General features: G+C 58.4%; 57 protein-coding genes. 32 read left to right on the top strand and 25 right to left on the bottom strand.

Annotated elements, in window-relative coordinates:
• The first annotated feature begins 164 nt into the window (after positions 1–164).
• The 19 genes from nifA (at position 165) to DL88_RS07925 (ending at position 14415) form a co-directional block, all read left to right on the top strand.
• Positions 165–2177, top strand: a complete 2013-nt coding sequence (gene nifA / locus DL88_RS08010; protein WP_034994501.1) for a nif-specific transcriptional activator NifA — start codon at positions 165–167, stop codon at positions 2175–2177.
• Positions 2178–2457: 280 nt separating this feature from the next.
• Positions 2458–2652 carry a 4Fe-4S dicluster domain-containing protein gene (locus DL88_RS08005; protein WP_012383405.1) on the top strand — a complete coding sequence of 65 codons (195 nt, stop codon included), beginning with the start codon at positions 2458–2460 and terminating at the stop codon, positions 2650–2652.
• Between the two features lie 94 nt (positions 2653–2746).
• Complete coding sequence (locus DL88_RS08000; RefSeq protein WP_084705061.1) at positions 2747–3562, top strand: 4Fe4S-binding leucine-rich repeat protein; 816 nt, start codon at positions 2747–2749, stop codon at positions 3560–3562.
• A gap of 558 nt (positions 3563–4120) precedes the next feature.
• Positions 4121–5650: a nitrogenase cofactor biosynthesis protein NifB gene (gene nifB / locus DL88_RS07995; protein WP_245270709.1), complete on the top strand. Its 1530-nt coding sequence runs from the start codon at positions 4121–4123 to the stop codon at positions 5648–5650.
• A gap of 90 nt (positions 5651–5740) precedes the next feature.
• A complete protein-coding gene (locus tag DL88_RS19830) occupies positions 5741–5959 on the top strand; it encodes a YfhL family 4Fe-4S dicluster ferredoxin (protein WP_084705055.1) in 219 nt (72 codons plus the stop codon).
• Positions 5960–5962: 3 nt separating this feature from the next.
• Positions 5963–6316: a HesB/IscA family protein gene (locus DL88_RS07990; protein ID WP_034994497.1), complete on the top strand. Its 354-nt coding sequence runs from the start codon at positions 5963–5965 to the stop codon at positions 6314–6316.
• 11 nt (positions 6317–6327) lie between these two features.
• Positions 6328–6852 carry a tetratricopeptide repeat protein gene (locus DL88_RS07985; RefSeq protein ID WP_051955738.1) on the top strand — a complete coding sequence of 175 codons (525 nt, stop codon included), beginning with the start codon at positions 6328–6330 and terminating at the stop codon, positions 6850–6852.
• Entirely contained in the window at positions 6845–7642 is a 798-nt protein-coding gene (locus tag DL88_RS07980) for a 4Fe4S-binding leucine-rich repeat protein (protein ID WP_034994495.1), read from the top strand. The genes DL88_RS07985 and DL88_RS07980 overlap by 8 nt, the downstream gene beginning before the upstream one ends.
• A gap of 53 nt (positions 7643–7695) precedes the next feature.
• Entirely contained in the window at positions 7696–8031 is a 336-nt protein-coding gene (locus DL88_RS07975; RefSeq protein ID WP_034994492.1) for a nitrogen fixation protein NifZ, read from the top strand.
• Positions 8031–8279 carry a nitrogen fixation protein NifZ gene (locus tag DL88_RS07970; protein ID WP_034994489.1) on the top strand — a complete coding sequence of 83 codons (249 nt, stop codon included), beginning with the start codon at positions 8031–8033 and terminating at the stop codon, positions 8277–8279. Before DL88_RS07975 ends, DL88_RS07970 begins: the two co-directional genes overlap by 1 nt.
• A 246-nt stretch (positions 8280–8525) precedes the next feature.
• Positions 8526–9662 (top strand): cysteine desulfurase family protein, encoded by a 1137-nt coding sequence (locus DL88_RS07965; protein ID WP_034994487.1) that lies wholly within the window; start codon positions 8526–8528, stop codon positions 9660–9662.
• Positions 9663–9801: 139 nt separating this feature from the next.
• On the top strand, positions 9802–10014 hold the full coding sequence (nifT, locus tag DL88_RS07960; RefSeq protein WP_034994486.1) for a putative nitrogen fixation protein NifT: 213 nt from the start codon (positions 9802–9804) through the stop codon (positions 10012–10014).
• A gap of 8 nt (positions 10015–10022) precedes the next feature.
• Positions 10023–10298, top strand: a complete 276-nt coding sequence (locus DL88_RS07955; protein ID WP_034994485.1) for a DUF6129 family protein — start codon at positions 10023–10025, stop codon at positions 10296–10298.
• Positions 10295–11446: a DegT/DnrJ/EryC1/StrS family aminotransferase gene (locus tag DL88_RS07950; protein WP_034994482.1), complete on the top strand. Its 1152-nt coding sequence runs from the start codon at positions 10295–10297 to the stop codon at positions 11444–11446. The genes DL88_RS07955 and DL88_RS07950 overlap by 4 nt, the downstream gene beginning before the upstream one ends.
• Before the next feature lie 282 nt (positions 11447–11728).
• Positions 11729–12031 (top strand): 2Fe-2S iron-sulfur cluster-binding protein, encoded by a 303-nt coding sequence (locus DL88_RS07945; RefSeq protein ID WP_034994480.1) that lies wholly within the window; start codon positions 11729–11731, stop codon positions 12029–12031.
• Between the two features lie 40 nt (positions 12032–12071).
• Positions 12072–12296 (top strand): alpha-amylase family protein, encoded by a 225-nt coding sequence (locus tag DL88_RS07940; protein ID WP_034994478.1) that lies wholly within the window; start codon positions 12072–12074, stop codon positions 12294–12296.
• The gene (locus tag DL88_RS07935; RefSeq protein ID WP_034994476.1) at positions 12297–13151 is read left to right on the top strand and encodes an SIR2 family NAD-dependent protein deacylase; all 855 of its coding nucleotides are present in this window, start codon (positions 12297–12299) and stop codon (positions 13149–13151) included.
• 213 nt (positions 13152–13364) lie between these two features.
• Entirely contained in the window at positions 13365–13835 is a 471-nt protein-coding gene (locus tag DL88_RS07930) for a group II truncated hemoglobin (RefSeq protein ID WP_084705054.1), read from the top strand.
• The gene (locus DL88_RS07925; RefSeq protein WP_034994471.1) at positions 13819–14415 is read left to right on the top strand and encodes a hypothetical protein; all 597 of its coding nucleotides are present in this window, start codon (positions 13819–13821) and stop codon (positions 14413–14415) included. Before DL88_RS07930 ends, DL88_RS07925 begins: the two co-directional genes overlap by 17 nt.
• Positions 14416–14537: 122 nt before the next feature.
• On the opposite strand, the gene DL88_RS07920 is transcribed toward DL88_RS07925, so the two are convergent.
• The 7 genes from DL88_RS07920 to rplU form a co-directional block, all read right to left on the bottom strand.
• Positions 14538–15203, bottom strand: a complete 666-nt coding sequence (locus DL88_RS07920; RefSeq protein ID WP_051955737.1) for a nicotinate-nucleotide adenylyltransferase — start codon at positions 15201–15203, stop codon at positions 14538–14540.
• A gap of 37 nt (positions 15204–15240) precedes the next feature.
• A complete protein-coding gene (locus tag DL88_RS07915; RefSeq protein ID WP_034994470.1) occupies positions 15241–16536 on the bottom strand; it encodes a glutamate-5-semialdehyde dehydrogenase in 1296 nt (431 codons plus the stop codon).
• A 49-nt stretch (positions 16537–16585) separates the two neighbouring features.
• On the bottom strand, positions 16586–17767 hold the full coding sequence (gene proB, locus DL88_RS07910; RefSeq protein ID WP_084705053.1) for a glutamate 5-kinase: 1182 nt from the start codon (positions 17765–17767) through the stop codon (positions 16586–16588).
• On the bottom strand, positions 17758–18804 hold the full coding sequence (gene obgE / locus DL88_RS07905) for a GTPase ObgE (RefSeq protein ID WP_034994468.1): 1047 nt from the start codon (positions 18802–18804) through the stop codon (positions 17758–17760). The genes proB and obgE overlap by 10 nt, the downstream gene beginning before the upstream one ends.
• A 98-nt stretch (positions 18805–18902) precedes the next feature.
• A complete protein-coding gene (locus tag DL88_RS07900) occupies positions 18903–19559 on the bottom strand; it encodes a GNAT family N-acetyltransferase (protein ID WP_034994465.1) in 657 nt (218 codons plus the stop codon).
• A gap of 303 nt (positions 19560–19862) precedes the next feature.
• Positions 19863–20138, bottom strand: a complete 276-nt coding sequence (gene rpmA / locus DL88_RS07895; RefSeq protein WP_034994464.1) for a 50S ribosomal protein L27 — start codon at positions 20136–20138, stop codon at positions 19863–19865.
• A gap of 111 nt (positions 20139–20249) precedes the next feature.
• On the bottom strand, positions 20250–20561 hold the full coding sequence (rplU, locus tag DL88_RS07890) for a 50S ribosomal protein L21 (RefSeq protein ID WP_034994463.1): 312 nt from the start codon (positions 20559–20561) through the stop codon (positions 20250–20252).
• A 965-nt stretch (positions 20562–21526) separates the two neighbouring features.
• On the opposite strand from rplU, the gene DL88_RS07885 reads away from it, so the two are divergent.
• A complete protein-coding gene (locus DL88_RS07885; protein ID WP_051955736.1) occupies positions 21527–23602 on the top strand; it encodes a M23 family metallopeptidase in 2076 nt (691 codons plus the stop codon).
• Between the two features lie 351 nt (positions 23603–23953).
• On the opposite strand, the gene DL88_RS07880 is transcribed toward DL88_RS07885, so the two are convergent.
• Both DL88_RS07880 and DL88_RS07875 read right to left on the bottom strand, forming a co-directional pair.
• Positions 23954–24682 (bottom strand): DUF1345 domain-containing protein, encoded by a 729-nt coding sequence (locus tag DL88_RS07880; protein WP_084705052.1) that lies wholly within the window; start codon positions 24680–24682, stop codon positions 23954–23956.
• A gap of 58 nt (positions 24683–24740) precedes the next feature.
• A complete protein-coding gene (locus tag DL88_RS07875) occupies positions 24741–25673 on the bottom strand; it encodes a polyprenyl synthetase family protein (protein ID WP_034994461.1) in 933 nt (310 codons plus the stop codon).
• Positions 25674–25807: 134 nt separating this feature from the next.
• Here DL88_RS07875 and mtgA point away from each other — a divergent pair, with 134 nt between their 5' ends.
• Entirely contained in the window at positions 25808–26488 is a 681-nt protein-coding gene (gene mtgA / locus DL88_RS07870; protein ID WP_084705060.1) for a monofunctional biosynthetic peptidoglycan transglycosylase, read from the top strand.
• A 143-nt stretch (positions 26489–26631) separates the two neighbouring features.
• A complete protein-coding gene (gene rpmF, locus DL88_RS07865; protein ID WP_034994459.1) occupies positions 26632–26823 on the top strand; it encodes a 50S ribosomal protein L32 in 192 nt (63 codons plus the stop codon).
• Between the two features lie 189 nt (positions 26824–27012).
• Here rpmF and DL88_RS07860 read toward each other — a convergent pair whose 3' ends face one another.
• Both DL88_RS07860 and DL88_RS07855 read right to left on the bottom strand, forming a co-directional pair.
• Positions 27013–27738 carry a beta-ketoacyl-ACP reductase gene (locus DL88_RS07860; RefSeq protein WP_034994456.1) on the bottom strand — a complete coding sequence of 242 codons (726 nt, stop codon included), beginning with the start codon at positions 27736–27738 and terminating at the stop codon, positions 27013–27015.
• Positions 27739–28054: 316 nt separating this feature from the next.
• Complete coding sequence (locus tag DL88_RS07855) at positions 28055–29230, bottom strand: acetyl-CoA C-acetyltransferase (RefSeq protein ID WP_034994454.1); 1176 nt, start codon at positions 29228–29230, stop codon at positions 28055–28057.
• 714 nt (positions 29231–29944) lie between these two features.
• Between DL88_RS07855 and phaR the strand changes: the two genes are divergently transcribed.
• Complete coding sequence (phaR, locus tag DL88_RS07845; RefSeq protein WP_034994667.1) at positions 29945–30640, top strand: polyhydroxyalkanoate synthesis repressor PhaR; 696 nt, start codon at positions 29945–29947, stop codon at positions 30638–30640.
• Positions 30641–30697: 57 nt separating this feature from the next.
• Here phaR and DL88_RS07840 read toward each other — a convergent pair whose 3' ends face one another.
• Together DL88_RS07840 and gloB are read right to left on the bottom strand one after the other, a co-directional pair.
• Positions 30698–31156 (bottom strand): cupin domain-containing protein, encoded by a 459-nt coding sequence (locus tag DL88_RS07840; RefSeq protein ID WP_051955735.1) that lies wholly within the window; start codon positions 31154–31156, stop codon positions 30698–30700.
• Positions 31157–31220: 64 nt separating this feature from the next.
• Entirely contained in the window at positions 31221–31991 is a 771-nt protein-coding gene (gene gloB, locus DL88_RS07835; protein ID WP_034994449.1) for a hydroxyacylglutathione hydrolase, read from the bottom strand.
• Between the two features lie 660 nt (positions 31992–32651).
• On the opposite strand from gloB, the gene DL88_RS07830 reads away from it, so the two are divergent.
• Together DL88_RS07830 and DL88_RS07825 are read left to right on the top strand one after the other, a co-directional pair.
• Complete coding sequence (locus DL88_RS07830) at positions 32652–33410, top strand: class I SAM-dependent methyltransferase (protein ID WP_034994662.1); 759 nt, start codon at positions 32652–32654, stop codon at positions 33408–33410.
• A 308-nt stretch (positions 33411–33718) separates the two neighbouring features.
• Positions 33719–34813 carry an acyltransferase family protein gene (locus DL88_RS07825; protein ID WP_156970999.1) on the top strand — a complete coding sequence of 365 codons (1095 nt, stop codon included), beginning with the start codon at positions 33719–33721 and terminating at the stop codon, positions 34811–34813.
• Positions 34814–35019: 206 nt separating this feature from the next.
• On the opposite strand, the gene DL88_RS07820 is transcribed toward DL88_RS07825, so the two are convergent.
• Both DL88_RS07820 and DL88_RS19315 read right to left on the bottom strand, forming a co-directional pair.
• Positions 35020–35721, bottom strand: coding sequence for an alpha/beta hydrolase (locus tag DL88_RS07820; protein WP_034994448.1), 702 nt, complete (start codon positions 35719–35721; stop codon positions 35020–35022).
• Between the two features lie 414 nt (positions 35722–36135).
• Positions 36136–36873, bottom strand: coding sequence for a lipoate--protein ligase family protein (locus DL88_RS19315; RefSeq protein ID WP_051955733.1), 738 nt, complete (start codon positions 36871–36873; stop codon positions 36136–36138).
• A gap of 389 nt (positions 36874–37262) precedes the next feature.
• Between DL88_RS19315 and gluQRS the strand changes: the two genes are divergently transcribed.
• A complete protein-coding gene (gluQRS, locus tag DL88_RS07810; RefSeq protein ID WP_034994444.1) occupies positions 37263–38165 on the top strand; it encodes a tRNA glutamyl-Q(34) synthetase GluQRS in 903 nt (300 codons plus the stop codon).
• Between the two features lie 191 nt (positions 38166–38356).
• Here the strand turns inward: gluQRS and DL88_RS07805 are convergent, their stop codons facing one another.
• Positions 38357–38566 (bottom strand): hypothetical protein, encoded by a 210-nt coding sequence (locus tag DL88_RS07805; RefSeq protein WP_034994442.1) that lies wholly within the window; start codon positions 38564–38566, stop codon positions 38357–38359.
• Here DL88_RS07805 and DL88_RS07800 point away from each other — a divergent pair.
• Positions 38541–40343 (top strand): outer membrane protein assembly factor BamB family protein, encoded by a 1803-nt coding sequence (locus DL88_RS07800; RefSeq protein ID WP_051955732.1) that lies wholly within the window; start codon positions 38541–38543, stop codon positions 40341–40343. The two genes, DL88_RS07805 and DL88_RS07800, sit on opposite strands and share 26 nt — an antisense overlap.
• 99 nt (positions 40344–40442) lie before the next feature.
• Positions 40443–41606 carry a patatin-like phospholipase family protein gene (locus DL88_RS07795; protein WP_051955731.1) on the top strand — a complete coding sequence of 388 codons (1164 nt, stop codon included), beginning with the start codon at positions 40443–40445 and terminating at the stop codon, positions 41604–41606.
• A 39-nt stretch (positions 41607–41645) separates the two neighbouring features.
• Here the strand turns inward: DL88_RS07795 and ispG are convergent, their stop codons facing one another.
• Both ispG and DL88_RS07785 read right to left on the bottom strand, forming a co-directional pair.
• The gene (gene ispG, locus DL88_RS07790) at positions 41646–42944 is read right to left on the bottom strand and encodes a flavodoxin-dependent (E)-4-hydroxy-3-methylbut-2-enyl-diphosphate synthase (RefSeq protein ID WP_051955730.1); all 1299 of its coding nucleotides are present in this window, start codon (positions 42942–42944) and stop codon (positions 41646–41648) included.
• A 196-nt stretch (positions 42945–43140) separates the two neighbouring features.
• A complete protein-coding gene (locus DL88_RS07785) occupies positions 43141–43620 on the bottom strand; it encodes a Fur family transcriptional regulator (protein WP_034994440.1) in 480 nt (159 codons plus the stop codon).
• A 656-nt stretch (positions 43621–44276) separates the two neighbouring features.
• Between DL88_RS07785 and DL88_RS07775 the strand changes: the two genes are divergently transcribed.
• Positions 44277–45347: a patatin-like phospholipase family protein gene (locus tag DL88_RS07775; RefSeq protein ID WP_034994433.1), complete on the top strand. Its 1071-nt coding sequence runs from the start codon at positions 44277–44279 to the stop codon at positions 45345–45347.
• Positions 45348–45360: 13 nt separating this feature from the next.
• Here DL88_RS07775 and DL88_RS07770 read toward each other — a convergent pair whose 3' ends face one another.
• The 6 genes from DL88_RS07770 to maiA form a co-directional block, all read right to left on the bottom strand.
• Entirely contained in the window at positions 45361–46017 is a 657-nt protein-coding gene (locus tag DL88_RS07770; RefSeq protein WP_034994430.1) for a class I SAM-dependent methyltransferase, read from the bottom strand.
• 4 nt (positions 46018–46021) lie between these two features.
• Positions 46022–46687, bottom strand: a complete 666-nt coding sequence (locus DL88_RS07765) for a LutC/YkgG family protein (protein WP_245270694.1) — start codon at positions 46685–46687, stop codon at positions 46022–46024.
• Positions 46688–48148, bottom strand: coding sequence for a lactate utilization protein B (locus DL88_RS07760; protein WP_084705051.1), 1461 nt, complete (start codon positions 48146–48148; stop codon positions 46688–46690).
• A 3-nt stretch (positions 48149–48151) separates the two neighbouring features.
• A complete protein-coding gene (locus DL88_RS07755) occupies positions 48152–48943 on the bottom strand; it encodes a (Fe-S)-binding protein (RefSeq protein ID WP_051955728.1) in 792 nt (263 codons plus the stop codon).
• A gap of 307 nt (positions 48944–49250) precedes the next feature.
• Complete coding sequence (locus DL88_RS07750) at positions 49251–50954, bottom strand: L-lactate permease (protein ID WP_034994427.1); 1704 nt, start codon at positions 50952–50954, stop codon at positions 49251–49253.
• A gap of 226 nt (positions 50955–51180) precedes the next feature.
• Positions 51181–51831, bottom strand: coding sequence for a maleylacetoacetate isomerase (maiA, locus tag DL88_RS07745; RefSeq protein ID WP_034994643.1), 651 nt, complete (start codon positions 51829–51831; stop codon positions 51181–51183).
• 32 nt (positions 51832–51863) lie between these two features.
• On the opposite strand from maiA, the gene DL88_RS07740 reads away from it, so the two are divergent.
• The 3 genes from DL88_RS07740 to DL88_RS07730 all read left to right on the top strand — a co-directional run bounded on the left by DL88_RS07740 (position 51864) and on the right by DL88_RS07730 (position 56160).
• Complete coding sequence (locus DL88_RS07740) at positions 51864–52301, top strand: SAM-dependent methyltransferase (RefSeq protein WP_034994425.1); 438 nt, start codon at positions 51864–51866, stop codon at positions 52299–52301.
• A 164-nt stretch (positions 52302–52465) separates the two neighbouring features.
• Positions 52466–55192, top strand: coding sequence for an autotransporter family protein (locus DL88_RS07735; protein WP_034994421.1), 2727 nt, complete (start codon positions 52466–52468; stop codon positions 55190–55192).
• 248 nt (positions 55193–55440) lie between these two features.
• Entirely contained in the window at positions 55441–56160 is a 720-nt protein-coding gene (locus DL88_RS07730) for a hypothetical protein (RefSeq protein ID WP_034994419.1), read from the top strand.
• A 66-nt stretch (positions 56161–56226) separates the two neighbouring features.
• On the opposite strand, the gene DL88_RS07725 is transcribed toward DL88_RS07730, so the two are convergent.
• A partial coding sequence (locus DL88_RS07725) for an IS5 family transposase (protein WP_034994417.1) occupies positions 56227–56591 on the bottom strand: 365 nt, incomplete at its 5' end.

Raw genomic sequence — 56591 nt, 5'->3', positions numbered from 1 at the left:
GATATATCCGGAACGCTCGGCTCAAAACGATCTGCGGGGCGAAGTTTTGAGAGCGCGAGCAATTCCTGTCGGCCGGCGCGTCGGATCTCAATGTGCCGGAACATTGTATGCAGCCTTCGAGGCTTGGGAGTGCGCCGTCTGCGCCCCCATTGGGAGACCGCCCGATGAATGATCATACGCATGCGGAAACAGCCAAAGCAGTGCCGTCCCATCGTATCCAGCTCAGTGAAATCGCGCTTATCGGTGTTTATGAAATCTCGAAAATCCTGACGGCTCCGACGCGTCTCGAAACGACGCTCGCCAATGTCCTCAACCTTCTTTCGTCTTTCCTCCAGATGCGGCATGGCACGATCGTGCTGCTTGCCGATGACGGCGGGCCGGAGGTCGCCGTCGGTGCTGGATGGACGGAAGAGGCGATGGCCGCTCCGCAACGGTATCCCGAGCGGGCGATCGGTCAGATCGTCGCCACCGCCGTCCCGCTCGTCGTGCATAATGTCGCGGACCACGAACTTTTCGATGCGAATGACGTCGCCGCTTTGTCTTTGGGGGGCGCCAAAGTTTCCTTCATGGGCGTGCCGATCCGCGCCGGAGACCGTGTCGTCGGGACGCTGACGGTCGATCGCATCTGGGATGGAGAAAGCATCTTCCGTTTCGATTCGGATGTGCGTTTCCTCGTCATGATCGCCAATCTGATCGGCCAGACCGTCAAATTGCATCGTGTTGTCGCACGCGACCGTGATCGTCTGATTGAGGAAAGCCATCGCCTGCAAAAGGAAATCACCAAATTGCAGCCGATGCCCGCGAGCAAGGCACGCGCTTCCGGCATCATTGGGGAAAGCCCGGCGATCCGCGCCGTCCTCGACAAGATTTCCATCGTTGCGCGTTCGAACGCCACCATGTTGCTGCGCGGCGAATCCGGCACCGGCAAGGAGCTTTTTGCCCGCGCGCTGCATGAAATGTCGCCCCGCGCCTCGCATGCCTTCGTCAAGGTCAATTGCGCGGCGCTTGCCGAAAGCGTGCTCGAATCGGAATTGTTCGGCCATGAAAAGGGCGCCTTCACGGGCGCCGTGGCGACGCGCAAGGGCCGTTTCGAACTGGCCGATGGCGGAACGCTGTTCCTCGACGAGATCGGCGAAATTTCGTTGTCGTTCCAGGCCAAGCTCCTGCGCGTCCTCCAGGAGGGCGAGTTCGAGCGGGTTGGCGGTACGCGCACGATCAAGACCGATGTACGCCTCATTACCGCGACCAACAAGAATCTCGAAGAAGCCGTGCGCAACGGAGAATTCCGCGCCGACCTCTATTATCGCATCAGCGTCGTGCCGGTCATCCTGCCGCCCTTGCGCGAACGCTCCAGCGACATTCCCCTGCTCGCCGCGCGCTTTCTTGAACAATTCAATGAGGACAACGGACGCCAGCTGGTCTTCAGCAAACAGGCGATGGAAGTTCTGAAATCCTGCTATTTCCCGGGCAATGTCCGCGAACTCGAAAATTGCGTCCAGCGGACCGCGACTTTTGCCGCGGGTGAAGCCATTGTCGCCGCGGATTTTGCCTGCGGGCAGGATCAATGCCTCTCCGCGACTCTGTGGAAAGGCAAGACCACGGCGGATGCCTGGTCGAAATCGGTCGGCGGCCTTGGTCCTTTCGGCATGCCGGGGCATGCCGAACTTCCTCATCATCCCTATCAGGCCGATGCGCCGCGCCTGACGCATCCGCAAACACAGGACGGCTATGCGCCTCCGATAGCGCCGCCGCCCGGCTATGCGGGCAATGGGGCAGGGGCTGCCGCCGGCTATCCCGAGCCACATTATTATCCGCCGACCGGAACACCGCCTTATGGCAGCCATGCGCATGATGCTTCCCCACAGGGCGGCACGCCTCATGCCGTTTCCGGGGCTGGCGGCGTGTCTTCCGTGCCTCCTGCCGCTCCTTATGCGCCGCCACCGTCTATGCCGGCTCCGGTCGCGCCCTCCGCTTCCGCGCCGCAGGCCTATGACCCCAGAGAGGATTATATCGGCGTCCAGGATTCGGGTTATGGCGATACGGAACGTGCCCGTCTGCTCGAGGCTATGGAAAAAGCTGGCTGGGTGCAGGCCAAGGCGGCGCGCATCATGGGGCTCACCCCTCGCCAGATCGGCTATGCGCTGCGCAAGCACGGTATCGAGATCAAGAAATTCTAAAGAATCGTGCGGCTTCGGCCGAAAGGGACTTGGCGGGCTGTCGCGAGTCTGACATAGACCAATTCAAAATAAGAGAGGCGTCGCTTTCACACCCACCGCATTGAATGTGTTGCAAGGAAAATCAATGCATTGGTAGGTGGTATGGGATTTGCTGCCCGGGTTGCAGGTGTCTGTCCCGGTCCGCCATCATCGACGAGAGACGGTGCCGCCCAGTTTGACTTTACTTTCCAGTCGGGACGCGACCTTGTCGACTGGGTATCTTTTGTGAGGAGAATAGAGCATGTCCTACAAGATCATCGCTTCCCAGTGCACCGTCTGCGGTGCTTGCGAATTCGAATGCCCGAATGCCGCGATCTCGTTCAAGAACGAGACCTATGTCATCGACCCCAAGAAGTGCACTGAATGCGAAGGTGAGTTCGATCATCCGCAATGCGATAGCGTCTGCCCGGTTCCGCAGACCTGCGTCCCCGCGTAATTTCATTCGACGGCTCACGCCTGTTTGATATGGACGCCGGCCTGCCGCACGCATGGCCGGCGTTTTTGTGTCCGAAGATGCCCGGGAGATGATCATGGATGCGGAACAGGATCCGGCGCTCGATTGGCTCGGCCTGCCGGTCGAATGTGGCAATTGTCCGCATCGTGCCTTTCTTGAAGATGATCAGTGCCGGCCGGCGCATAGCTGCATCAAGGACAGGCGCATCAAGCATATGGATCGCTTCCTGCGCAAACATCCCGATCTCGCCGACGGCTTTCTCGATCATCCTTATTTTGAATTACGTGCTGTCGCCGCCAAACATGCCTCGCTGTTTCGGGTCGCCTCCCTGGTTAATGATCTCGAACCCGAAGTCCGGATGACCGTCGTGGCGCGCCTGCCTTATGAACGGGTCAAGCATCTCGCAGAGGATCCGGATCGGCGTGTGCGGATCGGTGTTGCCCTGAAAATGGAAGGGCAGGCGTTGATCGCTCGTTTGTCGGATTCCGACTATCATGTCCGTGTCGTGATCGTGCGCAAATTATCGCCCGATCTTTTGCCGATCGCCATGCATGATCGCGAGCCGACCGTGCGCCGCTGGGTCGCCCGGCGCATTGTCGAAAATCGGCTGGCCGATATGGCGCGCGATAAACATCCGATGGTGCGGCTCGATGTTGCCGAACGGATGGCGCCGGAGAGTCTCGGGCTTTTTGTTGATGATCCGGATTTGCGCGTGCGTTTTGTCGCGGCTGAACGGATTGGCCTCGACCAGGTCGCCCTGTTCCAGAATGATGAAGAAGAGATCATCCGCGATCTTGTCACTCAACGCTTGCGGGAGGCGGAACAAAAGGCGGGGCGCTCTGTCTTGAAGCATTTTGGCGCCTCGAAAGACGGCGTGTCACCGAGCGCCTGAACTTCTGCCGTGAAAGCTGCCCCGGGCCGTCCGCTTTATTATAGCGATGGGCCGCTGGCGCGATTGTTTGTTTGTCATCTTCGGTGATTGCTTTTCTTGTCGGCAATCTTCCAAACGCAGGAAAGTCCTGCTTTATCGCGGGGCAGTTTTGAAGGCTTTCCAGAAATAACCCGATACGCCAGGCCGCCGCGCCGCGTAATCTGGATGAAGAGCCTAAAAACACGTCATAGTCTGTTTTGTTCCCGACAAGGGCAGGGCAACGAAATTTTCTTGTCGCTGATCGTACAGACCGACACTCTTTAGAAAATCTCCACGATTCAACCGATTAGAACCCGATGCGATTAAGGGTGCTTGTGGCACGCTAGTTGCTGACTAGCATATCAGGCGATCGCGCTGGGCGTGGTCGTAAACGAGCTTATCGGCAGCGGGGGAAGAGTGCGGTGCGCGTCCCTTTTACCCGTTAGGTTCCAGCCAAAAGCGAGGTTTGAAATGGAATTGACAGATCGCGAAGTCGCTGAAGCGGCGATCAAGTCCGGCGCCGGAAACGTCGACGAAATCATGCAGAAAATGGCCGAGCACAAGGGGTGCGAGACCAACAGCGACGGCGGCAAGAAGGCGAGCTGCGGCACTGAGGCCGGTGAAAACGATCTTCCCCCGGAAATCTGGGAAAAGGTCAAGAACCATCCCTGCTACAGCGAAGAAGCGCATCATCACTACGCTCGTATGCACGTCGCGGTCGCTCCGGCCTGCAACATCCAGTGCAACTATTGCAACCGCAAATATGATTGCGCCAACGAATCCCGTCCGGGCGTCGTTTCCGAGCGTCTGACACCGGAACAGGCCGCCAAGAAGGTGCTCGCGGTTGCTTCCACCATTCCGCAGATGACCGTTCTCGGCATCGCTGGCCCGGGCGACCCACTCGCCAACCCGGAAAAGACCTTCAAGACCTTCGACCTCATCTCGAAGACCGCTCCCGACATCAAGCTCTGCCTGTCCACCAACGGTCTGACGCTGCCCGACCATGTCGAGACGATCGCCCGCTACAATGTCGATCACGTCACCATCACGGTGAATATGGTCGATCCGGAAGTCGGCGCGAAGATCTATCCCTGGATCTTCTACAAGCATAAGCGCTACACCGGCGTCGAAGCCGCTCGCATTCTCACCGAGCGTCAGATGCAGGGTCTCGAAATGCTGACGGAGCGCGGCATTCTGTCGAAGATCAACTCGGTCATGATCCCCGGCATCAATGACGAGCATCTGAAGGAAGTGAACAAGGCTGTTAAGGGCCGTGGCGCCTTCCTTCACAACATCATGCCGCTGATCTCCGCCGCCGAACACGGCACGGTCTTCGGTCTCACCGGCCAGCGTGGTCCGACGGCGCAAGAACTGAAGCGCCTGCAGGACAGCTGCGAAGGCGAGATGAACATGATGCGTCACTGCCGCCAGTGCCGCGCGGACGCCGTTGGCCTTCTCGGCGAAGACCGCAGCGCCGAGTTCACCACCGAAAAGATCATGGAGATGGACGTCAACTACGATCTTGCCACGCGTCAAGCCTATCAGGCCCGCGTCGAGGAGGAGCGTAATGCCGTCGCCGGCGCCAAGGCCAACGAGCTGCAGATCCTCGCTGGTGAAGACAGCGACATCAAGATCCTCGTCGCGGTTGCCACCAAGGGCAGCGGCCGTATCAACGAGCACTTCGGCCATGCGTCGGAATTCCAGATCTATGAGCTGAGCACCGGCAAGGGCGCCCACTTCATCGGTCACCGCCGCGTCGACCTGTACTGCCAGGGCGGTTATGGCGAGGAAGACGCTCTCGAGACCGTCATCCGCGCGATCAAGGATTGCCATGCGGTGTTTGTCGCCAAGATCGGCGGCTGCCCGAAGAAGGATCTGGCTGCTGCCGGCATCGAAGCGATCGACGAATTCGCTCACGAATTCATCGAGAAGTCGGCGATCACCTACTTCAAGCGTTACCTCGAAGGCGTCAAGGACGGCAGCATCACCCATGTCGACAAGGGTGACGCGGAAATCCGTCCCGGCGAAGTCGCGGTGGACGTTGTTAACGAAACTGTCGCTGCTGAATAATCCCTCAAGCGATCATTGTCGGGGCGCCACGGCGCCCCGACTCCTGGGACTTTCCTTGATTTTTCCAAGTCCTCTTCATGGAGTGGTGCAATGGCATTGAAAATCGCGGCCTCTTGTGTCAATTGTTCTGCCTGCGAGGCTGAATGCCCGAATGAAGCCATCAGCGCTGGTGATGGGATATATGTCATTGATCCCGCTAAATGCACTGAATGCATCGGTTTTCATGACGACCCCCAGTGCGCGCTTGTCTGCCCCATTGAAGAGACTTGCGTAATCGACGACTCTTATCCACGTTATCAGGCGGCCTGACTTATGGATGATCTCAACGTAACGATTACCCCTGCGGCTGATAAATTCGTCCGTCGTATGCTGCGTTTCGACGGCGGCCCCAGCAGCGGTCTGCGTCTTACCGTATCTCCGGGTGGTTGCTCTGGTCCTTCCGCTGAATTTGCCGTCGTCGACAAGCCTGCGGCCAATGAAACCGTACATGAGTCCAATGGCCTGCGCTTCTTTATCGACGCATCGAGCAAGGCTATTCTCCAGGGCGTGACGATGGATTTCGTCGAAACTCCCACCTCGGCCGGTTTGAAGTTCTACGATCCGAAAAACACCTCCACCTGCGGTAGCCATTCCGCGCCGAGCATGGATCTGGATCACAAACACTAAGGGTTGCTTTCATGGACATGGCGACCAGCTATGGCGAGCAGGCGCCAGTTCAGGACGTCGAGGCTCTTCTGGGTGCAGGGCTCCCGGAAGAGGCTGCGCAACATCTGAATCTTGCAGCCAGCCTCTATCACAAGGATGATGTAGCGCTCGATCACTTGCGGCAGGCGGAGCTGATTGCTCCTGGTCATCCGGCAGTTCTGATCGGCCTATACCGCTTCTATTTCTACAAAGGCCGGCTTGCTGAATGTCTTGATGTGGCGCTTGTGTGCCTTTCCGAGGCTCTGCATCATAATAATCTGTCGGAAGACTGGCGGCAGGTTCAGCGTGGTGATGCTGATTTCAGCTCCTATGATATGATGCCGCGTTTCTTTCTTTTCGTGCTGAAAGGTTATGCCTATCTCCAGATGCGCCTCGGTAACCTCGATGAGGGGCTGGAAGCGGTCATGAAGCTTCTCGATCTCGATCCGACGGACAAGATCGGTGCGACTCTCCTGCTTGAAGTTCATCAGCGGTCATTGCAGGACGAAGATGAGTGAGGCGGACGAAGCGCGCGACTGGCAGGGGCGCGAACTGAGCTGTGAGGATTGCTCCTACAAATCCTTGCAGGCCGAGGGAAAGTGCCAGCTCAAACAGGCTTGTGTGCGTGACCGCTACGCACGGCGGATTGATCGGTTCTTTAACTGGAATCCGACGCTCGCGAACGAGCATCTGAACGATCCTTTCTTCGAGGTCCGGGCGGTCGCCGCGAAACATGCGGATATTTTCCGTCTGCCGCCTCTCCTCAATGATCCGGATGAAACGGTGCGCTGGGCCGCAGCCGCCAGATTGCCCGATTCCTATATGAGCAAGTTGCGCAATGATCCGCATCGTGAAGTGCGGATCCGCGTCGTTTCCCGTCTGGACGAGGCGGGGCTTGTTTCGATGATCAATGATCCTGATTATTATGTGCGCACGATGGTTGCCAAGCGGTTGTCGCCCTCGACCTTGCCATTGATGATCAATGATCCGGAAATCGAGGTGCGCCGCACGGTTGTGCACCGGATCGATCCATCGATGCTCATGCGCATGGCGCAGGACAAGGAGCCGGCCATTCGCCTGGAGGTGGCACAAAGATTGTCTAATGAACAGCTCGTCGAACTCAAGGAGGATCCCGACTGGCGCGTGCGCTACGAGGTCGCCGAACGGATCGACGTGAGTGCTCTGGGCTCCCTCGTGGACGATCCCGATCCGCTGGTGTCGGAAATGGCGCGCCAGCGCATCAAGGATGCGGAAGAGGGCGGGCAGGGCAATGCGGGCACTGGCGAAGGGTTTCGCGCAAGCCCCTGAAGTCGGCATCCTGCCGGAAATTCGACCTTTTGTCCTTTGCGAGGAGGGCTTGAATGACCAATATCAGCCGTGACAGCGATGTAGTTGAGCTGAACGAGCCGCCGCGTTTCACCTATGGCCAGCGCGTGCGCACGAAGCGCACGGTTCGCAATGACGGCACTTATTGCGGCAAGGATGTCGGTGACATTCTCGCCAAGAAGGGTGAGGAAGGTTATGTCATGAACATAGGCACCTTCCTGCAGCAGCATTATATCTTCGGCGTCGAGTTCATTCTCACTGGCAACAAGGTCGGTATGAAGACCAGAGAGCTCGAGGCGGTGGACGACGATGATGACGCTCCCGCGCCGAAAAAGAAATCACCGACAGCCTCGACGGCAGGAGAAGAATAATGGAGCCAGGCGGCGGGTTTGCGGCGCGATTCCAATGGGGTCAGCGCGTCCGGGCGACGGAAGATCTTTATAATGACGGATCCTATCCGGATCATCCGATTGATGCGCTTCTCGTCAAGGAAGGCGATCTCGGCGAAATCGTCAATGTCGGAGTGATCAGCGAAACCAAGCGCCCGCTTTACCTCGTGGAGTTCGATGGTCAAAGACTGGTCGTCGGCTGTCTCGAGGAAGAGCTGGAGCCGGTCTGAATCCCGACATGGGGGAAAACCTGCCTGTTCAATAGGCATAGATCGAGTCGTTATCATCAAGAGCGCCTTAGCGGGCGCTCTTTTCTTTTGCGGGAATCCTTCTATCGCCTTGTTTCCACGCGACATGCCGCTTTTGGTCAATTGTCGATGGCCGGCAAATTGCATCGCTGGGAAGAATTGTTCTGGCAGATGAAATGCGCCCGCTCCCGCGAGTGGAGGGGTGCTGAGAGATGACGGGCTGGCGACATGATCTATCTCGATAATAATGCCACCACCGCCGTGGCCCCGGAAGCCATCGAGGCGATGGCGGAATGCATGCGCACGGGGCCGACCAACCCATCGAGCAAACACAAAGCTGGCGAATGCAGCAAGGAAGCAGTGATGCAGGCGCGCGGCGACGTCGCCCGTTTCCTGTCCTGCTCGCCACCGGAAGTCGTCTTCACGAGCTGCGGTACTGAATCCAACCACACGGCCATTCTGGGTGCGCTGGCTCTCAATCCTGACAAGAAACATATTGTCGCCAGCAGCGTCGAACATCCCTCCAGTCTCGAGCTCCTGCGCCATCTCGAAAAGCAGGGTATCGAGGTTTCGTATGTGCCTGTCGACAATCTGGGCCGGATCGATGCCGCCGAAGTCGCTTCACGGATTCGTCCGGACACCGCGCTGGTGACGGTGATGTGGGCGAATAATGAGACCGGCGTGATTTTCCCGATCGAGGAGATCGCCGCGATCACCAAGGAAAAAAATGTCCTGTTTCATACCGATGCTGTGCAGGCGGTCAGCAAGATTCCGGTCGATTTGAAGAAAGTGCCGGTCGATCTTCTGTCGCTCTCCGGCCACAAGCTGCATGGCCCGACAGGTATCGGTGTCCTTTTCGTGCGCAAGGGCTTGAAACTGCCGGCGCAATTGTTCGGTCATCAGGAACGCGCGCGCCGTGGTGGAACCGAGAATGTTCCCGGTATTATCGGTCTCGCGAAAGCCGCAACGCTCGCGCAGAAAGAGCTCGCCGAACAGCAGGCCTATCTTGCGGGGCTGCGTGACCGGCTCGAGGCCGGTGTGCTTGCCGCCATTGATATTGCTTCCGTCAATGGTGCGGGTGCGCCGCGTGTTGCGAATACGACAAACATTCGGTTCGGCAATCTTGAAGCTGAACTTTTACTGGAACGTCTCGACAGAGCGGGTATCTGCGCTTCGGCGGGAGCCGCCTGCACTTCCGCCGGGACGGAGCCGTCACATGTGTTGCTGGCCATGGGGGTTGACGAACGCGGCGCTTTGTCGTCGATAAGGTTCTCCCTGGGTCGTGATAATACGGTAGCGGATATTGACACGCTTCTCGAAGTGCTGCCCGGGATCGTGAACGAAGCAGCCGCGATCGCCGCCTGAGGCCTCGTGGCTGGCACACCGAACCCGAAGCATCCAGATGCTTTCGGGGTCTGTGTGATGCCTAATCAAATGCGGGGATGATTGACCGGAGCAATTCGGGCATTCTCCCGGAACCGATGCAGTGGCTTAGGAGAGTGCCATGAAAATCATGCTGCGTAAGGACGGTGCGGGTCAGCTTTCGGTCTATGTGCCGAAAAAGGACCTGGAAGAGCCGATTGTGTCGATGGAAAAGCCGGAGATGTGGGGCGGCATTGTTACGCTCGGCAATGGCTGGCAGCTCGAACTGCCCCCGGCGACCCCTGGCACGGATCTTCCTTGCACCGTCGAAGCACGCAAGCTTAACGATGATTGAGTGAGGGCATGGCCAATCTCAGCGCCGAACAATTGGTGGAAATCGAGGGCTTGCTGTCAGGGCCGGAGGCTGATCCCTCCGTCCTGCAGGATTTCCGGCAGCGGTTTCCAGGTATATCCCTGACCCGCTGCGATTCCAGCGACGTGGATGGGGAACGCCCCTACAAGGAATTTGCGTGTTTCACGCTCTACCTTGTGAATGCGCATGATCATTGCGTGACCATCACTCGCGATCCCTCCGCCGCGACGGGCATTATCGTCGTGCACAACAGGAAAAAATCATGACTGCGAACCTGATTCCCCTGTGCGATCCCGATATGTCGCAAGCGGAATTGGATGCCGTTCTCGAGGTCTTGCAGTCCGCTTCGATCAGTTCCGGCGAAGCTGTCGAGGCCTTCGAGGAAGCATTCGCGCGCTATCTCGGTCGCAAATATGCTGTTGCGACATCGAGCGGCACCATGGGGCTTATGCTGGTGCTCGATGCCTATGGGCTCGGGCCGGGGATGGAGGTGATCGCGTCGCCGCATTCCTTCCGTGAACTCGCCCATGCGATCAGCCTGCGCGGCGCTTTCCCTATTTTTGCCGATATCGATTATTGGTCGGGTTGCATGCTCCCGAACAAGGCCGAAAACAAGATCAGCGACAAGACGAAGGCGATCGTCGTCAATAATGTCAATGGACATCCCGCAGCTTGGACGGAATTTCGTGAACTTGCCGACAAATACAATTTGATCCTGATCGAGGATTCAAGCGAGGCGATCGGTTCGACCTACAAAAATGCGCTTGTCGGCACTTTTGGCGATTGTTCAGTGTTCGATTTCTCACAACCGGGCCCGCTTGTCTGCGGTCAGGGCGGTGTGGTCGTTACTGACGATATTGATGTCTATATGGCGTTGCGCCGCTATCGCAATCATCGTCTGGACGAACGTGCCTCGGTGGTCGTTGGTCGCGCGCCTGCCTATAACGGCGTGATGAGCAACCTGTCGGCGGCGCTTGCTCTCGTGCAATTGCAGCGTCTCGAACTCATTCTGGAACGGCGCAAGCGTACCGAGTTCTGGTATTTTGATTATGTCAAATCCTTCGAGGGCATCAAGGACCCCTATATCGGTCCCGATGTCACAGAGGTGCATTGGTTTTTGTACATCGTCCATCTCGGCACCCGATTCACGCGGTCAAGCCGTGACAGCATCATCGAGGACTTGATCAAGGAAGAAATCGAGGCCGCCGCCTATTCGATGCCGCTGCATCTCCAGCCGCATTATTTCGATCTCGGCTACCGGAAGAAGGATTTTCTGGTGACGGAAAAAGTCGCTGATCGTGCGGTCGCGCTACCCTTCCACGCGCATCTCACCGAAGATCAGATCGCCTTCATTGTTGGTTCGATGAAGGATGCATCGATCAACATTGGTGCTGGTGCGGAAATTACTCTTTGAGGCATCGCCTCGGGCGGATTGATCTCCGTCCGGTTGATTTGATGCATTCCCGGAAAGTCGAAACATCGCCACCGGTCCCGATTGGCGCGTGATGTTCCGGAACAGGATAGAACGCCGTGCCCGTGCGCGGCGTCTCGTCGTCCTGTATCCATGGGCCGGGAGAAGAGCGATTTTTAGATACGCGCTTCCTTGCGTAACGTAATGACCCTTTAAGACGAGGCAATGGTGCCGCGTCTTTTGTAACCGGTGAAGCTTTTAGTACATTAAGAGGATACGAGGTTCATGCCTACCGTCACAATCAAGCCCCAGGATAAGGTTCAAGAGGGGGCTGAAGGCACCACTCTTCGCGAAATCATCACGGCCGCAGGCATTCCGCTCGGCGCTTGCACCTGTGCCAAGGGTTATTTCGACAATTGCCACGTCTTCGTCACGGAAGGCAAAAAGAGCCTCAGCAAGGCGACCCGCGAGGAAAACGAGCATCTCGATGCGATCGTCGGTGTCGGTTCGAAGTCGCGCCTCATCTGCGAAGCGAAACTTGGCCCGGAAAATGTAACGGTTGAATTGCTTGGTGCGCTCTCCGGCTGACCCGTGGGTCGCGTGAAGCGCGATTGGAAAGGATTATCCCATGCACAATGCTGAAGTCGTGATCCAGGTTCGCTACAATCCCAAGGGTGAGTGCGTTTTCTGCGGCGAGGCGCCTGCTGGCGTCAGCGCGCAGGACTGGCACAATCATCTTTCCAACAACCTGCCGATCCACCCTCTCGCGGGCGGTCGCGCGGCCTTCTACACCACCAATGAAGACCTCGCCCGCTTCAAGACCATGGAAGGCGCGAAACTTGAGGCTCTCTAAATGAACCAGCAAACGCTCGAAGAGATTCATGCGGCGCTTGAGGGCGGTCTCCTGATCCCTTATGTGGGGCCGGGTGCCTTGACCCTTGTTCCTGGTGAATGTCCGCTTCCGGTTGGGCCTGAAGTTCTGGTCGAAAAGCTGACGGCCAAGGCGACCGTGCCGCACAAGATCCGCAAGAATCTTTCGGCGGCTGCGCAGTTCATCGAGAACTTCAAGCATCGCAAGACGATCAATGCGGTCATGACAGCGGCTTTCGAGCCGCATGTCGAACCGACCGAATTGCATCGTTTCATCGCTTCATGGCCCAAATTGCCGCTTGTCGTCCATGCTTGGTACGACGATCTGATGCTGCAGGCATTGGATGTCCGCGACAATTGGGGTTTCGTGCAGGCGGTGAGCCAGGCGGAGCACCTTGCGACCTGGGTACATTATTTCAACAAGGACCGGTCCCGGATCGAGACGGAACAGGAACTGACGGTCGCCGAAACCTGGGACACCATGCTCTATGAGCCCTGGGGTTCTGTCCGGCCGGAAGGGAATTTTCTCGTATCGGATTCGGATTTCGTCGAGGTCTTGACCGAGATCGACATCCAGACCCCGATCCCGGAAAAGGTTAAAGAAATTCGCAAGAATCGCCATTTCCTTTTCCTCGGATGCCGGTTCCAGACTCAGTTGGAGCGGATTTTCGCCTTCCAAATCCTCAAGCGTTCGTCCGACAAACATTGGGCGGTCATGTCGGAAACACCAACGAAGAACGAATTGAAATTCTTCGAAAAATATAATGTCGAACTGATCGACATGCCGCTGGCGGACTTCCTTGGCGTTCTCAAGCAGAAAGAAGCCCTCCCGGCCTGAATCTTTCCGCCAAACGGGTTTCCGAAGGGTGGGAAAGAAAATTGGATCCTGGCAGATTGATTCTGTCGCGCTTTGCGCGGCCGGGTCGATGTGCCGGGAATTTTCTTGAATGTCCCGATGTCTGTGCAATAGACCATAGAGGCTATGGCTGTGCATCTTCTTGTCGTGGAATCACAACTGGTTTAACTAGAACGGGGCTCTCAGCCTCGCTCAATGCCAAGGGCCGGTTCCGGCCTCTCCCTTGGAGAAAGGGTTCCCGGTTCGGTGAGTTCTTCTGCGGAAACTTCAACGCCCTTCGAACGGATCGGCGGCCAGGGGCGTATCGATGCCCTGGTCGATGCTTTCTATCATCGTATGGATACATTGCCCGATGCCAAAACAATTCGGGACATGCATGCCGACGATCTCGGTCCGGTCGGAGAAGTCTTGAAGCGCTATCTCGCGGAATGGCTTGGTGGACCGAAACTCTATTCGCAGGAACGCGGTCATCCCCGCCTTCGTATGCGGCACAGGCATTTCCAGATCGGTCCGGCGGAGCGCGACGCCTGGATGTTATGTATGCAAGGTGCCGCGGAAGAAGTAATCGAGGATCCCGTCTTGCGGTCGCAACTGCTTCACTCTTTGTACAAATTGGCGGACTGGCTCCGCAACGACGATGGAAACCCGCATGACGCTCACAATTGACCAAACGGCTTTCGCGCGCCTTGAGAATGAATCCCGCTTGACGCACCCCATTCTCAAAGAAGAGATCAGCCCCGGCCGCTTCGGATTCCGCGGCGAATTCGCTCTCAAGTTCCAGGAACAATTGTCCGACGAAAAGCGTCCGCCGGAGCTTTCCGCTTGGCAGATCATGGCGTCTGCCCGCGACAAGAGCGAAAAGCCCGGGTTAGAATTCCTCGTGACCTATCTTTTGTCTTTCGAATATCTCGGCATCATGCTGGAAGAGTTCGGCGAATTGTTCGTTCCCGGCGGGAAATATTTCATCTATTCCAACAATCAGGATTTGTTGGAGAAATATCGCATTACGATCAATGGCGTGATGTTCTATTGCTTGGCGATCGGCGAGGCCACTGCCTATAATGAATTGCTTGAACTCTTGTTTATTGACAAAAACGACATCAAGAAGCTCAACACCGGCGGCAAGCTCGATTACATCGTCAACGAGGCGCTGAATTTCGATTCCGATTGGGAGCAGATTACCTATCAGCAGGGAATCGAGCGCATGGGTCCGGTGCGCAACCCGAACGAAAATCGTCCGGTCTGATTTATCGGCACTTTTTCTTTTTCGAAAGCCGCCTCCGGGCGGCTTTTTCTTTGTACTTTCTGTACATTCAGGACGCTACAGACTCATGACGGCTTTTTCCGAAGAGCCTTCATAACGTGGATTCATTTGGAAGCGGTTTCATTCCCGTGGAAAACTTTTAACGGGAATCCTCGTCTGATCTGGGTTGACGACAATGATGAGCGTGGGCCGTGCAGAAAGATGAATGCCGGCGGCTTGTGTATACAGAGGCTCGTCGCCGTACGTTCCGGTAAACGATAGCGCGCAAGCGCCATGGCGGCAGGTGCGTGCAAGGCTCGGAACGTCGAACCGGGTCTGTCGATGATGACGATTGGCACTGAGGCGGCGATGGTGCGCCAATGTTTCCAGCGGTGAAACTGGCTGAGATTGTCGGCCCCCATGATCCAAACGAAACGGGTACGCGGGCACCGCCGTATGAGATGGAGGACCGTTTCATATGTATAGGCGGAACCGGTCTGCGCCTCGAAACCTGTCACATCGATGCGCGGATGGTGTTTCACTTGCCGGGCAAGCTGCATCCGTTCCGCGAGGGGTAGCAGTTCACCGTGAGCCTTCAGTGGATTGCCAGGGCTGACGATCCACCAGACGCGATCAAGGCGCAGGCGATGCATCGTTGTGAGACTCGCCAGCCGGTGAGCCTCATGGGGCGGATTGAAACTGCCGCCAAAAAGTCCGATCCATTGTCTGTCGCCATGGGGCGGCAGAACGGGCAAGGGGCTTTGCCAGCCTCGAGGCTTTCCCGCAGGCATTCGGTCTATCGCGGTTTGGCCCAAGGCGGAGTTGGAATCACGGCCGGATCTGTCCATCGCCATGGACGCGATATTTGAACGAGGTCAGTTGCTCTAGCCCGACTGGCCCGCGCGCATGCATGCGTCCGGTGGCGATGCCGATTTCCGCTCCGAAACCGAATTCGCCGCCATCGGCGAATTGCGTCGAGGCATTATGGATGACGATTGCGGAATCGACCTCGGCGAGAAAGCGCCGCGCGGCTTCGGCATCTTCCGTGATGATACAATCCGTATGATGCGATCCATGGGTTTCGACATGGGCGATGGCCGTGTCGAGATCCTCGATCACGCCGACGGCCATGACGGTGTCGAGATATTCCGTGCGCCAGTCGGCTTCCGTCGCCGCGGTCACGCGCGGATCGACGGCTTGTGTTGCGGCATCGCCGCGCACGGCGCAGCCGGCCTCCAGGAGCATGCGCACCAGCGGCGTCAGCATTTGGTCCGCCGCTGCCTTGTCGACCAGCAGAATCTCGGCGGCGCCGCAGACCCCCGGCCGTCGCAGTTTGGCGTTGCGGACGATGGCCATCGCCTTGTCAGGATCGGCGGCGCGATGAACGAAAATATGATTGACACCTTCAAGATGCGCAAAGACCGGCACGCGCGCTTCCGCCTGGACGCGAGCGACGAGGCTCTTGCCACCGCGTGGCACAATCACGTCGATTGCGCCATCGAGACCTTTCAGCATTTCGCCGACTGCCGCGCGATCGCGTGTCGGCACGAGGCTGATGGCCGCCTCGGGAAGGCCTGCCGCGCGTAAGCCCGCGATGAGGCAGGCATGAATGATTTCGGTGGAATGAAAAGAATCCGACCCGCCGCGCAAAATGGCCGCATTGCCGGATTTGAGGCAGAGCGCGCCGGCATCGGCTGTGACGGCCGGCCGGCTTTCGTAAATGATGCCAACGACGCCGAGCGGGGTCGCGACGCGCTCGATCCTGAGCCCATTGGGCCGCTCGTAATGCGCGAGCAGGCGACCTACGGGATCAGGCAAAGCGGCGACGGCTTCGAGGCCCGCCGCGACAGCTTCGATGCGCTTTTCATCGAGAACGAGCCGGTCGAGGAAAGCGGCGGTAACACCCGCCGCTTTGGCATTGGCGACATCCTTGGTATTGGCCGCCAGCAAATCCTGACTACGGGCGCGCAATGTCTCGGCGGCAACGCGCAGGGCGTGATTTTTGGTCTCCGTCGAAGCAAGGGAGACGAGATGAGCGCTCGCTTTTGCTTCCCTGCCGAGAACCTGCATCAGCGCCGGCACATCAGACTCGGATCGGTTCGAGACGATTTGCAAGGCTTCCATATCCGAGGCTCCCTTCCTCAACGGTTCAGATTTTTGAGCCGGCGCAGGATCAATCTCCCGCCAGCACCATATCGTCGCGATGAATCAGCGCCGAACGGCCCGGCATGCCGAGCAGGCTTTCGATATCCTGGGAATTGCGCCCGGCGAGCAAAATAGCATCGCTCGCATCATAGGCGGTCAGGCCGCGGCCGATTTCGGCGCCTTGTGGATCGCGGATTACGACGCAATCGCCGCGCGAAAAACGGCCTTCGACGCGTTGGACGCCTGCTGGCAACAGGCTCCTGCCGGCGCAAAGCGCCTGCGCGGCTCCGGCATCGATATGCAACACGCCGCGCGGTTCAAGGGAGCCTGCGATCCATTTCTTGCGGGCCGTGACTGGATTCGAGCCGGTCAGGAACCATGTGCAGGGCGCGCCCTCGGCGATCTTGGTGACGGGATGCATGATCCGCCCGTCGGCGATGAGCATATGGGTGCCGCCGGTCGTCGCGATCTTGGCCGCCTCGATTTTGGTCCGCATCCCGCCGCGCGAAAAGGCCGAGGCGGCTCCGCCCGCCATGGCCTCGATCTCGGCATTGATGCGGGGCACGAGCGGGATGAGTTTTGCGTCCGGGTCTTCGCTCGGGGGAGCCGTGTAGAGACCGGCCACATCCGACAGGAGGATGAGCAGATCGGCGCTTGCCATTGTGGCGACGCGCGCGGCGAGGCGGTCGTTATCGCCGTAACGGATCTCGCTGGTCGCGACCGTATCATTCTCGTTGATGACGGGCACCGCGCGCAGGTCGAGGAGACGGCCGATCGTCGCTCTTGCGTTGAGATAACGCCGCCGTTGCTCGGTGTCGCCGAGCGTCACCAGAATCTGGCCGGCGGTCATGCCTCGGTCGCCCAGCACTTCCGACCAGATGCGCGCCAAAGCGATCTGGCCGACGGCGGCGGCGGCTTGGCTGTCTTCCAGACGCAGATTACCCTCCGGCAGGCCGAGCACCGTGCGCCCCAGCGCGATCGAGCCGGAGGAAACGACGAGCACATCGGCGCCACCCCTGTGCAGAAAGGCGATGTCCTGTGCCAATGCCTCCAGCCACAACCGCTTGAGGCCGCCTTCCTGCCTGTCGACGAGGAGGGAGGAGCCGACCTTGATCACGATACGCTTGAAACCGCCAAGCGAGGGCAGGGGAGATGCGGGAGTGGCCGGTTGGGTCCCGGATGATGGGGAGAGGGGAGAATTCAGTCGCATGGATGCCAGGAAGGAACGGTCGTCGTGAGAACCGGCGTCTCATCATGCCGCGCCGCATCGATTGCCGAGAGTAGATTTTTCAGACAATCGGCGACGCCTTGGTGCGTCACCGCCGAGAGTTTGAGCGGCGTGCGTTTCGCGGCGCGTTTGAGCCGAGCCATCTGATTTTTCAGCGTGTCGGCGTCCACTGTGTCGATCTTCGACAGAGCGACGATTTCCGGCTTTTCATCGAGGCCATAGCCATAGGCGGCGAGTTCCTTGCGGATCGTCTTATAGGCCTTGCCCGCATGTTCGCAGCCGGCGTCGACGAGATGCAGAAGAACGCCGCAACGCTCGATATGGCCAAGGAAGCGGTCACCGAGGCCCGCGCCTTCATGTGCGCCCTCGATAAGGCCGGGAATATCGGCGAGCACGAATTCCCGATCACCGCAGGCGACGACGCCGAGCTGTGGATGCAGGGTGGTGAAAGGATAATCGGCGATTTTCGGCCGCGCTGCGCTGACGCTCGAAAGAAAGGTCGATTTGCCGGCATTGGGCAGGCCAACGAGTCCGGCGTCGGCAATGAGCTTCAGCCGCAGCCACAAAACCCGCTCTTCGCCTTCCTGGCCTGGATTGACGCGGCGCGGCGCCTGATTGGTCGAGGTCTTGAAATGCGCATTGCCGAAGCCGCCATTGCCGCCATGTGCGAGAATGACGCTTTGGCCGATTTCCGTCAGATCGGCGACGAGTGTTTCCCCATCTTCCTCGAAAATCTGGGTTCCCGCAGGCACTTTCAGAATACAATCGGCCCCGCTCGCCCCGGCGCGGTTCTTTCCCATGCCGTGTATCCCGGTCTTGGCCTTGAAATGCTGCTGGTAGCGGTAATCGATGAGCGTATTCAGTCCTTCGACGCAGACAGCGACCACATCACCGCCGCGCCCGCCGTCACCCCCATCAGGACCACCGAATTCGATGAATTTCTCACGCCGGAACGACAGGCAGCCGGCACCACCATTGCCCGAGCGGATGAAAATCCTGGCTTGGTCGAGAAATTTCATGATCGATGCCTAATGCGTTCCGAAGTTGTGTCAAGAGAGAGTGTGTGAGCGAGACAGAATGTGCAACAGGATGTGTGTTCGGATATGGAGTCGCCCACTCAGCTTTCAACAGGGGGATGGAGCACCGCCTGCTGAGCGTCCCTGCGGTCCTGCATCTGGTGATGCATTGGCGGCATGGAGCGTCCCGGCTGTTGCTTGAGCCAGCTCTTGCGATCAAGTTCGAAACGATCGCAAGGGTGGAGGCCGCCGCGCGCCGGCAGATAATCGAGCCCGCTGTCGACATAAGCGAAGCCGGATTTTTCAAGGACGCGATGCGAGGCCGGATTGACGGTGCGGACATTGGCCAGAATGCGTTGCACGGACGTCAGGCTGAAGAGACTGCTCACGAGGCTCTTCACGGCTTCGGTCGCATAACCTTTGCCATTGGCTTGTGGCGCAATAAGATAACCGATCTCGAGGTCATGCGAGCCGGCGACCGTCGCTCCGATAAGGCCAATCAGCGGATGGTCGGCGCGTTTTTGGGTGATCGCCAGCACGAGGCCCCTGCCGGTCGCATTGTCCGCGCGTGCCTGAAAAATGAAGCGTTCTGCTTCGCCCGCCGGATAGGGATGGGGAATGGCGGCGGTCATCTTGGCCGTCGAGGCTTCGCTCGCGAAGCCGGTGATCGCGGCGGCGTCGGCGACACGCGGCCAGCGCAGCCAGAGCCTTTTGGTTTCGATGCGGAAAATGTCGTCGGAGGTCAGATCGGGAAACATCGTTCTACTCCGCTTGGACCGTCACATCCGGCCCCTGGTCAATGACAGGCCGATACCGGCCGCCGCTGCGGAAACTCTCTGAAATTCTCGTCAAAAATCGTGTCAAAACAAGAAATTGATGATGACGCCATGGTGGCATCGCTAAACACAAAAAAAGGAGGTGGTCTTCCCACCTCCTTTACGGCCCGTTCGGGCCGGCGGATTTTCCTGTTCGGTTTTCGATCAGGGGTTTCGTTTGAAGAAACCGATCCACCAGGTTCGTGGGAACAGGTGGAGCGCTTTCCTTGGAAGGGCTCACCCTGCTTATTCAGCCGCCTCTACGGTCGGGGCCGGAATGACCGAGATATAGGACCGGCCGTTGGCCTTGGTCTGGAAAAAGACCTTGCCCTCCGTAAGAGCGAACAACGTATGGTCCTTGCCAATGCCGACATTGGTGCCCGGGTGCCACTTGGTGCCACGTTGGCGGACGATGATATTGCCGCTGATGACGGCCTCACCACCGAATTTCTTTACACCGAGGCGTCGGCCGTCGGAGTCGCGTCCGTTACGGGAGGAACCGCCTGCTTTCTTATGTGCCATGATCTTTATCCAAAAATCTTACGCCGCTCACGCCCGCCGCTCACACCTATGAAAGGGTTCGGTCTAAACGTTTTTCGGCCCGCTCTGCATTTCGGCCTGGGGAAGTGCCCTTCAGGCGTTGATGCCGGTGATCTTGACCAGCGTCAGATCCTGGCGATGGCCGCGCTTGCGCTTTGAATTCTGCCGGCGGCGTTTCTTGAAGGCAATGACCTTCGGACCGCGGGTTTGCTCGACAATTTCGCCGGTCACGGTGGCACCCTCGATAAAGGGAGCGCCGATTTTGGGATCTCCCTCGCCGGCGAGCATCAGTACCGAATCGAAAGTCACCGCATCACCCGGTTCACCCGCGAGCGTCATGACGGTAATAATATCGTCAGCGGCCACGCTATATTGCTTGCCGCCTGTTTTTATGACTGCGAACATCATTTTTCCCAGTGTTCGACCCGGCTCATGTCCGTTTTGGTTTTTTTGCATTTCGCAAAAGCCAAACGAAGGTGGCCGGCTTCTTAGCAGTTTAAGCTGGTTTCAGAATGCGCTGAAAAGGCTTTCGCCCAGTCTTCCTCGCGCCCGTTTGCCATGTCCTTTGTGTGGTGAGGGTTCGTGATCGACGCGCTGGTCAAATCCCCAAACCCTTCGAATACTAGGGACATTATAGAGGGGCGCAACAAAGGAAAACGCGGCCGAAAAAGCCGCGCATACGGCTCCTTTATTGCCGTAGCCGAAGTTTGTCAAGTGGATAATCTTGGTCCCAAAAGAGTTTCGCTTCAAGGCTTTTATATACCCCTATTTCGAAAGAATAAGGTGCGCTCTCTTATAAGGCATTGGAATAACGCGATTTATAAGAACGGAGTCCTGAATTCCAGCGAACTTTATCGATCCCGACAGGTTGGGATCAGCGGACTTGAATATTCGTGACCTCTCTTGCTTATGCGTGATGCCAGGGCGCATCCCTGACGGACCGCCGTATTTGAGCCATTTTCTAGGCTCTAAACGGGAGCAGGGGAATAATCCAAGCCTAGCGTTGTGCCTCTGCCGCATCGAGCGGCCGATCGCGGCTCGCATCTCTCAATCAGGGGGGGGCGGGCCCAACGGCAATTCCGTATTGCGCCGGCGTGATCTGGCCTCAACCTAGCAGGCAGCAAGATGCCAGCTATTGGGTGGAACGCGGCATGAAGATTTATTGCGCGTGCTGCCTTCAAGCTTGTCGTCGCACCGCAGGCTCGCGCAAGCTTTCTATGGTTTGATCCGAAAGCGCGTTTCGGTTGCATGGGCTTCCTGCTGGACCGGTCGGTAGAAAAGGGCTGAAACCATTTGGAAAATCGTGAGGCGACGGTTATGGTCCGCGAATTGACCGAAAGGAGAACCGCTCTTGCGGCTGAGTGGCGCGAATGCATAATCTGATTTCGTATCGACGGATGGATGGCCGTACCGGCTTAGCCGATCTCGGCAATGAGCCAGCAATCGATACGGATGGCGAGCGCCAGGATCTCTTCGACCGTCGCCAGATTTCCCTGCGCTGGCTGTGTGGCACCATTCTGACTGGCCTTACGGGAGCCGGGCTTATCGGCGCCGCCATTTACGCTGCTTTCGATCATCAATCGCATTTTGCCGAGGCGCCAATGCTGGCGGCCCCATTGCGGAAGGAGATGGCGCAGGAGAGCGGCATCAACGGGCGTAAGGCCGATCGTTTGGTGAAAGCGGTGGACATTGTCGCCGCCAAACAGTCGTTTCATGCGCCGGTGACCATCAAGGTCGGCGAAAAGGAAGTCGTAAAGACACATCAATTCACCCGCGTCGAAACCACGCTGCTGCGGGCAAGCGCCGGGTTTGCCGAGGAAATTCCACCCTTCAATCCGTTGAAACTGCTGGCGGATGCGCGCAACCCCATTGATGTACCGCAAGAGCCTGTTCAGGATGATGCGGAAGTCTCCTGGGCTCTGCATGATCTCACCGGCCAGCCGCTTTCCGGCCAGGCGGTGTTGTCGCAGGAGGAAGTACAGGCGCAACTGGCGGAGCAAATCAAGAACACGATGAATGCGGGGACGAAGCCTCTGTCCCTGCCGCCTCAGATGCTCTTGATGCGTACCAGCAAGGCCAACCCGCTCGCCATCGGGATCGGACATGCGCTCGGCCACGGTAATCCTTCCGGTGTTCTCGCTTATGCCACTCCCGAAGCGGGAGGGCTCAACACGGCTTTCTCATCAATCGATGTGCGTATGGTGCCGGAGAATGTGACCGTGGTCGCGCGGTCGTTGACGCCGCCGCAGCCTTCGCCGCTGGTTGGAGAGAAGCTCGTGGTGCTACGGCATGGCGAGGTTCTTGATGATGTGCTGCAGAAATTCGGCCTCCCGAAGGAAAGGATCCGCGCAATCGTTGCGGCATTCGGGGCCCGGCGCGGCGAAGCCGCTGTCGCAGAGGGGCGGCGTCTGAAACTGTTGTTCGTCGCGTCCGACGAGCAAAGTCAGGATATCCAGCTCGCGCGATTGTCGGTTTATTCCGACGAGACGCTCGAAGCGGCAATCGCGGTCAACGACCAGGGCAGTTATATGCGGGTTGCATCGCGTGACGAGGAGCCGGTCGCCCGGCGGCGGAGTCACGACGATGAAAGTGACGATGATGGCGGCATGCGGCTCTATGAGTCACTCTATGAGACGGCGATGAAACAGGACATTCCGCAGCGCCTCATTGATGACCTCGTGCGGATCTTCGCCAATGATGTGGATTTCCAGCGCAGTGTCGCAGCGGGCGATTCCTTTTCCGCTTTCTATGATGAGGCCGAGGAAGGCGATCATCTACCGGAACTGCTTTATGCGACGGTGACGACGCGCAACGAAACATTCCGTTATTACCGTTTCCAGACACCGGACGACGCCAGCATTGATTATTACGATCAGAACGGCCGTTCGACACGCAAATTCCTGGTGCGTGTACCGCTCGTCGCCGAAAAGATGACATCCGGTTTCGGCACCCGTTTTCATCCCATTCTCGGCTATTCGCGTCCGCATACCGGCGTCGATTGGGCGGCGCCCATCGGCACACCGATTTTTGCTGCGGGAAATGGGACGATTCTCAAGGCCGCGTGGGATTCAGGCTATGGCCGCCGCGTCGAAATCCAGCACGTCAACGGCTATATCACCACCTATAATCACATGTCCGGATTCGCCAAGGGCATCTCTGAGGGACAAAGAGTCCGTCAGGGGCAAGTCATCGGCTATCTTGGCCAGACGGGACTCGCGACCGGCCCGCACCTGCATTACGAAGTCATCGTCAACGGCCATTTCGTCGATCCGCTGCGCGTGAAACTGGCCCAGACGCGCGAATTCGACGGCGCGATGCTCGGGAAATTCAAACGCGAGAAGGAAAGAATCGACGGCCTTCTTTCGCTGGCTCCGAATGCCAGTGCGTCCAATGCGATTGTCGCTGACCGCAACGGCGGGCGTGGACGGACCGCTGCCATCCCCTAATTGTTTGTCGGCTGGCTGCCGGCTTTTTCTGACGCGGGCGGCGTAATCAAGCTGGCCGGAGAATGTAGGTTGCGGCTCTACGGCCTCGCTGCAAATCTGGCGATTCGAGAAATTATGGAATGCCTGCGGCTGGTGCGACGCCGGCATCCGAAGGATTGAAGGCGTATCAGCCTTGGTGCAAAATGGGGCTCGCTTTTCGCGAACAACGGCTGGCGCCTAAACCACGATGCGCATTCTCGTGAGGCCGACGAAGGGTGATGCTTGGTGGCTCGTTCCCTGGCGGATGGTTCCGGATCCCCTTCGTAAAAGAGACGGTGTTTGCGGCCGCTCCCTCTGCCTTTGGGAGGTCTTCTACAAGAGGCCGGCGACAATATTCACCGTGAGGGCCAGAACCGCGCTGTTGAAGAAAAACGCGAGCACGCAGTGAACAAGCGCGATGCGTCGCATATAGCGCGACGAAAGCCCGACATCGGCGGTCTGCGACGCGACGCCGATGACAAAAGAGAAATAGAGGAAATCGTAATAATCCGGGTCTTCCGTGCCGGGAAAGACCAGGCCGCCCCGATCCTTGGCCTCTTTGAGCGGTTCTTTCTCGAAGGCGTCGTAGTATTCATGCGCGTAATGCAGCGCAAAACTGAGATGGATGAAGAACCAGGCGTTGAGAATCGTCACGCCCGCCAAAAGAAAATGCCAGGTGGGTTGCGTATGCGGGTCGCCTTTGGTGCTGGTGAGTTCCAGCACGATGGCGGCTATGGCCGCGAAGGACGCCAGCGCCGACAAAGTGAGAATGAAGACCTTGCCTTCATCCGTCGCTTTGGCGCGCCGCCGCATGCTGGCCGGATCGGCGCCGTGAATCATGAAGTATGAAAGCAGAAAATAGACCCACATGCCGATGTTCCAGGCACATAGGGCTTTGGCATTGGCTTGTAGAAAGGGAGGCAGAAACCAAATGCTCCCAATGCCCGCCAGGAAACCGGCGAAAAGGCGCGGATGGGCGCGGCTGATCCGATAGGGGGATACGATCCTGTGCAGGAGCAGCCGGAGCCATAAAGGAAGCCTATCGGCGGGCTGCTCAGCCATTAGTCCCTGATCTTATGAAAGGAAAATGGCTGAGGAAGGTGCATGGGGCGTTGGCCGTTCAACTCTTGCGCGTCGCGGCGAAGCGTGCGGCTTCCTTCAGAATGGTTGCGCTTTGTCCCTCGGGAAAGGAATCGAGTGCGGCGATTGCTTCTGCGGCCAGCGTATCGCGGCGTTTGCGCGCGGCTTCGAGCCCCAGCGACGCGACGAGGGTCGCCTTGTTGCGATCGGCGTCCTTGCCGGTTTTCTTCCCCAGCGCTTCGGTATCGGCCTCGACGTCGAGGATGTCGTCGGCAACCTGAAATGCCGCGCCCAGCGCTTTGCCATAATCGGAGAGCGCTTGCCGCGCCTGAGCCGAGGCGCCGGCAAAGATCGCCCCGGCGATCACCGCATAATGCAAAAGCGCACCGGTCTTCATGGATTGCAATTCGATGACGGCTTCGGCCGTATGCGGCTCCTTGGCCTGTTCTGCTTCCAGGTCGAGGACCTGGCCGCCGACCATGCCGCCGATGCCCGAGGAGCGGGCGAGCGCCAGCACGAGTTCGATGCGAATCGCCGGATCGGGATGAGTCGCGGGATCGGCCAGGACATCGAAGGCATAGGTGAGCAGGCCGTCACCGACGAGAATGGCAGTCGCTTCGTCGAAGGCCTTGTGGGTCGTCGGGCGGCCACGGCGCAGATCGTCATTGTCGAGCGCCGGAAGATCGTCATGGACGAGAGAGTAGCAATGGATCATCTCCAGCGCGGAGGCGGCCCGCAGCACGCCCTGTCCCTCGATACCGAACAGCCGCGCGGTTTCGATCAGCAGGAAGGGCCGCAGCCTTTTGCCGCCACCAAGGCTGGCATAGCGCATGGCCTCCATGAAACGCTTTGGCCGCAAGGTCTCCCCGGGCTGCGGGGAAAGGCCGAGCAATTGATCGAGCGTCTTTTCCGTCGCCTCGGCGACTTCGGTCAGTCGTTGCTGAAAATCGTCCGCCGGGATGCCGCTGGTCATTGCCTCTCCATATGCCAAGATCGAGGTTCGGCTTGCCTCATCGCAGCGGATCGGTCAAGGCTGCTTGGTAGATTCTTCTTGTCAGATTCTCTTTGGCGGATTCTTCGGCTTTCGCGCTTTCTCCGAGACATGCCGTGACGCGTTTCCGTTTCCTCGCACGCTTGAGCCTTTATCTGGGTCTCGGTCTGGTGCTCGGGCTCGCACTGCTTCTCGGCATTCTGCTCACAGCCTATCGCTTCGTTCCACCTGTATCGACGCTCATGCTCTCACGCACCCTGACGGGGGAGCCGGTGGAACGCGTCTATAAACCGCTCACGCTCATCTCCCCCCTGCTGGCGGCCTCGGTGATCGCGTCGGAGGATGCCCGCTTTTGCGAGCATGACGGTGTCGATTGGCAAGCGCTTTCGGATGTCCTGGATAGGGCCAAGGGGGGTGAGCCCTCGCGTGGGGCTTCGACGCTGACCATGCAGACCGCCAAGAATCTGTTTTTGTGGAACGGCCGCTCGTTCCTTCGCAAGGGGATCGAAATTCCTCTCGCCTTGCTGATCGACGCCGTATGGCCGAAACGCCGCATTCTGGAGGTCTATCTGAATATTGCGGAATGGGGCGAAGGGATTTTCGGGGCGGAAGCGGCGGCGCAGCATTATTTTGGCAAAAGCGCCGAAGCGCTCGACCGTTATCAGGCGGCGCTGCTCGCCACGGCTTTACCCAATCCCCGCCACCGCGACGCGGCGCATCCAACCGGGCTCCAACGCCGCCTTACCCGCACCATCGTCAGGCGGGCGGAAAGCGCGGACACGGAATGCCTGCATTGAATTGGAAGGATTTCTCTGATTCAACACTAGCCAGACGTGCATTTTTTGTGTATCAGGCCGTTTCCATTCCGTGGCGCGACGGTTCGCGCCGTCATCTGATTCCTCGCGCCCTTTGGGCGTGACAAAACCTTCGAGATATCGTCATGGCCGTTCCGAAACGAAAAACATCCCGCATGAAGCGCGGTTTCCGCCGCTCGGCGGATGCGATCAAGGCGCCGACCTATATCGAAGACAAGGATTCCGGAGAACTGCGCCGTCCGCACCATGTCGACCTGAAAACCGGCATGTATCGTGGCCGTCAGGTCTTCACGCCGAAGGTTCGCGAAGAGGCGTAAGGCTCATGGCCGCGACTGCAGCCTGTGCTGACGCGGGCCGGCCTTTGAAGCGAGCGAACCACGCCAGCGGTGCTGCGTCTCGGGCAGTGGAAAAAATCGCTCGTATTTCTTAGGAAAATGAGAACCTAAAAAAGCCCGCCGAACATGTCCGGCGGGTATTCGTTTGTCTGCCTCTCGAAACCGAGCTCCTCAGACGAAGAACTGGCCACCATTGATGCTCAGCGTCGAGCCGGTGATGAAACCCGCTTCTTCCGCGACGAGGAACAAAACACCGCGGGCGATTTCCTCGACCTCGCCGAGGCGACGGACGGGAATCTGTGGCAAGATCGATTTTTCGAGGACCTCGGTGGGGATGGCACGGACCATTTCCGTCGCGATATAACCGGGGCAAATCGCATTGACCGTAATGCCTTTCACGGCATTTTCCTGGGCCAGTGCCTTGGTGAAACCAAGATCGCCCGCCTTGGCGGCGGAATAATTGGTCTGTCCCATCTGCCCTTTCTGACCGTTGATCGATGAAATGTTGACGATGCGGCCAAAACCGCGCTCGCGCATGCCCTCGATCACCGGGCGGGTCATGTTGAACAGCGAGTTCAGATTGGTGTTGATGACGTCATACCATTGTTCCGGCGTCATCTTGTGGAACATGCCGTCACGGGTGATGCCGGCATTGTTGACGAGAATGTCAACCGGGCCGACGTCTTTGGCTATCTGTTCCAAGCCTTCGCTACAGGCCTTGTAATTGCCGACGTCCCATTTGTAGACGGGGATGCCCGTTTCTTCCTTGAATTTGGCGGCGGCTTCATCATTGCCGGCATAGTTTGCGGCGACCTGATATCCCGCTGCCTTGAGCGCCTTGCATATTCCCGCGCCGATACCGCGAGAGCCGCCGGTAACTACTGCTACGCGTGCCATATCATCCCCCCTCTTCACCCAAGGAATATCTTCGGACTCATGCATTTTTGCATGAGCAGAATCATCCACTAGTTTTTTAAAAGTCCCATGAAAGCTACGAAATATCCAAGCCTTTCTTAAAGAGCGCTGGGCCTTTCAAGAACATGGCAGCCATGCGTTAAAGGCAAGTGCTCCCAAGCACGGGGTAAAAATTTCAACTATAAGTTGTGTGTTGGCGGGCGAAAATCTTCTGGACGGAAATTCCGGGCCATTCCCGCCACGAGTGCTGGCCTTGGCGGATGAAATCCGCCAAGGCCAGACTTTCAAAAGGCAGAGTTTAGCGCTCGACCGTCAGGGCGACGCCCATGCCGCCACCGATGCAAAGGGTGGCGATCCCCTTTTTCGCATCACGGCGATTCATTTCGTGAAGCAGGGTCACGAGAATGCGAGCACCCGAGGCGCCGATCGGATGACCGATCGCGATCGCTCCACCATTGACGTTGACGATGGACGGATCCCAGCCCATGTCCTTGTTGACGGCAATTGCTTGAGCGGCGAAAGCCTCATTGGCTTCCACAAGATCGAGATCCTTGACTTTCCAGCCGGCTTTTTCGAGGGCCTTGCGGGAAGCCGGGATGGGGCCAGACCCCATGAGGGACGGATCGACGCCGGCCGTCGCCCAGGAGGCGATGCGGGCGAGCGGGGTGAGGCCGCGCGCTTTAGCCTCGTCGGCGCTCATCAGCACGATGGCCGCGGCGCCATCGTTGATGCCGGAAGAATTGCCGGCGGTGACGGTTCCATCCTTGACGAAGGCCGGCTTCAGCTTGGCCATCGCCTCGATCGTCGCACCAAGGCGGATATATTCATCCTTGTCGACGATGATATCGCCCTTCTTGCCGGCGACGGTGAAAGGAATGATCTCTTCGTTGAAGCGTCCTTCCTTCTGGGCCGCTTCGGCCTTGTTCTGGGAGGCGACGGCGAATTGATCCTGTTCCTCACGGCTGATCTGCCATTTGGTGGCAATATGCTCCGCCGTATTGCCCATCGGGTAATTGGCGAAGGCGTCGGTCAGGCCGTCGCGCATCATCGTATCGACGAATTTGACATCGCCCATTTTGGTGCCGCTACGCAGGAAGGCCGCATGCGGCGAGACGGACATATTCTCCTGACCGCCCGCGACGATGATCTTGGCATCGCCATTGGCAATCTGCTGCATCCCGAGAGCGACAGAGCGCAATCCGGATCCACAGACCTGGTTGACGGTCCAGGCGGTGGAGCTGTCAGGAATACCGGCCTTGATCGCAGCCTGACGAACCGGATTCTGACCCGTCGCCGCCGTCAGCACCTGACCAAAAATAACCTCATCGACCTCGCCGGGCCCGACCTTGGCGCGCTCCAGCGTCGCCTTGATCACTGCCGCGCCGAGTTCATGAGCGGGCACCGTGCCAAAGGCGCCGTTGAAGGACCCGACGGCGGTGCGACCCGCACCCACAATCACGACATCGCTCGACATAACCGAATCCTCCCAACTTCCCTATCGGGCGTCACAGCAAAACCTTGCCCTATCCCGGCTATGGCTCCAGCCATATTCCGGACATCGTCCCAGCAGACGTTATATCCGCTTATAGATTGCGTCGGCGCCGGGAAAGGGCAAGAGTGGCACCCACGCTAATCGGGATCGTCTCGACCTGCTACACCGCTTTCGGCAGACATCCTCTTCAAAATGATTGGAACCTGCCGCCAAAGCCCCTATCCTTGGTGGCAATGGGTGTGTCTTTCGAGGATCTGGAGCCGCTAGTGTGAGACCGGCGCGATCCGGCGACTGCCGGGCCGGTCCGGCTTAATCATAGGGGATCCATTGGGACCTTTTATGATAGTGTGCCGGGATCGCCCGATGATGGGGTGGAGCGCGTATCCAATCCGCATTCGGCGCTTCTCGCGATTCGGAACAAATGTTCCCCGCGAGCTGCGCGCTTTGATTGGGACGCCATTTCGATGGTTTCGAATGGTTTCCCTGCGAGCGGCCCTCTTTGGAGCGGCTTGCCTGGCAAACAGCATCGTTCCAGACATTTTGAATCGCTCGGCGATTCTCTTCAAATCGAAGATGGTCTAAACCGGGGCGCCCGGAACTCTCCGGGCTGACACAAGCGGCTCAAGCCGAAGAATCGCGGCAGGTGTCCGCGGCAGTCGGGGCGGAAGGGATAAAAGCGTGGCTCAGACGAACGATATGAACGTGAACAAGCAGCAGCCTTCGCAACCCGTCACGATCAAGAAATACGCAAATCGCCGCCTCTACAACACTGGTACGAGCGCCTATGTCACGCTCGAGGATCTCGCGGCCATGGTCAAAAGCGGCGAGGATTTCGTCGTCTATGACGCCAAGAGCGGCGATGACATTACGCGTTCGGTTCTGGCACAGATCATCTTCGAACAGGAAAGCAAGGTTGGCCAGAGCCTGCTCCCCATCGCCTTCCTGCGGCAATTGATTCGTTTTTATGGCGACAGCATGCAGATGCTGGTGCCGAGCTATCTCGAATTCACGATCGACAAGCTCACCAACGAACAGAGCAAGTTTCGCGATCAGATGCTGAATGCGCCGATCGCCGCCAATCCGCTCTTCAGTTCGCTTGAGGAACAGACACGCAAGAATATGGCGGTGTTCAATCAGGCGCTGGCGATGTTCTCGCCCTTCGGCACGCCGCCTGGATTGCCGCAGGCGGAATCCCCGGTCCCGAATATCCCAGACGTCTCTGCTCCGCCGATGGCGGCGACGCCCCAGGGAGTGAGTGTGCCTCCGAACATGCCGGTTGCCGAGGCATCGCCACAGCCAGCCGCGCCCCAGCCAAAGAATGAAATCGACGAGATGAAACGGCAACTCGAGGAATTGCAGAAAAGGATCGAGGGCCTTAGCCGCAAGGAATAAAATCCGCGGGCTTTCTTGAAATAAGGCGCGGTCGGGACGCCCTGTGCGTTGGCCTTCTCAAAGGCCTTGTTTGGGCAGCTCGTGTTCCGGCTCCCAGCCGGGATCCGCCATTTCGAATTCCGAAAATTGAAAAGCCGGGGCGACGCTGCATCCGACCACCGTCCACGCGCCGAGGCTGCGGGCGCTTTGCCATGCGAAAGGCGGAACGATGACTTGCGGGGCTTCTCCCGCCAGAAGATCGGTGCCGAGGCGATGTGTGGCCGTCACGCCGGCTTCCGCGATGCGGAGTTCCAGTGGTGCTCCGGCATAGAAATGCCAGGTCTCGACAGCGTCGATCCGGTGCCAGGCGGAAATCTCTCCGGCGGGCAGCAGAAAATAGATGAGGCTGGACCGCGAACGCCCCGCGCCATCCGTGAGCGGATCGCGAAAAGTTTCCCGATAATAGCCACCTTCGGGATGCGGCAGGAGATCGAGTGTTGCGATGATCTCCTGCGCCGTGGGTTCGGCCATGGTCATGCGCTCGATTCTCCCGGGATGCTCACGGATTTTGTAGGATGCGCGTCGTCGCTCTGCCGGTGCATCAAGCGCGGTTCTTGCGTTCGCGCAATTCGGTGAAGACGGCGACGGGATCGGCGCCCGGCAGACCGACCGCCTGTTGGACGCTGGGCTCGTCGGCGCGCAGGAAAGGATTGGTGCCGAGCTCGATGGTTAGTGTCGTCGGCAGCGTGAATTTGTTCTCGGCACGCAATTGCCGCACCTCGGCGACACGGTCGCGCAGAAGCACATTGTCAGGCTCGATGGTGAGTGCGAATTCGCCATTTGCAAGCGTATATTCATGTCCGCAATAGACCTGGATCTCGCCATTGAGCTTGGCGAGTTTCATCAGCGATTCGAACAGGACGTTCGGCGGTTCCTCGAAACCGCGGCCGCAACCCATGGCGAACAAAGTATCGCCGGTGAACAGGATATCCTCTCCCTCGAACCAATAGGCGACATGGCCGGATGTGTGGCCGGGAATGTCCAGCACCATTGCCTCGAGGCGGCCTACCGTTACTTGATCGCCTTCCCCTACAGCCTGATCGAGCTTGCCGATCTTGTCGGCCTCGCGCGCCGGGCCGATGACGCGGGCTTCCGGGAATTTGGCCTTAAGGCCCGGAATACCGCCAATATGGTCCAGATGGTGGTGGGTCACCAGAATTTCGGTGAGGTTCCATTCCTTTGCCGCGAGAGCCTCGAGGATGGGGCCAGCCTCCGGTGCGTCGATCGCCGCCGTATGCCGCGTCTCTGGATCATGGATGAGAACGCCGAAATTATCCTTGAGGCAGAGAAATTGATGGATGTGGGCGGCCATAGCGTCACGATGCTCCGCATTGGATGGCGAGGAATTGGAAGGCGGGATGAAACCGAAGTCTAAAACCAAAATGCATGGATCAGGACTTGCCGCGATCCGTGGTGTTCGGCGGAAAGCCGCCGCTCCACAATCACGGGGTCAAAGGCGGTGAGCCAGACCCATCGCCGTTTGGCATAAACCCGATGAACCTGCTCTCGCCATTGCAAGGACATGGGATTGCAAGGACATGGGATTGCAAGGATCTGGGGCCGGAAGGAGACATCCGGCCCAATTCGAGAGCGTGATTTAACGGTGTGGGGAGGGCCTGGTCAAACCATGGATGCCGTGCCGTTTGGCAGAGGTTCCGCATGGGGACGGGATTATGGTGCCGCACATTTTCTCGTGAGCGAAGCCTGGCTTTCCATCAGTCTCGGGGCGCGGACAATAACAAAGGCCAAGGCTGTCTCATCATGCGTGCCATCGCAAAACCTTCATTGGGCTTGACCCCCGAGGCTTGATGGGGTCGATTGGAAGCAACCGGCCAGCCTTCGGACGCGTGAACGTTCTGCGTTGAGAACTCTCGGACAAGTGGGTTTATCGGCGTATGGATTGGGCGCATGGATAATGCGGACAGGGTCCAGGCCCGGGGTGAGTGCCTATGCGCTCGTGGAAGGAACGGCCATGCCTGTCGATGTGGTTGATCTGCGTAGGTTCTATACGACGCCGCTGGGTGGTGCGGCGCGGCGCTTCATTGGTCGGATCGTGCATCAGCGTTTCGGCACCTGCTGCGGACAATCGATACTCGGGCTCGGTTACGCGACGCCCTATCTCGATGCCTTTCGCGCCGATGCCTTGCGTGTGCTGGCCTTCATGCCGGCCGAGCAGGGTGTCGTCCCCTGGCCAGATTCGGGTCTGTCCTCATCGGCTCTCGTTGCGACCGGGATGCTGCCCTTGCCGGATAGCTGTATCGACCGGGTGCTGGTGATCCACCTTCTGGAATTGACCGAGCACCCGCGTGATCTCTTGTCGGAAATCTGGCGGGTGCTGGCGCCGGGCGGCCGGATGATCGCCGTGACCCCGAGCCGCGCCGGCCTATGGGCGCGGCTCGACACAACGCCTTTCGGCCATGGCCAGCCGTTTTCTCGCGGACAATTGCGGGATCTGATGCGGACCGCCCTGTTTTCGCCGACCCATTGGACAGAGGCGCTGTATATGCCGCCGTTCCAGAACAGTCTGGTGCGGCGCGGCGATGCGCTCGTCGAGCGAATTGGCGCGAGCCTGGGCTTGCCCGGAGCCGGGGTGCAGATCGTCGAGGCGACGAAAGAGCTCTACCGGCCCGTGGTTTTGACGCAGCCAGTGGCGCAGACCTTGCCTGGCCTGCAGCCGGTTCTCGCGCCGCAGCCTGCGGCTGGTTCGCGAGCCGCCACAGGCGCCAGCTGATATGCCGAGCAGATTGTGCGGTATGCCTCCTGCTCGGTGCAAGGGTGTGACAGCACATCGCAATCTGTACTTATGACGGATACGAGATCTAGAGAATATTGTTTGCGAACGAATTGTTTCGTGGTTGAAAATATTTGTTATATTTTTCACTTTTGTCCACATAAATTCTGAGGAAATCGGTAACCGCACTGCGGTATTTTGCATTAATAAAAATAAACATTAGTTTATTCTAAAGTATGGTGTTCCTGAAATCTCAAAAATGCTTTGCGACTAAACAATAATAGGATTTTTAGGTGTTAATTATTTAAGTGGGTTTTGCGATGAATCTTAGTGATTTTCGATATTTGACGTTGGACGCCATGCGTGGTGTCGCGGCAATTCTAGTTGTTCTCTTCCATTGCAACAATCGCGTGTTCGGCGATACGAACATTGTCGGATATCTAGCTGTCGATTTTTTCTTCGCTTTAAGCGGTTTCGTGATCGACTTCGCTTACCGTCAGAGACTTTCGGAGGGCATGACGTTCATGCGTTTTCTGGAAGTGCGGCTGGTCAGGCTTTATCCTTTGTTCCTCCTCGGCATTGGCTTTGGCTTGATCAAGGCTGTCAGTCAGATCATGTTTCACGATAAAAATGCGCTTGCTCCTGTCCCGCTGGCTTTGACGGCGTTCAGCAATGGCCTGATGCTGCCAGTCCCACTGCCTCTGGAATTCCTTTTCCCTCTGAATATTCCAGCCTGGTCGCTTTTTTTTGAGCTTCTTATCAATATTATCTACGGATACACGCTCTTCCGCTGGACGGCCCGATCCCTGGGTGTTGTCATTATATTGAATTCAATCCTTGTCGCGATCGGTGCTTCCCGCTATGGATGGCTCAATATCGGGATGGATTGGAATACTTTCTTTTATGGTATCGGGCGCGTCGGTTTTTCCTTTACTCTGGGTATCGTCATCTCGAGACTGCATCGCAGGATAGACAGGAAACAATCCATCCTGGCGATCGTTCCTATTGCCATTCTGCTCGTAATCTTCCTTGTTCCTGCCCCCGATTATCTGCGGGCTTGGCGTGATCTGTTATGTGTCTTCGTGATCTTGCCATTGATTTTGGAAGCAGGGATCCGGCTCGAAATACCGAAAGGCTTGCGCTTTTATGCCGAGCTATTAGGGGATTTATCCTATCCGATTTACATTCTTCATTATCCATTGCTAACGATTGGTTATTTTCTGGCGCAGAGAACTGCGTCCTTTTCCCCCTTGAAATTCACAATCGGCTACGTCTTCGTCGTGTGTTTCATTGCGTGGTTCGTTGAACGCTATTACGATCGTCCTGTCCGCTTGATCATCAGCAAACGTCTGCATATTCGCCGTTCGGCGATGCCGCAAGTGATTGGCAAGAAAATGATCTAACATTTCGTATGTGTTGCTCACTATATGTTATGTTTACATTTGTCTCCGTATGCATGAGTGGTCGTAATTACGTTTATGACGCGCTTTGGGTGCCGATTAAAGAGAGATTGGAGCGTTGCGGGTGTCTCCACAATCGCTCCACTCAAAAAATGATAGTTTTTTCAAGGAGGTGGGAATCGCGAAGCGATTCAATCTTGAGAAATGCTTTAAAGTGCCGGCGCGGCACGTTTGATCTTCAGGCTCTGGGTCGCGAACAAAAGACCATGCTGCAGGCCGCCGCCGTCAATGCCATGGCCGATGCCAGTGGAAAGATGCCATTGATTGGGGATCCCGGCTTCTGCCAGATGGCCGGCGGCGAGGAACATGGCTTCAGCGGAGACGACATCGTCCTGGGTGCCATGTACAAGCAGAATCGGTGGATGCTGGCCATTGGCGAGGCGCGCATTGGCGGTGCCGAGATGTTCGGGGCCAACCAGCATGCCGGAATAGCCCAGAATGCCGGCTGGCGCCTCAGCGCGGCGCAACCCTGCATGCAGCGCCAGCATGGTTCCCTGGCTGAAGCCGACGAGCAGCAGATTGGCGTCGGTGAGGCCGTAGCGTTTGAGCTCAGCGTCGAGAAAGGCGTCGAGCACGGGCCGCGCCTTGTTGAGACCTTCCCAATGCGAGGCCGGATCATCCTCTGACACCGGAAATTTCAGTGGGAACCATTGGCGCGCATCCGGCGCCATGGCGCAGATTTCCGGCGCATGCGGGGAGACGAAAGTCGCGTCAGGCATGAAACTCTGCCACTGCTGCGCAATGGCGATCAGATCGTTCCCATCGGCTCCATAGCCGTGCAGAAACACGACCAATTGCTTCGTCATGCGCGACTTGGCCGCGACACGCGGGCCATCGATCTTTGCTACCATTTTCAACTTTCGCCCGCATTAGTGCGTTTCAAATATATCTGAAACGCTTCACTCAACAAACGGAGCCTTTTCAAACCAATGGAATCGCAAACCGATTCAATGCCATTGGAAAATGCTCCAGGTCATCGGTTCCGGCGACCGGCCGATGGACATTCTCCTGAATTGCCCGCTCATTTCATGACTGCATCGTCGCCGTCACCGCAGAATCTGTGGACGGCGGCTTTCTTTGACGATGATCTGTCCCCATGAAGCCAAGATAATGATGGCAAGGTGATGCCGTCCGGCCTCTGCCGATCGGCGCGGATTCATATGATCTACCTTCTGCAAAGCTTGTTTCGATGCGATGGTCAAGGTGCACGGGTCAAGGTGTAGGGTCAAGGCGCCGCATCGTGATCGCGGTGGCGCCGGGAGATGTCAGGGCAATTTTCCTGCCTCGGCTGCTGCCGCCTCGACGAGTTGATGATCGAGGTCCCTGCCGAGGGCATCGCGGCCGCTGAGACCGCCCAGTGCGGGATGCGCCCGCATCAAAAATCCATGGACGGTCCAGGCATCACCGAGAATGTCGAGGAGCCGTGGGATCACGGCGAAAGGCTTGCCGGTTTTTTCATCGCATTGCCAGATCGGGAATCGATAGCCTCTTCGGGCGCCTTCGAGGCCGAGCAGAATGTGTTTTTGCCGTTTTGCATTGACGGAGGTTCGGCTGATGCCGAGCTTTGCGGCAAGGACGTCGCCGCTGACCATATCGGCTCCGGCGAGAATTTGCGCCGCGTGGTCGAGCTTTGCGGTTTGCCCCATCGGAGCATCATCCATCGGGCGCCCGAGGCTCGATTTCAGCGGCTCGACAAGAACCAAGCAAACTTCTCCCCGATGGATCGTCGCGGTAATGCGTCCATGGCCGCCCGCGCGTTCGATCGTCTTCTGGGCGGTCTCTATGCCGGCGCGCAGCGATTTCTTGTGCACATCCTTCTTCGGTTCCGGCAAAAGATCCGTCGCGAATGTCACCACGCAACCGGGGCTGGCCGCATCGTTTCCAGCCTTGCGCGCGCGTTTCGATTTTGTCTTTCCACCTGCCTTGCCGCCTGCCTTGGCCGGCTTCTCGACGGTGGATTGGCCATCAGGCTCGGCGGGGAACTTGTCTTTCGATCGAGGCATAGTGAGACCTCTTCAGGATCTTCATCCGTTCCAGTCTGTTCGAAACGGCGAATTCTGCAAGCCTTTCAGAAGTATTCCATAGATCGCTTTCATGAGGTGCCTCGCGAATGCGGCGGCGGCTTCCGCCGGACCTCATTATTCCGAACAGGTTGGGATCAAGGTGCCTTGGTCTTGGGAGCTGTTTTCGAAGGGAGACACCCCGCAACAAAACGTCGGCGAGGGGTTCTCCGAGGCATTCTGCTTTCATATCTATGGCGGACATCTGGTGCGATCATTGCTGAAACTGCTGCGGACCGGCCCATGCTGGTTCAAGAACCTGTCGGAAAATCAATCAGGAAGAACTGCCTTCGGTCTTCTCCGCAGCCTCTCATTCGGTGCCGACATTTCCCATGACCCGCGCATTGTCCCATCCCGCTTTCCGATTTGCTCCCTCTCCCAACGGTTATCTGCATCTCGGCCATGCTTTTTCGGCGCTCGAAAATGAACGGCTGGCACGGGCGAGTGGCGGCCGGCTGTTCTTGCGGATCGAGGATATCGACAAGGACCGCTGCCGTCCCGAATATGAGCGAGCGATCATCGAGGAACTCCGTTGGCTCGGCATTCCGTTCGATCCTGAAATCCGGCGCCAGTCGCACCATCTCGCCGATTATGCGCAGGCGCTCGTGCGCCTCGAACGCAAGGGAATCCTTTATCCGTGTTTCTGCTCGCGCTCGGACATTGTGCAGAGGGTCAGGGAGAAACCGGATTGGCCGCGTGATCCCGATGGGTCGCCGCTTTATCCCGGAATCTGCCGGCATATGAGCCGCGAGCAGCGACAAAAGCGCCTCGCTGCCGGCGATACGCCCGCTTATCGGATCGATATCGAGAGGGCCACGGCGCTGGTCGGTGGCGGGGTCAGCTGGCTCGATTATGGTTCGGGCTCGGAAGGCCGGCTTGTAACCGCCGATCCACGGAAATGGGGCGATACGATCCTCGCGCGCCGCGATATCGGCACGAGTTATCATATTGCTGTTGTCGTCGATGATGCCTCTCAGGGCATTACAGATATCGTGCGCGGCGAAGATCTGTTCCATGCGACGAGTCTGCATCGGCTGCTGCAATCCCTCCTCGATCTTCCGGGACCCGTCTATCATCATCATGCCCTGCTGCGTGACGGGGCCGGACAGAAACTCTCGAAGAGCCTGCGTGCGAAATCCCTGCGCTCCCTGCGCGAAGAGGGACTAACGCCGGAAATGGTGCGGACGCGGCTGGTGCCTGCTCCCTCGATGGTGACCGAATTACAAAATGTATAATCGAGTTTGCATCGACACTTTGCCCGGTAAAAGCGAGACCGGAAACGCGGCTGCCTCTGAACGGTGATCTTTGCCGCGCGTGTGTTTGTCGTGTTCCCAGGCCTTTGTATTGGCGTTCCTTGCGGCGACCAATGGTATTGCTTACGCCTGATTATCCGAGGTTCTTCCGGATCCATTCCCTCCGAAATCCGTTACGCTTCAGAAAGAGGCGATTGAAACTGCGCCCGCGGGAAGGTGACGCTCAAGCCGAACGCCATGGTCAAGATAAGCCGCGATCCATAGTGTTCGGCATCGGTCCCGGGAGGCGGGGATGTTTCCTGGCCGTCGCGCTCACCTTGTTCGGTTTGCACCGCATGCAAAGGGGGAGGGAGCTGGATGAACAGGGAAAGACGTTTCAGCATCGCACGGATCCTCGTCTTTGGCCTTGTTGTGGGTATTGTCGCCGCCGCGATCATTTATGCCAATTGGGATACATCCGTTCAGATCGTGTCGATGGGCATAAATTCCATTCGCTATCTCGGTGCGCCGAAAGGAACGATTGTCACCGAAGTGGCGGAAGGCGCGCCACGCTCATCATCCGTTCGCAAGATGCCTTCCGAGGCAAGACAGGAGGCGACCGGGGTGGGGCAGGACTGGCTGAGCTATAACAAAACCCTGCGTTCTGACCGTTTTTCTCCGCTCGACGAGATTACTCCCGCCAATGTCGGGAATATGAAAATTCTGTGTACCTATGATACCGGGCAATATACCGGATTCAATAGCGGTTTGCTGGAAGTGAACGGCAGCCTGATCTTTGCGACGGAATTTGATCTTTTCTCCATCGATGCGAATGATTGCCGCGAAAACTGGCGGGTTCACGAAGACTATCAGCCGGCGCCGCCGCAAGGTGTGAGCCGCGGCGCGGCTTATCTCGACGGCAGGCTGTTCCGGGGAACACAGGATGGGCGTGTTCTCGCCTATGATTTCAAGACCGGGCGGCGTTTGTGGGAAACCGCGATCGCCGATCCCAAAAAGGGCGAAAGCGTGCCTGCGGCGCCGATCGCCTGGAATGGTCTTGTGTTTATCGGCAATGCCGGTGGCGATATCAAAGGTGTCAAGGGCAGGATGTATGCGCTCGATGCCGAAACCGGCAGGATTGTCTGGGAATCCTATCTCGTGCCGAAAGGTCCCGAAGACAGGGAGCGCGGGCCGCAAGGGCGATTACCGCTTGATGGGTCCAGCTGGCGGACACCACCTGGCTCACCCATAACCGGCGGGGCGACCTGGACGTCCTATACGCTCGACCCGGCTCATGGGCTGCTTTATATTCCTGGCGGTAATCCTGGGCCCGATTTCGCGGCCGATATGCGCGAAGGCGGCAATCTTTATACTGGCTCCGTCGTCGTTCTGGACGCAGGAACCGGCGATTACAAAACCCATTACAAAATTGTTCCGAAAGACTGGCACGATTGGGATGTCTCGGGAGCGCCGGTGCTGATCGAGACGGCGGCCAACAAACGATTGATGATCCTCGCGCCGAAGGACGGACATCTTTACGCCTTCGACACCAATGATCAGCGGCTCCTTTATCGCCTGCCGGTCACGAAAATCGAGAATGCCGAAACAGAATTTACGGCGGGAAAGCCGGTCCATTTCTGCCCGGGCGCGATTGGCGGGGCTGAATGGAACGGGCCTGCTTATGATCCGCGCAACAATCTCATCCTGACAGGTCAGGTGCAATGGTGCACCACCGTGACCCTGCAGACAAAAGAACAGTTGCAGGCCGTAGAGCCTGGAAAGCCGTGGTCCGGCGAAGCGTCGCTCAATCCTTTTGATGTATGGGGTAAGCAGGATGCCGTCTTCGACTGGGCTGGCTGGCTGTATGCCGTCGACGCCGATAATGGCCAATGGCGCTGGCGCGTGAAGACCAATTATCCGGTGCAGAGTGGCGTGACACCGACCGCTGGCGGTGTCGTCTTCTTCGGAGACATGGGCGGCAATTTTTATGCGCTCGACGTGAGTGATGGACGAAAATTATGGGGAGAAAAGATCGGTGGGGCCGTAGGCGGCGGTGTCATTACCTATCGCACCGGCGCCGCGCAACGGGTCGCCGCAGCAACGGGTCTGACCGAAATCCTGTGGCCCACGGAAATCACCACGGCCAAGGTTTCTATTCTCGGCCTCGATGAAAGCCGATAGGCAGGCCGCGTACAGAGTCCTGGCTGATGAAGGCCATTAGGTTGCACCATGTCTGTCAGTGATTGCGGCCCGTCGGCATAGCAAGGGAGGACCAAGCCAATGACCTTACCCGCTTCCAAACCCGCCTGCATTCTGGTGCTTCAGGGCGGCGGAGCCATGGGCGCCTATCATGTCGGCGCTTTTCAGGCGTTGCAGGAAGGCGGTTTCGAGCCCGACTGGGTCTGCGGCATATCAATGGGGGCCATCAATGGGGCGCTTATTGCCGGCAATGCCAGTGAGCGGCGGCTCGAGCGGCTGAATGCTTTCTGGTCGGCGATTTCGCGGCCGTGCCTGACGCCGCCCTTTGCCGACACGAACCTGAAGATCCTCGAACATTATTGCAGCTTCGTCACCACGCTTTTGACCGGCCAGCCGGGATTTTTCGAGCCGCGTCCGTTCAATCCCTTTTTTGCGCCCTCCGGCGTCTCGGCGACGAGTTTTTACGATACCAGGCCGCTCTATCAAACATTGTCCATGCTGGTCGATCTCGACCATCTCAATAACGGGACGACGACACGGCTATCGGTCGGTGCGACGAATGTGGAAACCGGGCAGTTGGAGTTTTTCGATACACGCGCCATGAAGGGCGGTTTTTGCCTGGACCATATTGCGGCGAGCGGTGCCTTACCGCCGGGGTTTCCCGCTGTCCGGATCGGTGACCGGCTGTATTGGGACGGCGGATGCGCTTCGAATTCCCCACTTGAAGCCGTGCTCGATGACATGCCGCAAGGCCACAGCATTGCTTTCATCATCGATTTGTGGAGTTCCAGCGGTCCGGCGCCGCAAACGATGAGCGATGTGCTCTGGCGCGCCAAACAGATACAATATGCAAGCAAGACGATGCAGCATATCAAATGGCTGGAAGCCAAGATCAATCTGCGTCATGCGCTATCTATGCTCGAAAACAAGGGTGCACCGCCGCCGGATGAACGGCTCGACCTCGTTCATGTCATCTATCATCCGGATGATGACCAGATTCCCTATAGCGACGCGGAATTTTCGCAAACGTCTATCGCTCAGCGCCGTGCTGCGGGCTATGCCGACATGCAGCGCATCCTGGCCGACAAACCGTGGTTACGCATCCATCGGGCGCCGCATATAGGCTGCGTCGTTCACCGCGTCAGCCGCGACGGGATCATGACGGTAAACGATGATGCGTGCTGCGAGAGGCTGGTTCCGCTTGCGCAGGAGGCTTTGTGCGCAAACCGGGAGCATCGCTCATGAATGCGATTGCATGAGCGATGCCTCGAGGCAATCGTCGCTTTATTCCGCGGCGCTTTTGGTGCCGAAGCGGTGTTCGATGTAATCTTCGACAATGGTCTTGAATTCAGCGGCGATGCCCTCGCCACGCAAAGTCATTTTCTTCTCGCCGTCTATGAACACGGGTGCAGTCGGGGTTTCGCCCGTACCGGGCAGGGAAATGCCGATATCGGCATGTTTCGATTCACCCGGTCCGTTGACGATGCACCCCATGACGGCGACATTGAGTGTCTCGACGCCGGGATAGCGGGTACGCCAGACCGGCATTTCCTCGCGGATATAGGTCTGGATATCGCGGGCGAGTTCCTGGAACACGGTCGAGGTCGTGCGGCCACAGCCGGGGCAGGCGGCGACGAGCGGCACGAAAGTGCGGAAACCCATCGTCTGCAAGATTTCCTGGGCCACGGTGACTTCGAGAGTCCGATCACCTCCGGGCTGCGGCGTCAGCGAGACGCGGATCGTATCGCCGATGCCTTCCTGCAGCAGAATGCCCAGCGCCGCCGAGGAAGCGACAATGCCCTTCGAGCCCATACCCGCCTCGGTCAGGCCGAGATGCAGAGCGTAATCGCTGCGCGCAGCGAGCATGCGGTAGACGGTGATGAGATCCTGAACCGCCGAGACCTTGGCGGAAAGGATGATACGATCACGCTTGAGGCCGAGTTCCTCGGCGCGGGCCGCTGACAGAAGCGCTGATTGCACCATTGCCTCGCGGGTGACGGCGCCGACTGCAAGCGGGCTCGCGGCCTTGGCATTTTCATCCATCAGTCTCGTGAGCAATTCCTGATCGAGCGAGCCCCAATTGGCGCCGATCCGCACCGCCTTGTCATATTTGGCGGCGATTTCCACGATGGTGGAGAATTGCCGGTCGCGCTTTTCGCGGAAGCCGACATTGCCGGGATTGATGCGATATTTGGCGAGCGCCTCGGCGCAGGCCGGATATTCGGTCAGCAGCCGGTGCCCGATATAATGGAAATCGCCGACGAGAGGGACAAAACAGCCCATTTTATCGAGCTTTTCGCGAATATGCGGCACGGCGGCGGCGGCCGGATCGCGGTCCACCGTAATGCGGACGAGTTCCGAGCCCGCCTTGGCGAGCGCCGCGACCTGCTGCACCGTCTGGTCGATGTCGGCAGTATCGGTATTCGTCATGGATTGCACGATCACCGGGGACCCGCCGCCGACTTGAACCGCGCCGGGCCCGGACCCGATGCGCACGCCGACGCTTGTGCGCCGCGGAGCGGGACCGGAAGGGAGAGCTAAAGCGGGATCGAGCAGGATCGCGGAATCGGGATCGTGGGTCATGCGAACCTTGGGTTGGGAGCCCTGGGGGCTCATGGAACGACTGTAGCTCAGGGGACGAAACAGAACGTCTTTGCCGGTTTGGTGCGGGAAAACCGGCCCGGCGTCAAGTCACTCGCGAGACGATGGTTCAGGCCCTGCGTGGAAATGTTGCCGCCGCCGCGCCTGCGCCGAAAAAGGCGGGAGAAGCCGGCGGGCTTCAGGTCTGCAGGCAGCAGGCCTCGCACAGGCCTGCGATCTCCATGACCTGCATGCGCGGCTGGAAATGTTCTCGCGTCGCCAGCGTTACGAGCCCTTCGGCGAGTTCAGCCGAACTGGCCTCGATGACCTGTCCGCATTTTTCGCAGATCAGGAAGACGATCGGCTCCTTGTCGCCATGGCCATGGCGACAGGCGAGATAGCTGTTGCAGGAAGCAAGCCGATGGATGAGGCCGTTTTCGAGCAGGAAATCGAGCGCCCGGTAGATGGAGATCGGCGCCGGCCGCTTGCCGGTGGCTTCGCCGATCTTCTCGATCATTTGATAGGCCCCGAGCGGCTTTCGCTCCTGCGCGAGAAGATCGAGAATCCGCCGCCGGCCGGGTGTCAGCGGGACCCCTGCGCGGGCCGCTTTGGAGGTGGCCTCCTCCGCGCATTTCTGGGCGGGAGGGGACGGCCGGGTCGCGGGAGTTTCAGGACGCATAATATAAGCTTAGACCATTATAGGGGTGGCGTGCAAAATTTTCCTTCCGGGGAAACGGCCATGAAAACAAAGCTGTATTCTCTCCGAGAAACAAGCGTATGGCGCGGGTATGAAGAATGGGTACCAGTTACGCCCGAACGCGTGAGGCGCCAAACCCGGAAGATTGCCAGGAACATTCAGCCTTCGTGCATATTTATGGATGCATAAAGGCTGCCGTTCAAGGACCCTGGATGCCCGTGGAAAGCTGATGAGATCTCTGGCTTTTTCATCTCTTTCCGCAGCGTTGGAGCCATGACATCATCGATATTACCGTCGGGTCCGATCGGTCCGGCGGCAGGCGGATGACGCGATGATCCATGGATCATGTGCTGCTCAGATTTTTGAGTGCAAGCAAACTTTGGAAAGTTTGCTTAGGGTGTGTGGGCGATTCCCGCTGTCCAAGGCTCGCGTGGAAACGGGGGAGTCTTGCGACAGGTGATTCGATTGGAGATCATTCGGTCGGGTGAATTTCGCGGGACTCCCATGCTTGGGCCGGGCTACCGTAACATGCCGCTGGAGACAGGCCCTATGGTCAGGGCGAAATGGGTATAGCCGTTGATCCGGCCGGATAAAGATCTGCGGGCGCGGTGCTTGAAGCATTAGGTGGGGGCTGTTTGATGCGTGGGAATGAACTGGAAGGAGAAGCCACAGGCGGCGCGGGACAGCAAAAGGAGAAGAAAAAAATCAGTCTCGCCTTGCAGGGTGGCGGTTCCCACGGCGCCTTCACCTGGGGTGTGCTCGATACGCTTCTTGCCGACGAACGCCTTGAAATTGCGGCTGTGACCGGTTCCAGCGCGGGTGCGATGAATGCTGTCGTCATGACGCAGGGCTTCATTGAGAACGGACGCGCCGGCGCACGGGCGAAGCTCGCTGAATTCTGGCGCAGCTTGAGCGTCGAAGGCCAGATGAACCCCATACAACGTGAAGTCTTCCGCATGTTCTTCAGCGGCTGGCCGCTGCAGACCCAGATCACGAGGTGGTGGGCGGATCTCGTGACGCATTTCGCGAGCCCCTATGATTTCAATCCGTTGAATCTCAATCCTTTGCGCGACCATCTGCTGCGGATGGTTGATTTTCCAAGCATCCGCGCCTTTCGTGATTATCCGCTCTATGTCGGCGCGACGAATGTCCACACAAGCCAGATCCAGGTCTGGCACAGCGAGGAATTGCAGGTCGAACATGTCCTGGCATCGGCCTGTCTGCCGTTCATCTTTCAGGCGGTCGAAATCGACGGCGTGCCTTATTGGGACGGCGGCTATCGCGGCAATCCGGCGCTTTTCCCGCTGTTCTACGGCACCAAATGCCCGGATATTGTGATCGTCCAGATCACGCCTTTCGTGCGGCTTTCGACGCCGCAATCAGCGCGCGATATTCAGGACAGGCTCAACGAAATCACCTTCAACGGCGCCCTGATGGCCGAAATGCGCGCCGTCGATTTCGTCAACCGGCTGGTCGATAACGGAAAATTATCGCGCGACGAATATTTGCGGATCAATCTCCATTGTATCGACGGCAGTTCCTATCTTGAGGCCTATTCCGCCGTCACCAAGCTCGATTCCTCCTGGCACCTGATGGAAAGTCTCTTCCATCTGGGGAAGAAAGTGGCGGACCAATGGCTGGTGACCACCTTCGATTCAATCGGCGTGAAGGGGACGCTCGACCTGCGCCGGGCCTTTACGGCTGCTTGAGCGCAGACGTCGATCAGAGCGTCTGGAAACGATAGACGCCGCTTTCCTTCTCGCAGGAATCCTCGATCGTGCGGGAGACCGGAACATTATAGCGCGCGATGCATTCGAGCTTCTCGCGCGCGAGATAGGAACGCCCCGGATCGCCGATCAAGACGAGCGCGCCGCGGCGATGCAGCCTCTCGAGCCAGAGGGTGACGCGCTCTGCCATGTCGCGCTCATAGGAAACATCTCCGGCAAGGATCACGTCCCATCCTGCGTCCGTGCCGATGAGATCCTCGGCGCGGATCGTCAGTGACACAGCATTTTCATGGGCGTTGCAGGCGATGGCCGCTTGCGCGAAGGGATCGATCTCATTGGCTTCGACGCTGGCAGCTCCGGCCTTTGCGGCGGCGATCGCCACAAGCCCGGAGCCCGAGGCGAAATCCAGCACGTTGCGGTTTTTTACGAGTTCGCGATGGTCGAGAAGATAGCGCACCAGCGCTTGCCCGCCTGCCCAGGCGAAGCCCCAGAAGGGTGGCGGCAGATGCTGGCCGTTTCGGAAAATTTCCGTCTGTTCCCAGAGAGAGATCGCGTCCTCGGCCAGATACAGGTGGATCTCGGGCGCGAGTGGAACCGGCGCGAGCCTTGTATGCGCGAGTACGAATTCTTTGTAGGCGGGATCCGGGTTCAAGAAATCAGCTGTCTTCCACGAGAATGACATGCAGAAAGCGTGGCCCATGCGCGCCGCGCACGAGCGTGCCTTCAATATCGGTGGTGCCACTGGCGCCGGTCACGAAATTGACGTTGCGCGGCACCGGCTGTCCCATGCTTGCGGCGACATAATCCTCCAGATAGCCAAGAATGCGGCTCGCTTCGATCACCACGAGATGATGCAGCGGGAAGAAATCGAACAGGGTTGGCGAATGCGGTCCTGAATGAAACACCAGAGTGCCGGTTTCGGCGATACCCCAGAGAGCCTTGCCGACGGCGACTATTGTATCCGATTTCACCTCTTCGTGCAGATGATAGCCGCTCCAGTCCATCGCCGTCAAAGCAGGTTCGGGCTGCAGGGCGATCTCGCGGGCAAGGCCATGGGTCGTGAGATAAATATCGACCGCTCGCGGCACATCGGCAAGGCTTGCGGCTTTGTCGAGGCTCGCCGCGACTTTCGGCGAGGTGATCTGCCGTTCGAAAAGCATCGGCAGGCTTCCCTCTCCGAGCCGGGGCCGGCCGAGAGAAAGATCGGCGATGAGAGCGTCGGCAGCCGCAGCGATCGCGCCGGCATCATTTGGCTCGCCTGCGGCGGTGGCCGTGTTTCCCTGTCTGAGGGCTGACAGAATAAGCTCGCGCGCGCTCATCATTCACCCTTTCGCTTTCAGACGCTGTTGCTGGTTCCATTCTTCCATGAAGGTGCGCGGCGCGGGCTTTGGAAAATCGCGATGGCGTGTCCATCCGGAGGCAAGCGGTAGGGAGCGGATCCAGCCTCCTTTGGCAAAGAGGCGCATGCCCCGTACCGCGAGTCTGGTGCCGATGTGATACAGGAAGGGGTGGCGCGCGCCAAACGCCCAGAAACCGAGCGACTGACGCACGATCTGGGGTTCGAGACCCTCGCGCCAGCTTTTCTCGCGCCATCCGCGCAGCAGCGTCGGCAGCGGAATATCGACCGGGCACACTTCCTGGCAACTGCCGTTGAGCGTGCAGGCCTGCGGCAGGTCATGGCTCTTTTCGAGTCCGTTGAAGATCGGTGTCATCACCGAGCCCATCGGGCCGGGATAGGCGCCGCCATAGGCATGGCCGCCGATCTGGCGGAACACCACGCAATGGTTCATGCAGGCGCCGCAGCGCAGGCAGCGCAGCATGTCGGCGAGGCCCTCATTGCGCATTTTCGTGCGGCCATTGTCAACGAGGACGATATGGAATTCCTCCGGCCCGTCGCGGTCGCCCCGTCGCTTCGGCCCGCAATGGAAGGTTGTATATTGGGTGAGATCGGCCCCTGTCGCCGAGCGCACGAGCAGGCGCAGGAGCACCATGGCATGGGACAGCGAGGGCACGAGCTTCTCAATTCCGGCGGTGACAATATGCACGCGCGGAATCGTCGTCGTCAGTTCGGCATTGCCTTCATTGGTGACGGTGCAGATCGCGCCTGAATCGGCGATCAGGAAATTGGCGCCGGAAATACCGACATCGGCGGCAAGAAAACGTCCGCGCAATTCCTCGCGCGCGCTCGCCACCATGGATTCGATATCGTCGCTGTTCTGCGGTTTGTGATGATTGGCGCGGAACAATTCCGCGACTTCCTCGCGCGTGCGGTGCAGGGCTGGCCAGATGATATGCGAGGGCCGGTCGTGCGCGAGCTGCACGATATGTTCGGCGAGATCGGTCTCGACGCGGGTGATGCCGGCGTCTTCCAGGGCGTGCGGCAGGCCGATTTCCTCGCCCAGCATGGATTTGGCGCGCGTGACGCTTTTCGCCCCGGCCTTGCGACAGAGATCAATGACGATGGCGCAGGCTTCGTCGCTGGTCGACGCCCAATGGACCTTGGCGCCGGAGCGTAGCGCGTTGGCTTCGAATTCGACGAGATAATGGTCGAGATGATCGATGACATGCTGCTTGATGCTTTTGCCGAGAGTCCGCGCTTCGGCAAAACCCGGCCAGGCCGCGACGGCCGCCGCGCGTTTGTCGCGCGCATTATTCGTCGTCCGGTCGATGGCGATCTTGAGCGTCTTGTTGTCGAGCGCTTCCTTGATCCGTTCATCGAACGGGATCGAGAAAGGATCACTCGCCTGTGCCGAGCTCCGCGCGGCGGAAGAGGCCGTAGTCATGGGTCAATCCTCCTCGCCTATGGCGGGACCCGAGCCGAACCCGGACAGAATTTCGGCGGTATGGAAGACGCGCGTCGCCGCGCCGCGCCGGTGCAGTTTGCCGGCCATGTTCAAAAGGCAGCCGAGATCACCGCCGAGCAGGAGATCGGCTTTGGTGTTTTCGATATCGCGCGCCTTTTCATCGACGATGGCGTTGGAAATCGCCGGATATTTGACGCAGAACGTGCCGCCGAAGCCGCAGCAGACATCATGACCGGGCAGGGGAGTGATGCTCAGCCCTTCGATTGCGGCGAGCATCTTGCGCGGCTGCTCCATCACGCCGAGCTGGCGTAGCCCCGAGCAGGAATCATGATAGGTGGCGCTGGCGTGCAACGTGACATCCTTCGGCATGAAATGGCGAATGTCGACGAGATAGCTCAAAAGTTCGTATGTGCGTGCGGCAAGCGCCTCGGCACGGTGCAGCCAAACGGGGTCGTTACGGAACAGTTCCGGATATTTATGGATCATCCCGGCGCAGGAGCCGGACGGCACGACGACATGATCGAACGAGTCGAATGCGCGAATGACATTGCGGGCCAGTGCGCGGGCGTGATCGTCATCGCCGGAATTGAAGGCCGGCTGACCACAGCAGGTCTGGCTTTGCGGAACGCTGACGTCGCAGCCCGCCTGTTCCAAAAGGGAAATGGCGGCAAAGCCGATGCGCGGACGCACGACATCGACGAGACAGGTCACATAAAGCGCGACTTTTGGCCTGTCGGAAACCGTTGGCTGATTGTGGAGTGGTACAGCATCCATGAGGGGCAATCTTGTTGACAGAGCGGATGAATGGGTGGGCTCGGCGGTTTTCCGAACGAGCCGCTTCCCTCACGCAGGCTGTTTCCGGAATTGATCATAGATCATTTCGTTCTCGCCCGATGCCGGCTGCACTCCCGCATTGCAGCATTTGACCGGTATCGAACGGGTTACATGGGCAGAAAGCCTGAATACGATTAATACCGATTTTTCGAAGGCCGTTTGCCGGGGATCACCTGGTGTGGTGATACCCCCTCTGATCGCGATCGCATTCAGTTGCCGAGTTGCATATGTTTTTGCGGACTTTTCGCTAATGAATGACCGTCAGCGTGAAGGGAAACACATAGACCTGCAGCATGATGAAAATGCCGACAAGGCAGGCGAGCACGATCGAATGCGGGAAGACGAAACGCAGGATCGCGCCTTCATGACCGAACCAGTTCGTGGCGGTCGAGGCGACCACGATGGATTGCGCATCGACCATCTTGCCCATGACACCGCCAGAGGAATTGGCGGCTGCCATCAGGATCGGCGACAGACCCAATTGTTGTGCCGTCACCGTTTGTAATCCACCGAACAGCACGTTCGAGGCCGTATCCGAACCCGTAAGTGCTACCCCGAGCCAGCCGAGCAGGGCGGCGAAGAAAGGATAGACGACGCCGGTGCCCGCGAAGGCGAGGCCTAGGGTGGCGTCGAGACCGGCGTAGCGGGTCAAGGTGCCGAGTGCCAGCATGGCGGCGATGGTGATCAGTGAATTGCGCACAACATACAGGGTGCGGCCATATTGTTTGATGAGAGAGAGCGGACCATAGCCCATCAACAACCCGCTGAGGATACCGGCGAGGAGGATGCCGGTGCCGCTCATGGTGAGAATGTTGAAGCTGAAGACTGCTGATTCAATGGTCGGCGCGGCGGCGACCGGCGGCATTTTCTGGACGAGCCGATGCAGTCCGTCGATCTCGAATTTCGGCAGGAACAGATTATTGACCGGAATTTTGAAACTTTCCGTGCCCCAGATGAAGACGATGACGCAGAGAATGAGCCAGGGCATCCAGGCCTTGATCAATTGCGCCCGCGTATAGGCCGGACGCTCGGCGTTCGTATGCGCGGTTGAGGGAACCGGATCGGCGACGGCGGCGCCGACCGATTGGGGACGCAGGCTGATATCGTGGCGGTTGGCGAAATTGGGATTGGTCCAGATGCGGCGTGGCTGCCAGATGCGCATGAAACCGATGAGACAGGCCATGCAGACGAGGGCAGCAATGACATCGACCAGCCACGGGCCGTGGAAATTCGAAACGAGAAATTGCGGAATGGCGAAGGAAAGGCCGGTGACGAGAACCGCTGGCCAGACTTCCAGCGTGCCGCGCAAACCCGCGAAGGCGGCGACGACCCAGAACGGCACCATGACGGAAAAGATCGGCAATTGACGCCCCACCATGGCAGTGACCTGGCCGAGATCGAGATGGGTGACGGCGGCGAGCGTGACGACCGGCGCGCCGAGCGCACCAAAGGCGACAGGGGCCGTATTGGCAATGAGTGACAGGCCAGAAGCGGCGAGCGGAGAAAAGCCGAGGCCGATGAGAATGGCGCCGGTGACGGCGACCGGGGTGCCGAAACCCGCCGCGCCCTCGAAGAAAGCGCCAAAGGCATAGGCCACGAGCAGAAGCTGCAGGCGGCGGTCTGCCGTCACATTGGCAATGGAATCCTGCAGAATGGCGAAGGATCCATTTTCAACCGTAAGCCGGTAAAGGAAGATGACATTGATAATGATCCAGCCGATCGGGAAAAGACCCGTCAGCGCGCCAAGCAGCGCGGCCTTGCCGGCCATGATTGCCGGCATGGTGAATCCAAGCGTGGCGACGAGATAGGCGAGCGCAAGCGCGGTGAGCGCCGCGAAATGCGCCTTGACCTTGGAAAAGGCGATCAGGCCCAGAAGACAGAAGATCGGCAGGGAGGCGATCACTGTCGAAAGAAGCCGGTTCCCGAATGGATCATAGATCTGTTGCCACATTTCATTCCTCCCCCGCGGCGTCGGCCGCTTATGTCCCCATTCGGCGCCGGCAGCGGGTAAACTGGCTGCGCGGACGCCTTGTCATTGATCGAGTGTCATTAGATCGGGTATCCCGAAATCGGTATCTCGTCATTGACCGACCGGGTCATGCCCTTTCGCAGGACCGCGCTCTCTGTGGATAAATTATTTTACCACGTTGCGCAATGCAGCAAACGGGGGAGAAAATTCAGTCGTTCTGCGGAGCTCCCGGCTGGCGCAAGGGATGGGCGGCGGAAAAAGCCTCGATTGCCATGCAGCGGTCGAAGATCGCCGCAAGCGTCGGATAGGCATCGAGCGTCCCGCCGAAAAGCTGTTGTCCAACGGCGAGGCTGATGACCGAAATGTCGGCGATCGTCGGCTGATCGCCATGGCAGAAGAGGGCGGTTTCCTTCTCCTGGGCAAGATGTGCTTCGATCGCCTCGAGGCCGAGGCCGATCCAGTGATGCGCCCATAGGGTCTGGCCGGCTTCATCTATGTGATAGGTCTTGGCCATGAAACCGCGCACGCGCGGTGTCACCAGCGAATGAGCGTCGCCGGCGGCGATCTGCGCCAGTGCGCGCGCTCTGGCGCGTCCGCGCGGATCCTTCGGCAGGAGCGGCGGCTCGGGATGGGTTTCATCGAGATATTCGAGGATCGCCAGCGACTGGACGAGAGGGGGGCCGTCACCGTCGATCAGCGCGGGGAGCAGGCCTTGCGGATTGACCGCTTTATAGGCCGGTTCCTGCAATTCGCCGGTGAAGATGTTGACGAAAATCTGTTCGGGCGCGAGTCCCTTGAGATTGAGGCCGATGCGTACGCGGAAACTTGCCAGAGACCGCCAAAAGGTAAAAATCTGCATGGTCGAAAAAGTGTCAAGGGAATGAGGCACAAGTGGATGCAACTATAAGGGCGGGTGAGAAATCTGTCGATCCACCAGTCGGCTGCGATGCGCGGCTGGTCTATATCGGCGTCCTGCGCACACCTTGGGTTGAACGCGGCGATTGTCCGCGTCAGGGGGATGAACAGGGGCCAGAATGCCGTATCGAACTCGATCCGCGCTGGCTGGAGGCGTTGACCGGGATCGAGGCCTGGCCGCGGCTCCAGGTGCTTTACTGGATGCATGAGGCGCGCCGCGATCTCGTCCTGCAATGGCCGCATGGGGCCGCAGCGCCCTCCGGCACTTTCGCCCTGCGCTCGCCGGTACGGCCGAACCCGATCGCTTCTTCGATCGTCACTTTGGTGCGGCGGGAACCGTCGGGCCTCATCGTGCGCGGCCTCGATTGCCTCGATGGGACGCCGCTCCTCGACCTCAAGCCGCATTGGGGTTGAGGATGATCGATCGTGCGGTGCGGATCTATACGGAAATGCCCAACTTAAATGACTGCGCCGGGTGATTCATAGAAATCGTAAACCATGCTATCGGATAAAGGGGCGATCTTGGTGGAATCCGGCGTGGGACCGATCACCTGAGGGATCTTCGAGCAGAGACTGCGATGCGTGACTCTTTGAAAGCCGGTTTTGTGTTGACGGTCCTGTCGGTTCCCATGCAGCTGTCGCCGGCGGGCGTCTCGGCGCAGCAGGTTTCCATTACCACGCCTTCCAGCCTTCCACTCGATAGCGGTCCCGTTCTCGATCCCGTCGTTGGTCCTCTCCTGAACGGGGTCTCTCCTTCCAGTGGTCCTCTGACATCCGGTAATTTTCCTGCTCGCGTGGATGAGATCGTCGCCAACGTGCCGCTCAATACGCAATCCGCCTATCAGGCCGCCTATGGGCTTGCCTTTGTAGTGCCGCAACAGGCCCGCGCGCTCCTGGCGCGCGCGGGCGACGTCTCTAATACTTTCGTTCAGGCGGGGATCAATACGCCGACCAGCGCGATCAGCCAGAGGATCAACGCCACAGTCAATGCTGCGACATCGCTTTATTCCGCCCTTTATGATTCTAATGGCAATCGGCTCGACTGGACGCAGCCGACCAATGTATCCGCCTATGCGATTTATCAGGCCTATACACTGGTTCAGTCCTATTATGCGAGCGCCTGCGCCACACCGACCTCCACATCCTGCACGCAAGTCACTGCGGCTTTGGGTGGCAACCCGGCGCAGAACAATGGCAATGGCGCGGCGCTGACGCATGGTCTTTCGCCCACTGGGCCCGCAAGCTCCATGACCCTCGCCGATGTGCCGAAACAGGCACTCGCCCTTCTCGTCACGCGCTTTCCTTATCTGAATGACTCACAGCTCACCGCCGTGCTCGCCACCACGGCGCTTTCGGCACCCTATCCGACCGGCCTGGGTGATGCCTATTCGGCATGGGGACGCCTGAATTATCAGGGCGCTTATGGCGGCTATGGCGCCTTCGATTCGCAGGTCGTGGTCAATATGGATGCGGCAAAGGGCGGTCTCAACGCGGCCGATACCTGGAGCAATGACATCACCGGCGCCGGAGGGCTCACCAAAGAGGGGACGGGAACTCTGACATTGACCGGCACGACCTCCTATAGCGGGCCGACCATTGTCGATGGCGGCACGCTGATCATTGCCGGCTCGATCGTCTCGCCGAGCACGGTGAATGCGGGCGGCACGCTAGCCGGTAACGGGACATTCGGCTCCGTCACCGTCAATAAGGGAGGCACACTGGCGCCCGGCGCTCCGGATCAGATCGGCCACATGGCCATTGATGGGTCTTTGACGTTCAATCCCGGTTCCGTTCTGTCGATCAGGGCGACACCGACCGCGTCGGACCAGATTACCGTCTCCGGCCCGGTCTCGATCACGGGTGGCAGCCTCTCCATCATGGCCGGTGGCGGCTTCCTGCCGCAGACGCGTTACACGATCCTCGACGCCAAGGACGGTGTCAGCGGCTCGTTCTCGAGCATCAACACCAATCTGGCTTTTTTGACGCCGACGCTTGGCTATGGCGCCAATGATGTCTTTTTGACCCTGCGCCGCAACGATGTCAGTTTCGAATCCGTCGGTTCCACCCCCAATCAAATGGCCGTCGGTGGCGCCCTGACGGCTGGTGCGGGCACCAATATGAGCGATTCGGGGGCGGCGCTTGTCAATTCCATCTCCATGCTCGACGCGGCCGGCGCGCGTGCGGCTTTCGATCAATTATCCGGTGAAGGGCTCACCGCCGCCCAAAATCAGGCGATCCGCACGGCTCGTGTGGCGAGCGTCTCGGTGGCAGAACAGGCGCTCTCCGGGCTGACCGGCTTTGGCGGCGCGGCGAATATGGTGACTGTGACGGAGCCGTCGGCGCTTCCAAAGGCGGTTTCGAGCTATGCGCCGGCGGAGGCCGCCATGGCTTCGCCGATCATCGTCGATCCGCGTGAACGTCAGCAGCGCACCGCGCCTCGCTGGCGTGTCTGGTCGACCGGCTTTGGCGGGACCATGAATTTGAGCGCCACATCCACTGTCGCGGGACAGCAGGGCGATTTCTATGGCGGCGTGATGGGCATTGATTACAAGGTCCAGCCGAATGTGCTTGTCGGTATCGCAGCTGGCGGCAGCTATTCCTGGTTCGATGTTGCTCAGCGCGCGACAAGTGGCAATGTCACCGGCTTTCACGGCGGCGTCTACGGCATTGCCGATTTCGGACCTTTCTATGGAGAAGCCTCGGTCATGGTCTCGAGCTTTTCCAACGAGACCCGCCGGGCAATCGCCAGTTTCGGTATGCTGGGGCCGTCGCTCGAAAAAGCCTCGTTCGGCTCTCTGGAGATTCGCACCCGGCTCGAAGTTGGCCATATTTTCGAGATCGCGGCCACCGAACACTTGCCCGGATTCAAATTCGCGCCTTTCGTGGCGCTGGAGATCGCCCATTTCCGGACCGACAGCTACAGTGAATATAATGCTCTAGGGGGCAGTAATGCCACCAGCTTGACCGGCCAGGCACAGGCATTGGCGGATGTTCCTGGCGTGATTGGGGCACGGTTCCAGTTCACGCATGATCTTGGCAATGGCATGGTCCTGCGGCCCAATTTTTCCGTGGCCTATCTCCATGAATTCGCGCCGCAGCGGACCTTGAACAACAGCTTTCTCTCCCTGCCGGGCACGCTCTTTCAGGTTTCCGGTGCGCATCCTGCCTGGAATGCGGTGCAGACCAAAGTGGGCTTCAACCTCGATATGAGCGAGAATGTCGGGCTGTTTGCCAATTTCGATGGCGAATTTTCCGACATCCAATGGGTCTATGGCGGTAAGGGCGGTGTGCGGGTCGTCTGGTGATCTTGGCTTTCGAGGGGCGCGAAGCGAATTCCCCCGGACGATCTATGAATGTGTAACAAGAAATCATTTCAATTTTTGATAATCACTTTAATAATGGATAGCAGCAGATAGTTTGTGTCAACGAAGCTCCGTCGTGTCGCGAAAATGCGCGGAGCTTAATTGATCGATAGTCTACTGGCTGCTTCTTTCATTGCACCTGTTTTTTTAAGAATATTAAGATCCTGTATAATGCCGCGGGGGGGAATATAATGGAAGCGCTCAAATATTTGCAGCAATATTTTCGGGATTATCCAACCGGGGGCGCGATTTTAGCCGGTGCCATTGCATGTTTTGCAGCAGTCATTGTTATTGCTTCATTTGGCGTCGATATTCGAGGATCAATACCAAATGTGATCTATGTGAGTGCGATCGGTGTTGTATTCTATCTTATAACACAATTTTTGAGTGAGCCTGCCGCGAGGCGAGCAGCGGGTTTTTTTGTAATTTTCCTCATTGTAGCCTGGATAGGGGCATTTATAGGGAGCAAGGTGTACCCGGAGAATCTAAGCTTGCGATGCACAGTAAATTTTTTGGAATCTTGTTCTTTAACGGCGGATGAGATCGCCGCTAAGGATGGGAATAAACCAAAATTGAAAGATATTCCTAAGGATAGTGATATCAGCCAAGATATAAAATCAAAATATCAAGTGTTTATGCAATTTGCAGGTTATGATCGCAATACGATTATTACGCTTGCGAATGCTTTGGCAAATCAAGGCTGGAATGTTATAGGACGTAATAGAGGGGGAGAGCGTATTGGCAGTGCTACAGGACTTGCAGAAGTCCGTTATAGCAATTCTTCAGCGAAGCCTGCCGCCGAAGCGCTTGCCGTCGCGCTGAATGCCAGCAATATCTCAAATAAAACGATCAACGCCGTGCAAGTCGATATTATCCGTCCAAATGTTTTAGAGGTGTGGATCGGCCAGTAGGGGCAGGTGTTTATGCTGCGCGCCCTCGTGCCATATTGGAAATAGAGCGTTGCGACGGAAGTCGGTTTAGGTCCTGTTGACGAATGCGCGCATCCAGAGGCGAATAGCGGCGATATGAACGAAGCCAAGGTAGCTTTCGGCGGTTTTATCGTATCGGGTCGCGAGGCGGCGTGAGTTTTTGAGCTTGTTGAAGCACCGCTCGATGCGATTGCGCAGGGCGTAGATGTAATCGTCGACGGGGATTTGCGTTTTCCGGTTTTTCCGGGTCGGGATGATGGTGGCCGCGCCTTTTGTTTCCATTGTCTCGCGAATATGGTCGCTGTCATAGCCGCGATCGGCCAGAAGCACCTTCGGCTCCGGCCCTTCGGCTTCGATCAGCGGATCGAAGCCTGAATAGTCCGAAACCTCGCCGCCGGAGAGCGTAGCCGCTA

Source organism: Beijerinckia mobilis (genome assembly GCF_000745425.1).
Classification (GTDB): Bacteria; Pseudomonadota; Alphaproteobacteria; order Rhizobiales; family Beijerinckiaceae; genus Beijerinckia; species Beijerinckia mobilis.
Note: the sequence above shows the minus strand (reverse complement) of the source record. Positions and strands in the feature narration are given on the sequence as shown.

Bases quoted from the DNA above. Each gene is read 5' to 3' on its own strand.
- nifA (WP_034994501.1), top strand. From the start codon at position 165: ATGAATGATCATACGCATGCGGAAACAGCCAAAGCAGTGCCGTCCCAT.
- DL88_RS08005 (WP_012383405.1), top strand. From the start codon at position 2,458: ATGTCCTACAAGATCATCGCTTCCCAGTGCACCGTCTGCGGTGCTTGC.
- DL88_RS08000 (WP_084705061.1), top strand. From the start codon at position 2,747: ATGGATGCGGAACAGGATCCGGCGCTCGATTGGCTCGGCCTGCCGGTC.
- nifB (WP_245270709.1), top strand. From the start codon at position 4,121: ATGCAGAAAATGGCCGAGCACAAGGGGTGCGAGACCAACAGCGACGGC.
- DL88_RS19830 (WP_084705055.1), top strand. From the start codon at position 5,741: ATGGCATTGAAAATCGCGGCCTCTTGTGTCAATTGTTCTGCCTGCGAG.
- DL88_RS07990 (WP_034994497.1), top strand. From the start codon at position 5,963: ATGGATGATCTCAACGTAACGATTACCCCTGCGGCTGATAAATTCGTC.
- DL88_RS07985 (WP_051955738.1), top strand. From the start codon at position 6,328: ATGGACATGGCGACCAGCTATGGCGAGCAGGCGCCAGTTCAGGACGTC.
- DL88_RS07980 (WP_034994495.1), top strand. From the start codon at position 6,845: ATGAGTGAGGCGGACGAAGCGCGCGACTGGCAGGGGCGCGAACTGAGC.
- DL88_RS07975 (WP_034994492.1), top strand. From the start codon at position 7,696: ATGACCAATATCAGCCGTGACAGCGATGTAGTTGAGCTGAACGAGCCG.
- DL88_RS07970 (WP_034994489.1), top strand. From the start codon at position 8,031: ATGGAGCCAGGCGGCGGGTTTGCGGCGCGATTCCAATGGGGTCAGCGC.
- DL88_RS07965 (WP_034994487.1), top strand. From the start codon at position 8,526: ATGATCTATCTCGATAATAATGCCACCACCGCCGTGGCCCCGGAAGCC.
- nifT (WP_034994486.1), top strand. From the start codon at position 9,802: ATGAAAATCATGCTGCGTAAGGACGGTGCGGGTCAGCTTTCGGTCTAT.
- DL88_RS07955 (WP_034994485.1), top strand. From the start codon at position 10,023: ATGGCCAATCTCAGCGCCGAACAATTGGTGGAAATCGAGGGCTTGCTG.
- DL88_RS07950 (WP_034994482.1), top strand. From the start codon at position 10,295: ATGACTGCGAACCTGATTCCCCTGTGCGATCCCGATATGTCGCAAGCG.
- DL88_RS07945 (WP_034994480.1), top strand. From the start codon at position 11,729: ATGCCTACCGTCACAATCAAGCCCCAGGATAAGGTTCAAGAGGGGGCT.
- DL88_RS07940 (WP_034994478.1), top strand. From the start codon at position 12,072: ATGCACAATGCTGAAGTCGTGATCCAGGTTCGCTACAATCCCAAGGGT.
- DL88_RS07935 (WP_034994476.1), top strand. From the start codon at position 12,297: ATGAACCAGCAAACGCTCGAAGAGATTCATGCGGCGCTTGAGGGCGGT.
- DL88_RS07930 (WP_084705054.1), top strand. From the start codon at position 13,365: ATGCCAAGGGCCGGTTCCGGCCTCTCCCTTGGAGAAAGGGTTCCCGGT.
- DL88_RS07925 (WP_034994471.1), top strand. From the start codon at position 13,819: ATGACGCTCACAATTGACCAAACGGCTTTCGCGCGCCTTGAGAATGAA.
- DL88_RS07920 (WP_051955737.1), bottom strand. From the start codon at position 15,203: ATGCCTGCGGGAAAGCCTCGAGGCTGGCAAAGCCCCTTGCCCGTTCTG.
- DL88_RS07915 (WP_034994470.1), bottom strand. From the start codon at position 16,536: ATGGAAGCCTTGCAAATCGTCTCGAACCGATCCGAGTCTGATGTGCCG.
- proB (WP_084705053.1), bottom strand. From the start codon at position 17,767: ATGCGACTGAATTCTCCCCTCTCCCCATCATCCGGGACCCAACCGGCC.
- obgE (WP_034994468.1), bottom strand. From the start codon at position 18,804: ATGAAATTTCTCGACCAAGCCAGGATTTTCATCCGCTCGGGCAATGGT.
- DL88_RS07900 (WP_034994465.1), bottom strand. From the start codon at position 19,559: ATGTTTCCCGATCTGACCTCCGACGACATTTTCCGCATCGAAACCAAA.
- rpmA (WP_034994464.1), bottom strand. From the start codon at position 20,138: ATGGCACATAAGAAAGCAGGCGGTTCCTCCCGTAACGGACGCGACTCC.
- rplU (WP_034994463.1), bottom strand. From the start codon at position 20,561: ATGTTCGCAGTCATAAAAACAGGCGGCAAGCAATATAGCGTGGCCGCT.
- DL88_RS07885 (WP_051955736.1), top strand. From the start codon at position 21,527: ATGCATAATCTGATTTCGTATCGACGGATGGATGGCCGTACCGGCTTA.
- DL88_RS07880 (WP_084705052.1), bottom strand. From the start codon at position 24,682: ATGGCTGAGCAGCCCGCCGATAGGCTTCCTTTATGGCTCCGGCTGCTC.
- DL88_RS07875 (WP_034994461.1), bottom strand. From the start codon at position 25,673: ATGACCAGCGGCATCCCGGCGGACGATTTTCAGCAACGACTGACCGAA.
- rpmF (WP_034994459.1), top strand. From the start codon at position 26,632: ATGGCCGTTCCGAAACGAAAAACATCCCGCATGAAGCGCGGTTTCCGC.
- DL88_RS07860 (WP_034994456.1), bottom strand. From the start codon at position 27,738: ATGGCACGCGTAGCAGTAGTTACCGGCGGCTCTCGCGGTATCGGCGCG.
- DL88_RS07855 (WP_034994454.1), bottom strand. From the start codon at position 29,230: ATGTCGAGCGATGTCGTGATTGTGGGTGCGGGTCGCACCGCCGTCGGG.
- phaR (WP_034994667.1), top strand. From the start codon at position 29,945: ATGAACGTGAACAAGCAGCAGCCTTCGCAACCCGTCACGATCAAGAAA.
- DL88_RS07840 (WP_051955735.1), bottom strand. From the start codon at position 31,156: ATGACCATGGCCGAACCCACGGCGCAGGAGATCATCGCAACACTCGAT.
- gloB (WP_034994449.1), bottom strand. From the start codon at position 31,991: ATGGCCGCCCACATCCATCAATTTCTCTGCCTCAAGGATAATTTCGGC.
- DL88_RS07830 (WP_034994662.1), top strand. From the start codon at position 32,652: ATGCCTGTCGATGTGGTTGATCTGCGTAGGTTCTATACGACGCCGCTG.
- DL88_RS07820 (WP_034994448.1), bottom strand. From the start codon at position 35,721: ATGGTAGCAAAGATCGATGGCCCGCGTGTCGCGGCCAAGTCGCGCATG.
- DL88_RS19315 (WP_051955733.1), bottom strand. From the start codon at position 36,873: ATGCCTCGATCGAAAGACAAGTTCCCCGCCGAGCCTGATGGCCAATCC.
- gluQRS (WP_034994444.1), top strand. From the start codon at position 37,263: ATGACCCGCGCATTGTCCCATCCCGCTTTCCGATTTGCTCCCTCTCCC.
- DL88_RS07800 (WP_051955732.1), top strand. From the start codon at position 38,541: ATGAACAGGGAAAGACGTTTCAGCATCGCACGGATCCTCGTCTTTGGC.
- DL88_RS07805 (WP_034994442.1), bottom strand. From the start codon at position 38,566: ATGCTGAAACGTCTTTCCCTGTTCATCCAGCTCCCTCCCCCTTTGCAT.
- DL88_RS07795 (WP_051955731.1), top strand. From the start codon at position 40,443: ATGACCTTACCCGCTTCCAAACCCGCCTGCATTCTGGTGCTTCAGGGC.
- ispG (WP_051955730.1), bottom strand. From the start codon at position 42,944: ATGACCCACGATCCCGATTCCGCGATCCTGCTCGATCCCGCTTTAGCT.
- DL88_RS07785 (WP_034994440.1), bottom strand. From the start codon at position 43,620: ATGCGTCCTGAAACTCCCGCGACCCGGCCGTCCCCTCCCGCCCAGAAA.
- DL88_RS07775 (WP_034994433.1), top strand. From the start codon at position 44,277: ATGCGTGGGAATGAACTGGAAGGAGAAGCCACAGGCGGCGCGGGACAG.
- DL88_RS07765 (WP_245270694.1), bottom strand. From the start codon at position 46,687: ATGATGAGCGCGCGCGAGCTTATTCTGTCAGCCCTCAGACAGGGAAAC.
- DL88_RS07760 (WP_084705051.1), bottom strand. From the start codon at position 48,148: ATGACTACGGCCTCTTCCGCCGCGCGGAGCTCGGCACAGGCGAGTGAT.
- DL88_RS07755 (WP_051955728.1), bottom strand. From the start codon at position 48,943: ATGGATGCTGTACCACTCCACAATCAGCCAACGGTTTCCGACAGGCCA.
- DL88_RS07750 (WP_034994427.1), bottom strand. From the start codon at position 50,954: ATGTGGCAACAGATCTATGATCCATTCGGGAACCGGCTTCTTTCGACA.
- maiA (WP_034994643.1), bottom strand. From the start codon at position 51,831: ATGCAGATTTTTACCTTTTGGCGGTCTCTGGCAAGTTTCCGCGTACGC.
- DL88_RS07735 (WP_034994421.1), top strand. From the start codon at position 52,466: ATGCGTGACTCTTTGAAAGCCGGTTTTGTGTTGACGGTCCTGTCGGTT.
- DL88_RS07730 (WP_034994419.1), top strand. From the start codon at position 55,441: ATGGAAGCGCTCAAATATTTGCAGCAATATTTTCGGGATTATCCAACC.